The following is a 57296-nucleotide window of genomic DNA, read 5'->3' as shown; positions in this document are numbered from 1 at the left end:
ACCAGCCGGGCGGCCCGATCGACGCGAAACTCCCATTTGTCGGCCGCAAGATAGCCTTCGTACGTGATGCAATCGTGTGAGGCGAGTTCCTCCGGATCGTTCGGAACACCTCGTGCTTGCAGGTAACCGGGGCTGGCACAGAGAACGCGGCTGATGAGGCCTATGCGGGTGGCGATCAGGTTGCTGTCGGGGAGTGGTCCAAGGCGCACGGCCACATCGACGTGCTCTTCCAGCAAATTCGTGACGCGATCGCTCAGCTGCAGGCGCGCGCGAATCTCTGGATAGGTAGCGAGGAAATCCGCCAGTATCGGCGCCACGTGATTGCGCCCGATCACCAGCGGGGCCGCGATAACCAGCTCACCTTGCGGCGCGCGATACTCACCGGTCGCTGCACGTTCGGTTTCACCGATATCTTCAAGGATCCGCCGGCACGAGGCGACGTAGTCGCGTCCGGCATCAGTCAAAGTGAGTTGGCGCGTGCCGCGGTGCAAAAGGCGGACGTGAAGGTGTTCCTCCAGTTCCGTGACGCGCCGGCTGACCGTCGCCAGCGGAATGCGCAGCTGGCGACCCGCGGCAGAAAGGCTGCCCGAATCCACCGCCGCCAGCAGTATCGTCATGGCTTCGAGCCGGTCCACAGCCTCTCTCCGCTGAAAGAGTGCCTCGCAAATCTACTGTCTGCCGGACGAATCCGGAAGGGCCTGAGGTTTCCCGCGTGCAGCCCTCCCACAAGTGATCCGCGGCTGGCATGACGGTTCCTCCTTGGGAGCGTTTCCATGTCCAGGTCCACCTACTCCGCCGCTCGCACCGCCTGTCTGCTGGTCGACCCTTGCCACGACTTCCTTTCCCACGCCGGCAAGGTCCAATCCCATGGCAAGCCCACTGCCAACGCAGCCGGCCTTCTCGACCATTCGATCCATGGCGGCCCTCTCCGGCGACTTCCGACAGTCGCTTCACCTCGCTTGGCCTAACGTCTATCGACCGCTTCCTGCGACGCGTGTGCAACCAGGGCTTCCCCGATCAATGGCTTCCGGAAGCCTTGCGCGAAGCTAACTTGCAGGATGATCCGCGACTCGTGAAGAGCCCATGGGCATCCACATCGGGATCCAGCCTGGATACAGGGAGCGCGGCCAGGTTGGTGCAGTTTCAAGTGCAGGAGAAAACGGGTGTGGACCTTATGGCACTGCGTTTTTCGTTAGGGAAATCCATCTCAGGATGCGGTAACGAACCTCATGCCAGTCCATGCGGCCCAGCGATGCCGCGGGAAGGGGTCCGCAGGCAACTGGCCGAATGGCGCGACGCTCTCGTTGGTCCGGTCTGGCGAGGGGTGCTCACTCGTGATCCGGCGTGCCACTTCATGCATGGAGCGATTCCATTTCGCCGTTGGCCGCCAGGCATGCGGTCACGCGCACGCGTCTCGTGGAGGTGGTTTCGGACCTGTGCGGCCAATACCAATACGCACGTTCAAGCTTGACGGACGGACCATGCGGGAGTCCTCGGTCGCCCATACGGTGATGCCATGGGTTCTCCGCGTTCGAAGCCGGCTTTTTGCAACGTTTCTTCAATGACCTGGATGGGGCTTCCCATGACAACCACACAGAACTCTGCTGGTGTCTCACCACGCATGAAGATCGGCGATTTCCTTCTTCGCCGCCTTGAAGAGGCCGGCGTCCGGCACCTTTTTGGTGTCCCCGGCGACTACAACCTTACGGTCCTGCAGCAGCTTCACGATACCGGCTCGATGGAATGGATAGGCACGACGGGCGAGCTGGCCGCCTCCTACGCTGCAGACGGCTACGCCCGGCTAAACGGGTTGGGCGCATTGCTGGTTACCAACGGCGTCGGGGCACTGAGTTCGATCAATGGCGTCGCCGGATCCTATGCCGAGCACGTGCCGGTCATCTGCATCAGCGGTTCGATCCCGCTCCGGTCCATCGACCGCGGGCTGGGGATGCATCACACCATGGCCGACGGCAACTTCGACCATTTTATCGACGCATACAAGCATGTGACCGTCGCGCAGACCAGGCTCACGCCGCGCAACGCGGCCGCCGAGATCGACCGCCTGATCCTCACCGCCTGGCGCGAAAAGCTTCCCGTGTACATCGAGTTTCCATCCGACATCGCCTATCTCGACATCGAGGTGCCGGCAGGCCCACTCGTGCTCGCCGAACACTCCAGCGATCCGGAACGCCTGCGTTCGTGCATCGCCGCGATCGCGGGACGGCTTGCCGCCGCCACCTCGCCGGCGATCCTGGTGGATACCGATGCGGACCGGTTTGGAGTTGCTTCCGAGCTGCTCAAGCTGGCCGAGAGAATCCAGGCTCCGCTGGCGGTGATCAACGCCGCCAAAGGTGTGATCAACGAGTCACTCCCCCTTTACGCCGGCATCTACGGCGGTGCGGCCAGCGAGCCCGGGGTGCGCGAGACAATCGAACACAGCGATGGCCTGTTCGTCGTTGGCTATCGCCCGATCGAAGTGACCACGGGCGATTTCACGGCCGCGCTGCCACCCGACACGATCCACGCGCGCGGGCACTCGGTGGACGTAGGCCACGACAATTTTCAGGCGGTGACACTCAGGGAGGTGCTGCGCGGCGTCATTGAGGCGGTTCCGCAGGCTGCCAACCGCACTCCGCACCGTGCCGCGACGGCCAGCGCCGCGGGATTGGCCGTCGACGGTTCCGCCAGGCTGACCCAGGCCACTTATTGGCAGGCCATCCAGGGCTACCTGCGGCCTGGCGACGTGCTGTACGTCGACAACGGCACGTCCTTTTCGCTGCTTGGGCTGAAACTGCCACCGCATTGCACTTTTATCGGTTCAATCAACTGGGGTTCGATCGGCTATTCCGTGGGCGCCCTGCTCGGCGCGCTGACTGCGGCGCCGGACCGTCGCCATCTGCTGTTGATCGGTGACGGATCCTTCCAGGTCACGGCGCAGGAGCTGTCGACCATACTGCACCACGACCACAAGCCCGTGATCCTGCTGATCAACAACGGCGGCTACACCATCGAACGTGGTTACATCGGCAAGACCGAGCCCTACAACGACATTGCCAATTGGTCCTACGCCAACCTGCCGAAGGTGCTTCGTCCCGACACCACGGCGCAATCATTCGTGGTCAGGACTGGCGAGGAACTGGAAAACGCCCTCAGTGCGCCCAACGACAGGTTGATCTTCGTCGAGTCGATCATGGATCCCCGTGATGCCCCCGCAGCCATCCTGCGCAGCAGCAACCTGGGCGCGGAACTTGACTACGGCCCGACCGGACCGCAGCACCGCGATGGCCTGCAACTTCGTCCACCGGCCACGGCGGCAAGGCAAGCGCTATAGCCACGATGACGCTGCCTGATCACCCGCCGCTCGCCGGATGGACATGGCTTCACTCCGGGCTGCACCCTTTCACCGGTGGAAGGGTGCCTCCCGGATTTGCGGGCTAGTGGATGTATCTGGAAGGGTCTAGTTTTCGCACACGTCCGGAAGGCCTGCGAAAGAGCGGTCTCATCTGGCGACGACCGGCACTCCGGCTCATGGGAGTCCACCAACGAGGTCCTGGCTTGCGCGACAACAGGCCGCGCGAAGGGCCAGGTCGTCATCGAGATCATCTGAGCCTGCCTGCCCCCACCCCTGGAGTCCCTTATGAAGATCAACAACGCCACCGTCCTCGTCACCGGCGCCAACCGCGGCCTCGGCCTGGCATTCACCCGTGAATTGCTCGCCCGCGGTGCCCGCAAGGTCTACGCCGGTGCGCGCGACCCGGCCACCATCACGCAACCGGGTATGCAGCCCCTGCGGCTCGACGTCACCAACCCGCACGACGTGGCGGCAGCCGCCGAACTGGCGTCCGATGCGACGATCGTGATCAACAACGCAGGCATCACCCAGCTCGGCGGCTTTCTTGCCGCGGACAGCGAAGAAGTCACGCGACGTATCTTCGAGACCAATTTCTTCTCGATGCTGCGCATGAGCAAGGCCTTTGCGCCCGTGCTCAAGGCCAACGGCGGTGGCGCGCTGCTCAATGTGCTGTCGGTCGTCTCGTGGGTGAACAGCGGCGCGATGGCAGCCTATGGGGCGAGCAAGTCCGCCGCATGGTCGTTGACCAATGCCCTGCGCAATGAGCTGCAGGAGCAGAAGACGCAGGTGACGGCACTGCACATGGGTTTCGTCGACACCGACCTCGCGCGCGCCTTCGATGCCCCCAAGTCCACGGCCGAAGAGATCGTCAAGCGTGCGCTCGACGGACTCGAAGCGGGCCTGGATGAAGTGCTGGCCGACGAACGCACCCTGCAGGTGAAGCAAGGCCTGACAGCGGCCAGGCCCAGCTACCTGCCGCAGGTCTCCTGAGGCCAGCGTCCGCTCGCCGCGTCGACTCGATGTCGACAGCACGCTTCGCACCTTCCGCACATCCCGAGGATCCGCAATGCTTTTCCAGCCGCTCACCACCACGTCGATCCAGCTCGCCAATCGCACGGTCATGGCACCGATGACGCGCAGTCGTGCCGACGGCGCCAACACGCCCAACGCGCTGATGGCCGAATACTATGGCCAGCGCGCCTCGGCGGGCCTGATCATCACCGAGGGCACGTCGCCGTCGCCCAACGGCCTTGGTTACGCACGGATTCCCGGACTCTTCAACGAGGCGCAGGTGCGTGGCTGGAAGCAGGTCACGGATGCCGTGCACGCCCGCGGCGGCAAGATCTTCGTGCAGCTTATGCACACCGGCCGCGTGTCGCATGCGGCGAACCTGCCTGCGGGCGCCGAAGTACTCGGTCCGATGGGTACGGCGAGCCCCGGCCAGATGCACACCGATTCGCTGGGCATGCAGCCGCGCAGCACCCCGCGGGCGATGAACGAAACCGACATCGCCCACGCCGTCGAGGAGTACGCGACCTCGGCCCGGCTCGCCATCGAGGCGGGATTCGACGGAGTCGAGCTGCATGCCGCGAACGGCTACCTGATCGAGCAATTCATCAACGCCAACGTGAATCAGCGCAGCGACGCCTACGGCGGCAGCATCGACGGGCGCAATCGCTTTGCCCTGGAGGTTGCCCGTGCCACCGCCGCCGCCATCGGTGCCCACCGCGTCGGCATCCGGCTGTCACCCTACGGCGTGTTCAACAGCACGGGCGCATTCCCCGACGTGGAGCCGCAATACCTGGCGCTCGTCCAGGAACTGTCGCGCCTGGGCCTGCTGTACCTGCATGTGCTGGATCATTCGGCCATGGACAATTACATGAGCGCACCGCCGGTGTCGACCGCGTTCAAGTTGCAGCTGCGCGCGGCGTTCCGCGGCTTGTTCATCGTTGCAGGCGGTTTCGACCGCACGCGTGCTGAAGAGGCGCTCAAGGCAGGCCACGCCGATCTCGTCGCCTTCGCCCGCTCGTTCATCGCCAACCCCGACCTGGTGGAGCGCATGCGGACCGATGAGGCGCTCAACACCATGGACCCGGCCACGTTCTACACCCCCGGCCCCAAGGGTTACATCGACTATCCGGCGCTGGCGGCCTGACTCGCGCAGGCCATCAGTCGCGTTCGGTGGTGACGCGGACCATGGCACCGTGCTCATCATGGGTCACGTAAAGGACCTGCTCGCATTGCCAGGCTGGCAGGCACTCGACCGGCATCGGTCCGGCCGCTGCCAGTTGCGCCACGGTAAGCGGCTGCGAGCGATCCCCGTCGAACTTGCCGGGCGGCCCGAAGATCTCCCATACGTGCCGTACGACGAGCACAAGCGTGGACATGAGCAAGGCCGTCAGTGCGATGCGGCTGGCCACGGGAGACGACCGGTAGATGGCCCCCCAGTGGATTGCTGGCAGGGGCAAGTGCAGTCCCATACTGTCCAGTGGAAGGCGCAGGATGGGCAGCAGGATAAGCAGCCAGGAGGCCCACGCGAGCACCGTCACCACCAAGGCGAAGATGCGCCTGACGACGGAGGTCAACTCGGGCCGTTCGATGATCAGCGGGCGCCGGCTCATGGCACCACTCCGCGGTCGGGACTCTGCCAACGAGCTCGTTCCTGCCGGTCCTGCAGCAGTACCCTCGGGATGCCGGCCACGGCAGAGGCCGTGGCAATCAGCCAGTAGACCGCCGGATACCAGATGGCCCACAGGTAGTTGCGCAACAGGTCCCGATCGTAGGGTCTGTCCAGCAGGAATCCGACCAGCATCTGTGCCAGGCAGCTGGTGCCCAGCAGGAATCCTGCCGAGCCAGGCAGCAGGACGGCTGCACTGCCCAGGTCGACATGGATGGCCACCAGATCCAGCACGCGAAACGCCAGTGCGAAAGAGAACAACCACGCCCAGATGATGCTCAGGTAATACTCGATGTACAGCGGCCACAGACGGGCGCAGCGCCAATGGAGCATCTGGCCTGCATGGCTCAGCATCACCTGGGCGCCACCCATGGCCCATCGCAGTCGTTGCTTCCATAAGCCGGCATAGGTCTCGGGCATCAGGATCCAGCACAGTGCCCGCGGTTCAAAGCGAATATCCCAGCCCGCCACCTGCAACTTCCACGAGATGTCGACATCCTCGGTCAGTCGATGATGCGTCCAGTAACCCACTTCATGCAGTGCGCTGCGGCGAAATGCGGATACGGCACCCGAAATGGTGAACATGGCTCCGAGAGCGCGCTGGGCACGCTTGATCATGCCCACCATGGACGAAAACTCGCCCACCTGAATCCGCCCGATCAGGGTCGAGCGGTTGCGCATGCGCGGATTGCCGGTGACGGCGCCGACGGATGCCACTTCAAAGTGCGCGACCAGCCAGTGAATCGCCCACGGATCCAGCCGTGCATCGCCGTCGATGCCCACCAGAATATCGGCCCGGGTAAGCAGCGCGCCCGTATTGAGCCCCACCGCCTTGCCCTGGTTCTTCACATGGTGGATCACCCGCAACCGTGGATGCTGCGCTGCCAGGGCATCGAGTAACTTCTCGGTGTCATCCGTGCTGCCGTCATTGATCGCGACCACTTCGAAGTTCGGATACTGCAGCTCCATCAGCGCGTCGATGGTTTCCTCGATGTTGTGTTGCTCGTTGTAGCAAGGCACGAGCACGGCAACAAAGGGATAGTCCGACAGCAAGGGTGGCTCGCTGACCCGGCGATGGGGATGTCGCTCGTAGCGGAGATAGAAGACCAGCGCGCCCAGCATCCAGATGCATGACATCGTCAGCGGGTAAAAGAAGATGTAGGCCTTGGCAATCTGCACGGCCACCATCCAGGCGTGGGTGATCGGCGTCATGGCCGTGGCTCGTCGCGCAGGGAGAACTCACGCCTGACCTCGTCCGGAACTGCCGTGGGCAGACCGTCAATGGCAAAGTCCCCGAAGCCCCGGGCCTTCAACGCCCTCATCTGCCGTGCCGTGGCGGGAGTGAGCCTGGTCGCATCGAACTGCAGCATCACATGGCCCCTGGCCGCGTCGGGAAGGCCTGCCAGCACATCGTCGCGCGCGGGCAGCCTGATCCAGTCATCGTCGGGCAGCCGGCTCCACAGGCCTGGGTCCGGCAACCCCTGCATGACGTACACCAGATGGATCGGCCAGCGCCAACGCTCGGCGGCATGGCGAAGCTGTTCCGCAGCCATGCTTCCCGGCACCAGTGGCACGCTCAGCCCGGAGAGATTCACCTGCCGCGCCAGATCGCCGACGAGATCCATGTCGCCGAGCCAGTCGGCGGGCAAGTCGACGTAAACCGCGGCGCCCGCGCGCGACTCGATCTGCCAGCCGATGCGATTGAGGAGGTCGGCGCGCATCGGCAGCCGCGCGGTTGGAAACAGGGTCGCCTGATGGGCGGCATCGCCCTGTCGCGGACTGATGAACACCAGGTTGGGTTTCAGGGCAACGAGTTGCTCAAGCGTCACCGAAAGCCGCGCTTCGCCGGCGACGGGCCAGTCGCCGGGATCGATCCGCACGCTTCGCCGCGGATCCGACGGCCAGGTTTGACGGAGGATTTCGGCCAGGGCGGTCAGTGCCATCGGATTTTGCACGAGGTGCCTGCGTAGGGTTGCCAGTGGCGTCTGCGGCGTGTTGACGCCGTCTTCGAGGGTCAGCCCGACGGGCATGCCAAGGCTGGCGGCGACCTGCTGAGACGTGCGGTTGCTTCGCCCGTAGGGCCAGACCATCACGCGTGGCGCCACCTGCATGTGCCCCAGCATCTGCTCGCGTGCCCTGCCCAGGTCAGCCCGAAGTCGTCCGACATAGGCGTCGTCTGTCTCGTAGCGACCGTCCGCATAGACGCGGGTGATCGCGGCCGGCTCGACGTTGCCCATCGGGTTGCCGACGAGGCCCAGGTGCAGCCGGTAGCTGTGGCTGGCGACCTCGACCAGGCCCGATTGCTGCATTTCCCGCAGCTGGCTCCAGCTCACGAAGGCCGCGCCCGACACCTGGCCTTCGCCATAGCTCACCGACTCGTTCGGTGCCAGGTCCATCCAGGAACCGACCGGCGCGACCACGGCCGGATACTTGAACAGCTTCAGCAGCGGAAAGACGCGTTGATGGACGCTCGCGAGGCCATCGTCGAAGGTCAGCAAGATGGCATGTTCCGGCAACGCCGGCCCACCGTTGCGCGAGGCCACGATGGCTTCGATGCTGACCGGGTGGTAGCCATTGGCCTGCAGCCATGCGAACTGCGCGGCCAGGTCGCGCACGCTGATCGCGGTCGATGAATAGGCTTCGGGAGTGTCACCTGTCACCTCGTGATAGCACAAGGCGACAAAGCTGCCGGCGTCGGTCGCACCCAGTGGCCGGCTTATCGCAGCTGCCAGCACGATCAGCAGGATCTGGCGCATCAGAATTGCCATAGCAGCCCCATCTCTGCGCGCAACTGCTTTTCGCGCACGCCGTCGTAAGGCCTCATCACGATGGCAAAGCCATAGTGCCATTCAACGGGCAGGCCCAGTTGCCATGCGTGTGCATAGCGCAGGTAGGTGATGTTCCCGGACGGATAGCCGCTCTCCCAATAGCGCCCGGTGCCAAGCTCCAGGCGCTGGGTGAAGCGGTAGTCGTAGTCCCTCCAGGTGATGAACTCGCCGACACCGGTCAGCATGACATCGTGGTCATGGCGCGGATTGAAATAGCTGACGGTCTGGTCGAGCGAATTGCGCGAGCCGCTGGTACTCAGCAGCATGTCCACCTGCCAGCGGGCATTGCTGAGCCAACGCTGTTGCCACTGGACGAACAGCGCCTGGCGCCGGTTGCCATCCGAGAAATGCGATTCGGTGGCCTGGGCGGAGACGACGAGCGATTCGTTCAAGTGCCAGCTGGCGTCCGCGACCACATCGTTGGCATGAATGCCGTCGCGAACGGCCTTCAGCGGGATGTCGTTGCTGCGGGACGCCGCCCTGGCCTCGAACGTCCAGCGGTCGTCCAGTGCCCAGCGAAGGGCCAGCGCGGCGCCGGCACCACCGACGTTGCCGCCGTTGGCCTCGGCGGCGACACGCCAGTTCAGCCAGCGCCATTCGACGCCAGCGCCTGCGCGACTCCATCGCGTCCACGCATCGGAGAAGTCGGCCATGGCCGTGTAGTCATGGACAAACCACCGCCAGCGCTCGTCCAGTGGCGGGCCGTAGAGGAAGGTGTTTTCGTTCCAGTCATCGCTTCCGAAATAGTTGGAAGCCGTCGAACCGCCCCCGGGCGAGTGCTCGTAGTTCACCTCGACCGACAACTCATAGCCATCATGCAGCGCCATCGAGGTGGCGGCGCGGCGCACCGATGGCGATTCCTGATCCAGCATCTGGGCGCGGCTCAATGACTGTCGCGCAAGCACCCAGTCCTGGGTCTGCAGGGCCGTTTCCGCCAGCTCTCCATAGGCGTTGGCGTCGCACGGCGTCCTGGCAACGAGTGCCTGCTGGAGCTGCTGTGCCGAGCGCGGCCATTCCCGCGCCAGCGACATGGCTGCCGCGGCCTGCAGCACTTCAATATTGTGGGGGGCGTGGTCAAGCCGCCCCGTCAGCCGGTCTTGTGCCTCGTCGAGGAAGCGCGCATTGATGCGGGCACGGTCGGCGAGCACGTCGATGCTCAGTCGCTCCGTGTTGTACTTGTTGTCGAGGTGACGGCGCTCGGGAAGGCTGGCCGCATAGGCATCGATGAAGCGGGTGGCCGACGCATCGTCATTCCTGTCGGACAACGCATAGAACAGCCCGACATGGGCTTCGAAGTCGTCCGGATTTTTGGCGAGCACCTGACGGTACAGACCGGCCGCGATCGACGCCTTGCGCTGGTCGAGATAACTCTCTGCCACCTTGACCGTCGCCCACGGCGGGACCTCTAGCCTGCGTTGCCGCATCGATTCATACAGGCTGACCGCCGCCGCGTAGTGATGTCTCTCCGTCAGGGCCACGATGCGATCGTTCAGTCGACGCAGGTCTTCTCCGTCGGGCGACGCTCCCTGCACGAACTGTCGGTCCAGGGCGTCCGTGGCGGCTATCGCCTCGTCGAGCCGATCGAAGCGGCGCGGTCCGCACAAGGTATCGCGGTCGATGATGCCGTAACGAATCTTCAGGGCAATCAGGTCGCCCTCGATCTGGCGTCGCCCCTGGCTGTCATCCGTAGCCTGGAACGGCGCTGCCTGCGCGTACAGGCCCAGGCGCCGCGCTGCCTCAAAGAGTTCCATGCGGGCACGCGGATCGCCGGGCGCATGGTCGAGCGTCCGGAGACTGTCGCTGATGCGCCGAAGATCATCGTCAGCAAGATCTGCACCGAGTGCGTGCGCCGACCAGACTGACATGAGCATGCAGATCAGCGCACGTTGCCATGGCACGGGGTGCATGGCTCCGGATTTCACGCCTGTCTTCCTCAACCGGGTGTGAAAGATGCCGTACCCCGGGATCGGGCAGCTCAGGCCGAGTGCGCAGCCTCAAGTTTCGCCAGGCCAGCCAGCACGGGAACCAGTGCATCCGTCGTCTTGGCGAGCAGGCGTTCCAGCTCGTCGCCGGGCGTATCCACCCGGCACGCCTGCTCGAGCCCGGCAGCGGCTTCCGCCACGGCCTGCGCCCCGATGTTCGCCGCCGAACCCCGCAGCGTATGCGCCAGCCGGCAAGCGGCGCTCGCATCGGCATCCTGCCGAGCGGCCCGGAACGACTGGTCGAAGTCCGCATAGTCTTCGAGAAACATCGCAAGCAGGCGACGATACAGCGTCATGTTGTGACTGCAGCGGGCCAGTCCGCCCTGGCTGTCGATCTCCGGCAGCAAGCCCATCGCGACGTCAGCCACTGGGCCAGGTCGTTGCGCCTTGCCGGCAACAGTGCGTCCAGGTGCCATCCACTGCGCCATGGTGGAAAACATCGCCTCGACATCGAGCGGCTTGCTGATGTGGTCGTTCATGCCGGCGGCCAACGCCCTTTCGCGATCGCCGGCCATGGCATCAGCGGTCATCGCGATGATGGGAAGGTCCGCCAACCGCAAGCGTTCGCGAATGGCCCGCGCTGCCGCATAGCCGTCCATGACGGGCATCTGGCAGTCCATCAGCACGCCATCGACGTGCTGACCGCTCGCGAGGTGCATCAACGCCTCCTCGCCATCGCGCGCGAGCAACACCTCGATGCCCGCCTGGCGCAGCAACTCCAGCGCCAGTTCCTGATTCAGCTCGTTGTCCTCGGCGAGCAACACGCGGCAACCGGCCAGGGCGGCCATCGCCTGGGCTTGCCGGTCGCGCCGCGGTTCAACCCGTGCCATCGGCTCGATGCCCTCGCTCAGCGCCTGCGCCAGCGAGCTGAGCAACGCAGCTGGCAGCACCGGCTTGGTGAGCACGCCGTCCAGGGTGACGCCACGCTGCCGCGCCCCGTCCAGCGCCTCGTCGCGACCAAAGGCGGTGACCATGACCACGGCCGGCACGTGGGCGCCGCCGACGGCGCGAAGCCGGCCCAGCAACTCGATGCCGTCCATGCCAGGCATCGTCCAGTCCAGCAGCAGGATCTGGTACGGCTGCTGGACTGCCACTGCGTGAATCAGCCGCCGCAACGCCTCGTCGCCACTGCCAGCCAGATCGACGTCAAGCCCGAAGCCCTGCGCCATGCCCGCAAGGATTTCGCGCGCCACTTGATGGTCGTCGACCACCAGGATGCGCTTGCCGACCAGGTCGTCGGCGCCGGGCAGGCGTGGCGCATCCTCGTCCCGCTGACGCCCGAAGCGGGCGGTGAAGTGCATCGTTGAACCCCTGCCCGCCTCGCTCTCGACCCAGATCTGGCCCTGCATCAGCTCGACCAGCTTCCTGCATATGGCCAGTCCGAGTCCGGTCCCACCGTACTTGCGGGTGGTGGAGGAATCGCCCTGCACGAACGACTGGAAAATGTTGCGGCACTGCTCCGCCGTCATGCCGATCCCGGTGTCGCTGACCTGGAAATGCAGGCTGGCGCCATCTTCGCTGCGGGATGCCTGCTCGACCCCGATAACGACGGTGCCGTGTTCGGTGAACTTGATTGCGTTGTTGCCGAGGTTGAGCAGGATCTGGCTCAGCCGCAGCGGGTCGCCCGTGAAGGCCATGGGCAGGTCCTGCGGCACCCGGAACAACAACTCCAGCCCCTTCTCCCCGGCCTTGAGGCCGATCACGCTCGCGACGTGCTCCATCACGTCGTCGAGCCGGAAGTCGACCTGCTCCATGCGCATCTGGCCCGCTTCGATCTTGGAGAAGTCGAGGATGTCATTGATGATGCCCAGCAGATGGTTCGCCGACCGGTGGATCTTCTCGACATAGCCGCGCTGCCTGGGATCGATCCCGGCCTGGAGCGCAAGATGGCTCATGCCGATGATGGCGTTCATCGGCGTGCGTATCTCGTGGCTCATGTTCGCCAGGAAATCGCTCTTGGAACGCGTGGCTTCTTCGGCCAGGTCCCTGGCTCGCTGCATGGCCGCCTCGGCCGCCTTGCGCTCGGTCATGTCCATGAACCAGCCCAGCAGGCCCAGCTCGCCCTCATAATCGATCGGCAGGTAGCTGGCCAGCATGTCGCGCACGCGCCCCTCGCGATCGAGCATGCGAAGCTCGCGGTCGGCGACCGCGCCGGTCCCTTCGAGGCTTTGCCAGATCTGCTGCTTCTCCGCGGGATCGACGTACATGCGCTCGGTGCCCTCGCCCACTGTGATGCCAAAAGTGTCGACGAACTTCGGATTGGCGAAACGCAGGCGACCGTGCGTGGAAACGCCGATGCAGACGGGGCCACTGTCCAGGATGTACTGCAGGCGCTCTTCGCTCTGCAGGACGGCGGCCTCCATGGCGCGACGCTCGCTCACATCGCGTATGGAGGCGCAGACGCAGGCGCCGTCACCATCGAGTGCCGGCAGGAAAGAGAGGCCGATTTCCACCGAGAACTCCTCGCCGTCCTTGCGCATGCCGTGCAGGTCGACATGGCCACGCCCCATCTGGCGACTGATGCCCTGCGCGAAGAAGTGGCTGCGCAGGCCGACATGCCACTCCCTGGCGGCGGAGGGAACGAGCTGTTCGACAGGTGCTCCGTCAAGCTCGCCGCTGGCATAACCGAAGATGGCTTCCAGCTTTGGGTTGACCAGCATGATGATGCCGTGCTGATCGACAATCATCATGCCGTCGGGCGCTGCGTCGATGACGCCGCGGTACCAGGCCCTGGCCGCTTCGATGGTCTCGTGCTGTGCTTCCAGCTCGACGGTCTTGGCCTTCAGGTTGTCTGCGAGGCGCGCCGTCAACTCGGCCTGGCGACGGGTCTCCTCCAGCAACTGCTGCGTGCATGTCGTGCGTTCGGCGATTTCCATGTTCGTGGCAAGTATCGGCAGCAGCTCATCGAGCAGCTCACGCTGGTCGGGGCTGGACGGCGACACGCTGGCCAGCTCCAACACGCCGAACAGATGCTCGCTCCGCACGAGGGGCAAGAAGGAAATTTCGGCCGGGTCAGCCTGTCCGAGGCTGGAGGTGATCCGGACATCATGCGTCGACGCGCCGGTCAGCCGGATGGCTTTGCGGTCGACGGCGCACTGACCGACCAGCCCTTCGCCCAGGCGAAATTCCCTGATCGCGGTGGCAGCGGCGTAGCTTCCCGACAAGCGCAGGCATCCGGCCTGCTCATCGTGGACATAGAACGCGCCATGCCCGAGCCGAAGCAGCGGTGCCAGGGCGGACAGGAAGCGACTCGCCAATGACTCGGCATGATCCATGGACTGGAGCTCGCTGGAGATCGCAGCCACATGGGTCTTCACCCAGCGCTGCCCCGCCATCTGCCTGGCTTCGTCCTGCAAGGCGACGATCGTCCGCGCAAGCTCGCCTGCCTCGTTGGGGTAACTCGTGTACGGAACAGGCACGTCGAACTCGCCAGCGCTCAGCGCCTCGATCGAACGCCGCAAGCCTTCCGCCGGCCGCTGTATGGAGCGGCTGATCAACTTACCGAAGAGGATGCCGACGGCGACCACCAGGGCCAGCAGCCACACCGTCCATTGCACATTGTCATGGAAGCGCCTGGCCGCGTCGGTCACCTCCTGGTCGGCACCCGCCCGCTTCATCTGCTCGACGCGCGCCAAGGCCTGCTTGACGGCGGCATCGCTGTGCCGGAACGCCGACGAGGTGAGCAAGGCGGCGGCCTGGGCATTGGCGGCGGCAGCCGTTGGCGCCGGCGCACGCAGCAGCGTCACTACTTGTTGCACCTGGTTGTTGTAGTTGCTGAATGCGCCTTCGAAATCGGCCAGGTTGCGCTGATTCTCTTCGCGATAGACGCGGGGCCTGGCCAGTTCGATTTCCTGTCGCGTCAGCGTCTCTGCATCGGCAAGCGCCTGCAGTGCGTCGGCCTGTTCCTTGCCGGGGTCAACCAGGACCGCCTGGCGAAGGTATTTCCCCATGTCGGCCAGCGACGCCCCGGCAGCCTCGATATGCACCAGGCCCAGCATGTCCTTTTGATACAACCGGCCGATCTGGTCCCTTTGCAGCCGCTGCACGTTCAGGCTGTAGATGCCAAGCAGGATGGCCAGCAGAAGAATGCCGCCGAAACCCAGCTGAAGGCGTCGCTTCAGGGGCAGGCGCTCCAGTCGTTCGGTAAATGCACTCATGTCCGCGCGGCCCTGGCAGGAGATGGGAACCGGGCATCAAGCCACGCCGCCCTCTCTCAGCCACTTGTGGGCCCGGCGCGGGTCGTCTTCCGAAAAGCGCTCCGCGATGGCCCGGAACTCACCCTGCAACTCCAGGAACGCGTCGACGATATCCGGATCAAAATCGATCCCGCGTTTCGCGGAGATCTGGGCCACGGCCTCCTGGTGCGACATGGCCTTCTTGTAGACCCGCTGGCTGATCAGCGCGTCGTAGACATCGGCAACAGCCATGAGCCGGGCCGACACGGGGATGTCGTCCCCCTGCTGGCCGCGCGGATAGCCACTGCCGTTCCACCGCTCCTGGTGGCCATAGGCAATTTCCTTGGCCAGCCGGAGGAACGGCACATCCATGCCGAGCTGCTCCTCGGCGCGCTGGATGGCATCGCGACCGAGCGTGGTATGCGTCTTCATGACCTCGAACTCCTGCGGTGTCAGGCGTCCCGGCTTCAGGAGGATCTGGTCGGGCACGCCGATCTTCCCGATATCGTGCAAGGGCGCCGACTGGAACAGCAGCCTGCGCGAAACCTCGTCGAGCTCCGCGGCAAACCGCGGGTGATCCTTGAGATGGTCCGCCAGCGCTTTCACGTAATGCTGCGTGCGCCTGATGTGGCTGCCGGTTTCGTTGTCCCGGGTCTCCGCCAGCGACGCCAAGGCCAGGATGGCCACCTGCTGCACGGCGGTGACTTCGGCCGTGCGCCGCGCCACTTCTTGCTCCAGGTAATCGTTCTGGCTGCGCAGGAAATCCGCCGCCGCCTTCAGGCGAAGATGGTTGGCCACGCGCGTCATCACCACGGGCGGGTTGACCGGCTTGCTGATGTAATCGACTGCACCCAGTACCAGCCCACGCGTTTCATCTTCCGGGGCATTGAGCGTGGTGAGAAAGATCACCGGGATATCCCGGGTATCGACTCGCGCCTTCAGCCGCCGGCAAACATCAAAGCCGGTCATGCCAGGCATCATCACGTCAAGCAGGATGAGGTCCGGCTTGTCATCTGCACCGACCCGGGCCAGGGCTTCCTCGCCGTTGCCGGCTTCCGTGACACGGTAAAGCGGCTTCAACAGCTCCGACAGGATCATCCGATTGCCGGGAGAGTCATCCACCACCAGGACGGTGGACTCGTGCGTGAGATCGGATGCGCTCATGTCGACGCTCCTTCGCATGCAGGTGCGTGGGTTTCGATACGCGCAGCTCAAGCCGATGAGCCGGGAGGAAAAGTATAGGCTGACGCCTGCGCGGCGGAACCAGGCACTCGCCACGACGCCAACGGATCAACCACGCCATCCAATCAATCGCGACGTGAATGGCCCGTCGCCGATCGGCATCCGTGAAGGTTTCGTGCACATGCGAGCGAATGCCCGCCGCGCGACCGCCAGGCACACCTCGTCGCGTTGACGTGTTGCGGCTTCATCGCGGGACACGCCCTCAGTACTTCAAGTTCAGTTCCGGCACCTGCTTACGGTTGAGCTCGAACAGTTCCTGGAACTCCTCTTCGGTAAGTTCGTCGGGGGCATAGACCGCCACCGGATCCCACGCATGATCCGTCGGCTGCGGTCGACGAGGACCGCCGCGCAACGAAAACCAGCGCCCGTCACGCTCAAGCAACTCGGGCGCTTCTTCGACGTGATCGATCTTCACGTCGTTGGGGCCGACCAGGAACACGGCGAAGATCATGACCAACTCCTCGTGCAAGAGCGACAACCAGCCCGCCTATGCTAGGCCATGGCGCATGAAGGGCGCGGCGATCGTGGGACGCGCGAACCAGTCCGATGTGCGACTGCCCGAGGCCCACCATGGACCGGACCGAAACACTACCCCGGCCAGGCGTTGGCCCTCCGTGATGTCGCGTCGGATGCTGGGTGCGTCGGTCCGGGTGCTGCCCAAGCCCGGCGGGGGAAATCGCGCATACACTTCGATCGCCCGGTCGAAGCGTACCGTGAGCTCTTTCACGCGGTGGCCGCCCTTCCCATGGCAATGATGCCGCAGGGCCATCGAGCGGGTGAAGCGCGGCGCCGGCAGGCCGGGGCGATCCGGCAAGATGCGACAGACAGGTTCGGACCATGCTCCCGGGAGAGTTCGCTTGGCCAGGCACGCAACACCCATCATCGTCTGGCCAGGCAAGCCCTTGTCGCGTGCCTTCTTCAATCGACCTGCGCCCACCGTGGCGCCGCAACTGCTCAACAAGATCCTGGCCGCGGCGGATGGGCGGGCGGGCCGCATTGTCGAGGTGGAAGCCTATGCCGGCGCCATCGATCCGGCGGCGCATACGTACCGGGGAAGAACACCACGCAATGCCACCATGTTCGGGCCACCGGGGCACATGTATGTCTACTTCACCTACGGCATGCACTGGTGCTGCAACTGCGTGTGCGGCGCCGAGGGTGACGGCAGCGGCGTACTTATCCGGGCGCTGGAACCTCTGCGCGGGCTTGAGCAGATGCGCGCAGCCCGACCACGCACTGCGCGCGACCGAGACTTGTGCCGTGGTCCGGCCCGCCTGACGCAGGCGATGGGCATCAGCGGCGCGCAGGACGGGATTGACCTGGTCGGCGCGCGTGACGGCTTTACCGTCGTCGACGATGGCATGGCGCCGCCGACGGATCCCGCGGGCGAGCCCCGCATCGGCATCAGCGTCGGCAAGGATCTGCCATGGCGGTGGCGCGTGCCCGGCAATCGTCATGCATCGGGTACGACCCTGCAGCGCCCCTGACGCTCGCAACTCACGCCGAAGCCGGGGGCTGGTGGCCGGGCCGCCACGCTGCCCTCCTCCGTTGCAACATGTTCGATGAATTCGAACGGGACCACCCGAACGGCCATACGTCATGGTCCGTACCGGGGCGCAAGCTTTGTCCCCGAAGCGCCACGGGCGCCTACTTTCATCATTGCCGGAGATAACAACATGTCACGTCTTGCCAACAAGGTCGCCGTGGTGACCGGAGCCAGCGCCGGGATCGGTCGCGCCACGGCCCGGTTGTTTGCCGCGGAAGGCGCCAGCGTCGTGGTCGGAGCCCGCCGAGAGGCGGAACTCGACACCCTCGTGAAGGAGATCGAAGCCATGGGCGGCACCGCGGTCGCGCTGGCCGGCGATGTGCGCTCGGAAGCGTACGCGAAGGCGCTGGTGGAGCTCGCGGTCAGCCGTTTCGGGCGGCTGGATATCGCCTTCAACAATGCCGGCACCCTGGGTGAAGGCGGGGCCAGCACCGAGGTAAGCGAGGCCGGCTGGAGCGACGCGCTGGCGATCAACCTGACCGGATCATTCCTGGGCGCCAAGCACCAGATTGCCCAGATGCTGAAGAACGGTGGTGGCTCGGTGATCTTCACCTCGACCTTCGTGGGCCACAGCTTCGCCTTTCCCGGTGTTGCCGCCTATGCCGCCAGCAAGTCCGGCCTGATCGGCCTGACCCAGGCGCTGGCCGCCGAGTTTGGGTCCCGCGGCGTTCGCGTCAATGCGGTGCTGCCCGGTGCCGTCGACACGGACATGTATCGCGACATGAACAGCACCAGCGAAGCGCAGTCCTTCATCACCAACCTTCACGCGCTGAAGCGGGTCGCCACGCCTGACGAGCTTGCCCGCTCGGTGCTCTACTTCGCGTCGGACGACTCGTCGTTTGTCACCGGCACGGCTTCACTGGTGGATGGCGGTGCCTCCATCACCCGGACTTAACCTCCCGTCCATTCTCATAGATTGGATGGATGCCGCCCGCCACGGGCGGCATCCGCGCCAAGCGGACCTGGCGGCCTCTGCCTGCCACCTGCCATGGGAGTCGAGTTCATGCTACGCAAGCTCCTGATCGCGTTCTTGCTGGTCGCATGCAGTCTGCCGGCCGCGGCCGGCGTCAAGCCCTTCCCCGCGTCATTCCGCACGCAGGACATCCAGACGGACGGCGCCACGCTCCATGTGCGCGTCGGCGGCAAGGGTCCGGCGGTGGTGTTGCTGCATGGCTTCGGCGACACGGGCGACATGTGGGCCCCGCTGGCCACCGATCTCGCACGTGATCACACGGTGGTGGTGCCCGACCTGCGCGGCATGGGGCTCTCCTCGCACCCGGAAGGCGGCTACGACAAGAAAACCCAGGCCGCCGATATCCGCGCCGTGCTGGTCAAGTTGGGCATTGACCATGCATCGGTGGTCGGCCATGACATCGGCACGATGGTCGCGTACGCCTATGCCGCCCGTTACCCCGACAAGACCGACCGCCTGGTGGTGATGGACGCCCCCGTTCCCGGCATTCCGCCGTGGGACCAGATCGTGAGGCTTCCCGCACTGTGGCATTTCGACTTCGGTGGGCCGGATGCCGAGCGCCTGGTCGCCGGGCGCGAACGCATCTACCTGGATCGCTTCTGGAACGAATTCGCCGCCGACCCGACCCGGATCGACGAAGCGACCCGCCAGCACTACGCCACGCTCTATGCGAGGCCCGGCGCCATGCGTTCCGCCTTCGCCCAGTTCCGCTCCATTCGACAGGACGTCGTGGACAACCAGCAGTCGATGGCGACCAGGCTGCGCATGCCCGTGCTGGCCATCGGTGGTGGAAAATCGTTTGGGGCCAACGAGGCCATCGTGATGCGCCATGCGGCCGACCAGGTGACGGAGCTGGTCGTGCCCGACGCCGGCCACTGGCTGATGGAAGAGGCACCCGACGCCACCATCGCCGCCGTGCGTGATTTCATTGACGCCAAGACGCCCGCCGTGCCGAAGGCACCCTGACATTCGGCCGGTGGCAGCGCGCGCCGCCATGGCCCCACGGGCCGGCCGATGCGTCAGGGTTGCACTTGCCGCAGTTGCTGCAATTCCTGCGTGAGCCATTCCGCCGACGTGCGCTCGCTGCCGTCGCAATCGACCAGGTAGGGCTTGCCGGTGAGGCTGCTTCGGCTGCCGGCTTGCTCGATGAAGTCCTCGGCCGAGTTCAACTTGTTCGTTCGCTCGAGGTAGCGCAGCTTGTCCACCAGGTGACTCTCCGCCTCGGCGGCGCCGTAGGACTTTCCGTTGCGAATGAACGTACAGTGGCTATGGCCGACGAAGTCCAGCAGCGCGGCCACTTCGCGCTGGCCTGCCGCATCCAGTTCTGCCCAGGCGACCGGGCATGTCGCGACCCCGGTCACGATCACCAGGGCGGCTGTCGCAATGTGTCGAATCGGTAGCACGGGGGTCACCTGGGCTGGGGCGTGCGCGGGTCATTCGCGGCAAGGGCACACGGTTCTGACCGCGGGTCCTGCCGTTGGGTTCGATCTTGCAGCAATCTCCATGGGCAGGGTGTCACGTTCCGGGCGCGTCCGCCCCCGCGCCGCCCCCCGCCGAGGGCAAGCGGGAATAACGCGTGCCGCCAGCGCGGCCGGTTCCCGCGCCGTTGGCCCCACAGTCAGCCGGCATAGGGCCTGGGCGTGCTAAATGAACGGGCGTATTGGCACATGGCAAGGCATGCAGGTACCGGCCGGCAGGCTGTCACGGGACGGGAATATGCGCACAGATCGCAGGATCGTCGCGTTTGCCTTCACACTCCTTTGTCTGTTCCTTCAGGCGTGCTCGACGCTTCCGCCAACCACCGACAAGGAGGAGACCCATCATTTGCCGCCGGCCACGGATACGGCCGCCGCCAAATACACCAAGGCGGAGGTGGACAAGCACCAGCATCAGTCCGGTTTCCGCTTGCTGACGCTCAGCACGAACGCCCTGCTGAGCCGCGTTGCGCTGGCCGATCACGCCAGACATTCGATCGACCTGCAGTACTACATCTTTGCCGATGACATGACCGGCCACCTGCTGATGCAGCACCTGCTCGCCGCGGCCGATCGCGGCGTGCGCGTGCGGATGCTGCTCGACGACAACAACTTCGACGACAAGGGGCACCTGTTCGAGGCGCTCAATGCGCATGCGAACATCGAAATCAGGCTGTTCAATCCCCTGCAGACCCGAAATCCATCCATCGTGTCCCGTGCCACGCAGTTCATGCTCGAGTGGCGGCGACTGAACCGGCGCATGCACAACAAGTCCTTCATCGTCGACAACACCGTGGCCATCATCGGCGGTCGCAACATCGGCGATCCCTATTTCGACGCGGGCAGCGACACGCATTTTCGCGATCTGGACGTGGTGGCCATCGGACCCGTGGTGCCGCAGGCGTCGGCGGCATTCGACACCTACTGGAATTGCGACGCCTCGTATCCACTCGACAAGCTCGCCAAGACCGACGACTCCGCCCAGCGCCTGGCCGCCGCACGGCAAATACTCCAGCGTGACGTGCGCGCCTTCGCGCAGTCCGACTACGCCCAGTCCGTACTGGACGAACTGCCCGACGGCCCCACCGCCGATCGGCGGGGAACGTGGTTCTGGGGCGATGCCGAACTGGTGGCCGACCAGCCGGAGAAAATCGAAGCCTCGGGCGACGTGCCGGCATTGCGCATCGGCCCGAAGCTCAAGGCGATGCTGGACGGCGCACAGCACGAGATACTGGCGAGCACGCCCTATTTCATCCCGGGCGACCAGGGCACCAGGCACCTCACGTCACTGGTGCAAAAGGGCATGTCCATCCGGATATTGACCAACTCGCTCGCCTCGACCGATGAAACGGCCGCGCACGCGGGATACGTGCACTATCGCAAGGACCTGGTCGAAGGCGGCGTTCAACTCTATGAGCTGAAACCCTCCGGCGGCCAGCACCAGGAAACCACGGCGCTGGGCAAATCATCGGGCATCAGCCTGCACGCCAAGACCATCGTGGTGGATGAACGCGAGGTTTTCATCGGCTCCCTGAACATGGATCAGCGCTCCAAGCTGCTCAACACCGAGATGGGCGTGATCGTGGACTCGCCCGGCCTTGCCCACGCCATCAGCGATTTCTTCGCGACGGCGACACTCCCCTCCAACGCCTTTCGGGTGACGGTCGATCCCGACACCCGTCACCTCGTGTGGCACGCGGAGGACGATGGCAGGCCCGTCACGTATAGGAGCGATCCCGACGCGAGCACCAAGCGGCGCACGGAAGTGTCGTTCCTGCGCCTGCTGCCCATCGATGGCCTGCTCTAGGCCTCGCTGTCGACTGCATTGAGGAGATTGGTACGCAGCGCGACGATTTCCTTCTGCATCTTCGAGAACTCCGTGGGCGTGAGGCCGCAAGCGTCGCCGAGGTCGACACTCAGGGCCTTCTCCCGCAGGCGCCTTCCGCTCCTGGTGAGGTTGACCCGCACCTGGCGCTCGTCCTCCGGATCACGCGTGCGCTCTACGTAGCCCATCGCCTCGAGCTTCTTGAGGATCGGCGTGAGCGTATTGGATTCGAGAAAGAGCTTTTCGCCGAGGCCGCTGACCGTCTGGCCGCCCTCCTCCCACAGCGCGATGATGGTGACGTACTGGGTATAGGTGAGGCCCAGTTCGTCGAGGAGCGGCCGGTAGATCCTGCCGAACGCCAGGTTCGTCGAGTAGACCGCAAAGCACAGGAAGTCGGCCAGCTTCATGTTCGAGGCATCGGCCCTGCCATTCGGTTTCATGTGGATTCCTCCGGTGGGTGACGGGCGCCTGCCCGTCTCGGCAACGGAGTATACATCGCATGCGAGTTAATCGGTGCCGCCTGAAGACGCGGGACCGCGCCCTTGCGGCGGGCCGCCAGCCAGGCTGCCGCCGTCGCTCTTGACATCACCTGGCCCCGGCGCGATCATTTTAACATCGCTCGCGATCTACTCGCACGCGAGTAATACCGAAAGCGACCCGGACGCGATTTAAACACGGCTTGACAGCCACCCGGAATTGCCGGAACATATTTACGTCGTATGCGATGTGATCGCTCACGATATTACTGACAGTTCCCGAAAGCGCGACCCCGGCAACCCCGTTACACCGAATTTCCCACGCATGCACGCCACATATACATCGCATGCGCTTTAATCGCTTACGATTTAGTCAAACCACCCACCCTTGAGGAATATGCCATGACCAAGATCGAAAAAGTCATCTTCTCCGGCCGCACCCACACCGTCGTCAACCTCGACCCGAAGGCCCAGCGCGGCGACCACGGCGTCGTCGACATCAAGCTGTCGGCCCCCGGCGGTGACAACCATGAGTTCATCGCTGCCGAACCTCACCCGACCGCCGAGCAGTTGTTTGCCGGCGCCTGGTCCGCCTGCTACATCACTGCGCTCGGCCTCGCCGCCTCGCTGAAGAAGGTCGAGCTTCCGGCCGGCCATGCCGTCGACATCCAGGTGGACGTTGGCCAGACCGGGCCCGGCTGGTTCCTCGGCGCAGCATTCACCGTCCGCCTGCCAGGCCTGGCCCAGGATGTCGCCGAAGCCATCGCGCATTCGGCCCACCAGATCTGCCCGTACTCGAAGGCGGTGCACGGCAACATCGAGGTTGCCCTCAACGTCGTCACGGCGTGAAGCAACCCCGGGCCGGTTCGTCCAGGTCAGCCTGGTTCGAACCGGCCACGGCCATGCGCTGCCGCCGAGCTGCATCTCGCGTATCTTCGGGTTTCCGGCAGCAACCGCCGCGCCGCCCGCATGGCGGCCGCCGGCGCAACATTTTCACCAAGGGCAGGACCAACACATGACGACGAAAAGCGAAACGGCCATCCTGGCAGGCGGCTGCTTCTGGGGCGTGCAGGATCTCCTGCGGCGTTACCCGGGCGTGCTGTCCACGCGGGTGGGCTACTCGGGCGGCGACGTGGCCAATGCCACCTATCGCAACCACGGCACGCATGCGGAAGCGATCGAGATCGTGTTCGACCCGGACCGGCTCAGCTATCGCCAGATCCTGGAGTTCTTTTTCCAGATCCACGACCCGACGACGATGAACCGGCAGGGCAACGATGTCGGCATGAGCTACCGCTCCGCCATCTTCTATCTCGACGACCGGCAACGGCAGGTGGCCGAGGACACGGTCGCCGATGTCGACGCGTCAGGCCTCTGGCCCGGCAAGGTGGTGACCGAGATCGCCCCCGCCGGCCCGTTCTGGGAAGCCGAACCCGAGCACCAGGATTATCTGGAACGCTACCCCAATGGATACACCTGCCATTTCATCCGGCCGGACTGGAAGTTGCCCAGGCGAGCTCCGTGACACGTGAAGCGCACATCACCGGCGGCCACCTGGCCGCCGCAGCGTCCGTGACACCACGGCAGGCCGTTCAATGACGACTCTTCCATCCCCCTACGTTCCCATCAGCTGCGAGTTCCACGACCTGCTCGAGGCGCTCGCGACAACAGGCAGGCCGGCGCAGATGGGCTTCCGCGATGCCGCGGGCGAGGTGCAGCGTCGCATGGCCAGCATTGTCGACGTGTTCGCCCGCGATGCGGCCGAGTACCTCTCCACCAGCACGGGTGAAACCGTGCGTCTCGACCAACTGCTGGACGTCGACGGCGCCCCTCTGCCCGACCACTGAGACCTGCGTTGCCTGGCCAGGTCCCGGGCTGGTGCCGTCGAGGCGACTGGGCAGCCGCGCTGCATGCGCCGGGGCCCACGCCCGTCCGGCGGACTTAAGATATCCGCGGATCCTCTTCCCCTATCGACGGAGCTTGCCGATGGCCACGCCTTGCACGCATCTGGATTCGATCCTCAACGTTACGCCAAGCGCACGCGGGTGTGAGGAATGCCTTAAATCGGGAGATGTCTGGGTGCACCTGCGCATCTGTCGCACCTGCGGCCACGTGGGCTGCTGCGACAGCTCACCGAACAGGCATGCGACCAAGCATTTTCATCACACGAAACATCCGATCATCGAAGGCTACGATCCGCCGGAAGGCTGGGGTTGGTGCTATGTGGACGAGGTCATGTTCGACCTGCGTGACCGCGCCACGCCGCAGCTGGGCCCCATTCCACGCTACGACTGACCCAGGGTCATCGCCATGGCCACACCCAGCAAGATCCTTTTGCAGACGACCATTGCCACCGTCGAGGATGACTGGCACATCGGCCGCTTCAGCCTGCTGCGCGACTATCTGTCGGACCTGCGCGATGCCGGGGGTGAGCCGCTGTTCGAAGTGGTCGCCCGCGACCGCGACCCTGCCGGCGCGCCCGACAGCGTGCTGTCGCAACTGGACCGCTCGGCGTTCGACGAAATCTGGCTGTTTGCCGTCGACACGGGCGGCGGCCTGACCCCGGAAGACTGCTCAGCGATCACGCGCTTTCGCCAGCGCGGCGGCGGCCTGCTGGTGACGCGCGACCACATGGATCTCGGCAGCTCGGTATGCACGCTGGGCGGCGTGGGCGCCGCGCATTTCTTCCATAGCAAGAATCCGGACCCCGATGTGTCGCGCCATTGCGCCGACGACACTTTCAACGCCGATATTCTCTGGCCGAACTATCACTCGGGGCGCAACGGCGACTTTCAGCACATCACCATCGACGGGCCACTGCACGCGGTGCTGACCGACCCGGATTCGCCCGACGGCACGGTGCATTCGCTGCCTGCGCACCCGCACGAGGGCGCCGTCGGCAAACCGCCGGATGATCCAAGCGCCCGCGTGATTGCGAAAGGACGCAGCAAACTGAGCGGGACCGAGTTCAACATTGCGGTTGCCTTCGAGCCCTCGTCCGCGGGCGGGCCGGCGATCGCCCAGTCCACCTTTCATCACTTCGCCGACTACAACTGGAATCCCTCCATGGGTGCACCGAGTTTCGTCACCGAAGCACCGGGTGATGCGCTTGCCCATGCACCCGAGGCCCAGCGCTCGGTCGAACGTTATGTGAGGAATGTGGCGTTATGGCTGGCCGGAAGGCCGGTGGATACGCCGACGGCGGCGTGAGTTCGCACCCAGCAAGCCGCCAGGCTCCGGCGGAAAAGGAGGCCAGCACCATGCGCGTCAAGTACAGGACCCGGGAGGTTGGCGACGTCACCGTTTTCTATCGCGAGGCGGGCAAGCCCGATGGCCCGGTGATCCTCCTGCTGCACGGATTTCCCACCGCGAGCCACATGTTCCGTGACCTCATCCCGCTGCTGGCTCCCCATTTCCGGCTGATCGCCCCCGATCTTCCCGGCTTCGGCCAGACCCGGGCGCCGCCGCGCGGCAGCTTCGACTACAGCTTCGACAATCTCGCGCGCATCATCGAGGGCTTCGTAGCGGCGATCGGACTGAGTCGGTACGCGCTCTACGTGTTCGACTACGGCGCGCCCACGGGCTATCGCCTGGCCGTGGCGAATCCCGAACGCATCACGGCCATCGTCAGCCAGAACGGCAACGCCTATGTCGAGGGCCTCAGCGACCAATGGGGCCCCTGGCAGGCCTACTGGCGCGATCCGACACCCGGGCACCGGGAGGCCTGCCGCGCCTCGCTCGCGGCCGACAGCATCAGGAACTGGCAGTACCTCACGGGCTCCGATCCGGAGCGCATGTCGCCCGATGGCTACACGCTGGACATCGCCTATATGGCTCGCCCGGGCGCGGAAGACATCCAGCTCGACCTGATCCTGGACTATCGCAGCAACCTGGAGAAGTATCCCGAATTCCAGCGCTACTTCCGCGAGCACCAGCCGCCCTTCCTGGCCACCTGGGGCAAGCACGACCCGGCCTTCGTTCCGGCGGGTGCCCAGGCCTACGCGCGCGACCTGCCCGGGGCCGAGATCCACCTGCTCGATACCGGACACTTCGCGCTCGAAACCCATGCGCCCGAGATCGCCGCGCTGATGACCGAGTTCCTGCTGCGTCACGTCGCCTGAGCAGCGGGACCGACCGACACTGGCCTGGCCGTGCACGTCAACATCGCCGATGCCGGACCCTGAGACCGGAACGGCGGTACGCTAACCGCGTTGCGACCGCCATCACTTGGGAGGGCACGCGCCATGGGCGCTGACCAGGTCCGGGACACGCACGTCGATGTGCTCATCGTCGGTGCGGGAATCTCCGGCATCGGCATGGCCTGCCACCTGGCCATGGCTTGTCCCGGCAAGACGGTGGCCCTGCTCGAACGACGCAAGGCCATCGGCGGCACCTGGGACTTGTTCCGCTATCCGGGCGTGCGCTCCGACTCCGACATGTTCAGTTTCGGCTATCAGTTCCGGCCCTGGCATGAGCTCAAGGTGCTTGCCGACGGACCGTCGATTCGCTCGTACGTTGAAGACACCGCGCGCGCCTACGGCGTGGACCGCAAGATCCACTTCGGCGTCAGGATCACCGATGCGCGCTGGTCGAGCATTGTCAACGACTGGACGGTGACTGCCGTGGACGAGGACAGTGCGCTCACCCATCGCTACAGCTGCCACTTCCTGGTCAGCTGCACCGGCTACTTCGACCACGAGCGCGGCTACCTGCCGGACTACCCGGGCCTGGAGCGTTACCAGGGCCAGTTCATCCATCCGCAGCACTGGCCCGACGACCTCGACTATCGAGGCAAGCGCGTCGTGGTCATCGGCAGCGGCGCGACCGCGGTGACCCTCGTGCCAGCCCTGGCCGGCGAAACCGCCCACATCACCATGCTGCAGCGGTCACCGAGCTACATCCTTTCGCTGCCGTCGCACGACAAGATCTCGGCCGCGCTGCGGCACGTGCTGCCCGCGCGCCTTGTTTACGGGATGGCACGCAAGCGCAACATCGCCCTGCAACGCCTGATCTTCAAGGCAGCCAAGCGCTGGCCCGACCGGGTTCGCTCGGTGCTGTTGTGGGCGGCGCGCCGCAAGCTCGGCAGCGAGGTGGCGCTGAGCCACTTTTCGCCAGCCTACCGTCCATGGGAACAGCGCCTGTGCGCCGTGCCGGACGGCGATCTGTTCCTGGCGATCCGCGACGGCAAGGCGTCCATCGTCACCGACACCATCGACACCTTTACCGAACATGGCATCCAGCTGGCGTCCGGCGAGCAGCTCGACGCCGACATCGTCATCTCGGCCACCGGCTTCCAGTTGCTGGCGCTGGGCGGCATGGAGCTGTCCGTCGACGGCGAGCCGCGCGCCCTGAACGACCTGCTGACCTACAAGGGCGTGCTGTTGCAGGACACGCCCAACCTGGCGGTGATCTTCGGCTACACCAATGCCTCGTGGACGCTGAAGGTGGACCTGGCCGCGAGCTACGTCTGCCGCCTGCTGAACTACATGGACAACCACCGGCTGTCGGCCATTACGCCACGCGCGCCGGCCGGTGAACGCGGCGACGAAACCATCCTTGCATCGCTCAGCTCGGGCTACGTGCAACGCGGCAATGCGCGCATGCCGCGCCAGGGACGCCACCTGCCCTGGCGCGTGACGCACAACTACGAGCAGGACCGCCGCATGCTGCTCAGGCAGCCGATCGAGGACCCGGCGCTGGAGTGCGTCATGCAGGCCGAAGGCAGCGCCACACCTCATGCGGGCAAGGAACTGCGCAACGCGGGATGAAGCGCGTGGATCCGGCCTCGACCTGCAGGCAGCACGTCCATGCCAACCAGCGCACCGGTCTGCGTATTTCTACCGAGACCGGATAAGTGGATTTACGCTTGCCCGCCGTCGCTGCTCCTCCCACGCTGACGCCTGCATTCCCACGCACCGTGCCAGCCCGTCCGGGACACGAGGTATCGCCGCAGGCCGGGCCCGGTGCCGCTCCGCCCCTTCGCCAGACCACCCTGGGCCCAGAAGCGTGATGAAACGACTCGCCTGCCTGCCGCTACTCGTCGCCGCCGCTGCGGCCCTTCCCGCCCATGCCACCGAGGGCGGCCTCGGGCGTCCGATCACGGGACTCCAGGCAACCTCCTATGCCGGCTTGATACCGCCGACGCCGGGCTGGAACTACCAGGTGTCCTACGTCTTCTACGACGGCAACATCGGCGCCTCCAAGCAGGTGCCGCTGGTCGGTGGCGGCTCGTCGCTCGGCCTGCAAGCCGAATTCCAGCTGCTGTCCTTGACCGGCCTGTACATCTGGAACACCAAGCCTGGCGCGTGGAACTACGCGTCGATGGTGACGCTGCCGTTTGCCTATGCCGACGTGAACGTGACGGCGAACCTCGGCCGGCTGAGCGCCAAGCGCAAGGACAGCGACACCGGCCTTTACGACATGGCGTTCGCGCCCGTGATCGCGAGCCACCACTTCAGCCAGACGCAGCACCTGTCGTTGTCGCTGTACATCTACGCGCCCACCGGTGACTACGAGAAAGGCCGGCTGGCCAATCTCAGCCTGCACAACTGGACGTTCTCGCCCACCGTCGGCTACACCCAGCTGTTCCAGGAAGGCACGCTCGAATGGAGCACGACGACCGCCGTGGACTTCTACACGAAGGACACCGCCACCGACTACCAGAACGGCGATGTGTTCCGCATCGATTCGCTGGTGATCAAACGCCTCCACAACGGCTGGGGCTTTGGCGCCGTGGGCGGCTGGATCGAACAGCTTGAAGACGATACGGGGCCCACGGCCGACCTGTTGAACGGCTTCAAGGGACACTCGCTCGCGTTCGGCCCGATCGCGACTTACGTCAGGAAATGGGAAGGCGGACAGGCCGAGTTCGCGCTGCGCTGGCTACATGAGTTCGACGTGAAAAACCGCCCGCAAGGCAACCCCGCCATGCTGTCGGTGTCCATATCGCTGTAACGGCGCGGGCGCTGCGCGCCCTCCTGCCGCGCGCTTGGTGGAGTCTGTTACCTTGGCGCCTTTCCAGGCCCCGGGGGATTCCATGTCGCTACGTCATCGCCGTTTCGCCGCCCTTGCGCTCGCCGTTGCGCTACCTGTCCTGGCCATGGCGGCGCAAGACGCCAGGCCCGCGCATACGCCAACCCCCAAGGAGCTGCTGGCGAAATCGCGGCCGGACGAATGGCGCACGCCCGATCCGCAAAACCTGCTGGTCATGCAGTTGCCGCAGGGCAAGGTGGTGATCGAACTGGCACCGGACTACGCACCCTTGCATGCCGCCAACATCCGCACCATGGCGCGCGAGCATTACTACGACAACCTGGCCATCGTCCGCGTGCAGGACAACTTCGTTACCCAATGGGGCGATCCGGCCAGCGACGACAACGGCGACAAGAGCAAGCTCAAGGCGCTGGGCTCGGCCCGGGCCACCCTGCCGCCCGAATACACGCGTGCCTTCGACCCCACGCTGCCGTTCACCACCTTGCCGGACGGCGATGTCTACGCAGCCGAAGCGGGTTTTTCCGAAGGCTTCCCCGCGGCGCGCGACAAGGCCAAGGGACAGCAATGGCTGGCGCACTGCTACGGCATGGTCGGCGTGGGACGCGACAACGATCCGCAGAGCGGCAGCGGCAGCGAGCTCTATGTGGTGATCGGCCAGGCTCCGCGCGGGCTCGACCGCAACCTCGCCGTGGTCGGCCGCGTGCTGCAGGGCATGGAGTATCTCTCCGGCCTGCCGCGCGGCACCGGCCCGCTCGGCTTCTATGCGCAGCCCACGCAACGCGTCGCCATCAGCCAGGTACGCCTGATGTCGGAAGTAGCGCGGGAACAGCGCGTCAACCTGCAGGTGCTGCGCACCGACGGCGCCACCTTCGCGGCACTCGTCGATGCCAAGCGCAATCGCCACGATGACTTCTACCAGTTTCCCGCCGGGAAGATCGATCTTTGCGGCATCAGCGTTCCGGTGCGCGAGGCCGGCGCATCGCGCTGAGAGCGTGAACACCGTCTGAGCGTCACGGTCGATAACGACGCCTCCTTCACCCGCCGCGCCGGCACGATGCAGGGCACCAGGTCGGGCCCTGCACGGCCGTGGCGGGAGTGATGGATGGGACGTGGCTGGAAAATCACCGCGTGGATCGTTGGCCCGGCGCTGCTGTTGATCGGCGTGCTGCTCGTTGCGATTGCCTCGTTCGACTGGAACCGCATGAAGCCCACGATCAATGCGCGGGTAAGCGCCATGATCGGACGACCCTTTGCCATCGAGGGCGACCTCAGCGTGCGCTGGCGACGTGAGGGCGACGCAGGCGGACCGTCGGCAGTCATGCCCTGGCCGGAGTTCATTGCCCAGAACGTCACCATCGCCAATCCGGCGTGGGCCACCAGGCAAGCGAATTTCGCGCAGTTGCAGACCATCCGCTTCCGCGTGGCGCCCCTGCCCCTGGTCGTGCACCGCATCGAGATACCGGTGCTGTTCCTGACTCTTCCCGCCATCGACCTTGAACGCAATGCACAGGGACAGTCGAACTGGGACTTCACGCTCGCCCCCGATACGCAGCCCTCGGCGTGGAAGCTCGACCTTCGCGCGATCGGATTTGACCGGGGTCGCATCACGCTCGACGACGCCGCCAGCAAGGTCAGCCTGCGCGTCGCGGTGGAGCCCCTGCAACGCGCCATCCCCTTTGACGAAATCCTGGCGCAACAGTCGTCCGACGCGCGCGAGGCGGCCGGCAAGGCAGTTGGCGCGGGTGCCCGCGAGGTCCTTGCCAAGGCGGGCGACGGCAAGCCGCGATCGACCACCGCCACCTACCAGTTCGCCTGGCAGGCCGAAGGCAGCTACCAGGGCGCCACGGCGCGGGGACATGGCAAGACCGGCGCCGTGCTTGCATTGCAGGAGGCCGACCAGCCGTTCCCCGTGCAGGCCGACGTGACCATTGGCGACAACCGCATCGCGCTGGTGGGGACGCTCACCGATCCGCTGCACCTGGCTGCGCTGGACCTGCGGCTGTGGCTGTCCGGCAGCAGCATGGCCGGGCTGTATCCGCTGACCGGCCTGACCCTGCCCGATACACCACGCTACGCCACGGAAGGCCACCTGACTGCGCAGCTGAGGCGCGGCGCCAGCCACTACTCCTATGACAGCTTCCGTGGCCGCGTCGGCGGCAGCGACCTTGCCGGGGACCTGGTCTTCGATACCGGTGGCGCGCGCCCGAAATTGAGCGGCAAGCTGACATCCCGGCTACTGCGGTTTGCCGACCTCGCCCCACTCATTGGCGCGGATACCAACGCGGAAAAAGAGCAGCGCGGTGACGCGACACCTCAGCCTTCGGACAAGGTGTTGCCGGTGGAGCCGTTCCGCACCGATCGCTGGCAGGCGATGGATGCCGACGTGGCGTTCAGTGCAACGCGCATCGAGCGCGGCGCCGCACTACCCGTCAATGCCCTGTCCACACACCTGGCGATGGGCGATGGCGTGCTGCACCTGGATCCCCTCGCCTTCGACTTCGCCGGCGGCAAGGTCGACAGCCAGCTGCAACTGGATGGCACCAAGGCGCCCATGCACGGCGCGATCAAGCTCAAGGCTCGCCACGTGAAACTGAAGGAGTTGTTCCCTACGTTTGAACCGATGCGCACCAGTTTCGGCGAGATCAACGGCGATGCGTCGCTGGTTGCGCACGGCAATGCGGTGGGCGCGCTGCTCGGCACCTCCAGTGGCGAAGTGAAGTTGCTGATGAACGATGGCGCGATCAGCAAGACGTTGCTGGAAACCGCCGGCCTCAACGTGGGCAACATCATCATCGGCAAGTTGTTTGGCGACAGGACGGTGAAGATCAATTGCGCGGCCTCCGACCTTGACGCCGCGGACGGACTGTTCCAGACCAGGCTGTTCGTGCTTGATACCGAGGATGCGATCATCGGCATCAGCGGCACGGTCAATCTTGCCAGCGAGCGACTGGATCTCGATGTACGTCCGCAGTCGAAGGGGGTTCGTTTCCTCTCCCTGCGCTCGCCCCTGTACGTCAAGGGCACGCTCAAGGATCCGGATGTCGGCGTACAGCCAGGCCCATTGATCCTCCGCAGCGGTGGCGCCGTCGCGCTGGCCGTGGTGGCCCCGGTTGCGGCGCTGCTTCCGCTGATCGCCACCAGCAAGGACGACCAGCCCAACACCTGTGCCACGGTGCTCGAACAGTTGCGCGCCTCCGCCAGCGGCGCTGCAAGGCAAGCCAAGCCACCCACCCGGCCCGCAGCCGTCCACTGAAGGCAGGCACCCTCATCGAGCGGCCACGGCAGGCGCCGCGGCCGCTAGAATGCAGCGCTCTTCCCCATCGACGTCGACGTAGCATGCAGCCTGTCACCAAAGCCCGCTGGCAGATCCATGGCTGTGTCCTGCTCTGGGGCTTTACCGCCATCCTCGGCAAGCTGATCACCTTGCCCGCGCTTCCCCTGGTCTGGTGGCGCATGCTGCTGGTGACGGCCGCGCTGTTGCTGATGCCCAGGGTCTGGCGCGGACTGCTGGCCATGCCGGCACGCTTGCGCTGGGCCTATGCCGGCATCGGCGTGCTGGTCTCGCTGCACTGGCTGACCTTTTATGCGGCGATCAAACTGGCCAATGCTTCGGTGGCCGCCACGTGCATTGCGTTGGGGCCGGTCTTCCTCGCCCTGGTCGAACCGTGGATCGCACGGCGCCGCTTCGATCCACGCGAGCTGCTGATCGGCGTAGCCGTGGTGCCGGGCGTGATGATGGTGGTCGGCGGCGTGCCGGTGGCCATGCGGCTCGGCATCGCCGTGGGTGCGTTGTCCGCGCTGCTGGTCGCGCTGTTCGGTTCGCTCAACAAGCGGCTGGTGGAACACGGCGATCCGCTTACCGTCACCTGCCTTGAACTGGGCACGGGCGCGGCGTTCCTTACGCTGCTCGCGCCATGGCTGCCGCACGCGGGACCAGCCTTCGTACTGCCCGGCCTGCATGACGCCGCTCTGCTGGTCCTGCTGTCGTTCGGCTGCACCCTGCTGCCGTTCGCACTGGCCCTGGTGGCGCTGCGCCACATGAGCGCCTTCGGCACGCAGATGGTGACCAATCTCGAACCGGTCTATGCCATCGTGCTGGCGATCCTGCTGCTGGGCGAACAGCGCGAACTGGACGCCTGGTTCTATGCGGGCGTCGCGGTGATTCTTGCCGCCGTGTTCGTCCATCCGCTGCTCAGCCGCCGGCAGACCCAGCCCGCACAGCCCGACCTGCTGGGCACCACGGAAAGCCACAGCGTCATCGACTAGCGCGCCTTCCCCTGCACACGGCATGGCCGTCGGACGCCGTGTCTGTCCGGCACAGAGGCGATGAGTGCCGCGTCAAGACCATCCAGGCGTGTGCCGGCAGGCCGGGGAAGCAGTCTCTGCCACGGGTGATCCAGACCTTGCAGTGAATGGTCCATGGGTGCGCCAGTCGGCCCTCGCGGGGAACGCGGCCTGCGCACGCTCCGCAGGCGATGGCAGAAATTTCACGCGCGACCCGCCATCGTCCGCACGCATTCCCCGACCCCCAGGAGCGCACCACCCATGAAGATCGCCCTGTTCGGCGCCAGCGGCCACGTCGGCCACGCCATCCTCGACGAAGCGCTGTCGCGTGGATACGACGTCACCGCCATCGTCCGCGATCCGTCCCGCCTGTCGCGCCGCGACGCCCGTCTCACCATCGCCATCGGCGACGTGAGCCGACCGGAAAGCTGGCTGGATGCCGTGCGTGGCGCCGACGCCGTGGTGGCCAGTCTCTCGGCGCGCCGCGACGGCACGCCCGACAGCATTCCCGCCAATGCAGCCGCCCTGCTGGAAAATCTTCCGCGCGCGGGGGTGAAGCGCCTCGTCTGGGTGGGGGGCGCCGGCTCGCTGGAAACGGCGCCAGGCGTGCGCGTCATCGACGACCCGCACTTTCCCGAAGCATGGAAGTCCGAAGCCAACAGCCAGGCCCGGGCGCTGGATATTTTTCGCCACAGCAAGGGCGACCTCGAGTGGACGTACATCAGTCCCGCCGCCCTGCTGGATGACGGCCACCGCACCGGCAAGTATCGCGTCGGGGGCGACCAGCTGCTGGTCAATGCCAATGGCAAAAGCCACATCAGCATTCCCGATTATGCCGTCGCCCTGCTCGACCGGGTCGAGAAGAACGACGCCCGCAAACACCGCATTACCGTGGCGTATTGAGCGATGGCGGTCCCTTCCCATGGAGGAAGGGATCGTCCTCAGAACCACCAGCGCACGCCTGCCACCCAGGCTGTCTCGTGCGCGTGCCATTGGGCGCCGGCGGAACCCTCGTCGGCCGTGCCGAAACGGCGCGTCCACGCCGCACCAAGATAAGGCGCGAACTTGCGGCTGATTTCATAGCGCAAGCGCAGGCCGGCTTCCAGGTCGGACAGTCCGGACGAGATGCCACGTCGTGGGTCGTCCTTGCCATAGGCGTTGAGTTCCAGCCGCGGCTCGAGGATCAGCCGCTGGGTGAAGCGCACGTCGTAACTGGCTTCGAAACGGGCTGCCGTACGCCCCTGCTCGCCCACGTAAAACGTCGCCTGCGTTTCGAACCAGTACGGCGCCAACCCCTGCACTCCCGCCGCCAGCCATTGCCGCTGCGGCCCCTGGCCGAAGTCCTGCCGCACGCCCAGTTGCCCATCCCAGAAACTGGTCCACGCGTGGCTCCACAACACCTCGACGCGGCCATCCTGCGTGCCACGGCTGTCGTGCTCGCCTTCGGTCTTCAGCCACACCCGGTCGACGGGACCGCCCCACCAACCCTCGGCCTCCCAGCGGGTCGCGTAGTCGCCGTTTGTGCTGCGGCTGCGCTCGAGTCGGTCGAACGACCACATGGCCTGGCTGGCAGCGTCATCCATCTGCATCAGACCCGTCATCTGCGACGGCGGCATCGCGGGCATGACGCGTTGCGGCGGCGGCGGAGCGACATGGCCGTTGGGCGGCCACGCAGCGTCGGCGGCCGGGCCAGGCACGGCGTGATCGTCAACCGTGGCGGGCGCATGGCCGCCATGGTCATGCCCTTGCGGCGGCGCTTTCTCGGCATGAGGTTGTGGCGACGTGTCGTGCGCCGGCATCGACATGCCTGGCATGTCCTCCATGCCCATGCTCTGCGCCAGCGCGGACGCCGGCATGGCTGCGAGCAGCGCCCACGCCAGGGCATGGCGTGAAAGGAGCCGTGCCCTCATGCCACCACCACTTCGCGGAACATGCCCGCTTCCATGTGATAGAGCAGATGGCAGTGATAGGCCCAGCGTCCTATCGCGTCGGCGCTCACCCGATAGCTCACGCGCTGCGCGGGCTGCACCATCACCGTGTGCTTGCGCGCCTGGAAGCCACCCTCCGGTGACTCAAGCTCGCTCCACATGCCATGCAGGTGGATGGGATGCGTCATCATGGTGTCGTTCACCAGCACGATGCGGACGTGCTCGCCATGGCGCAGGCGCAACGGCTCGGCGGCGGAGAAACGCGTGGCGTCGAACGACCACAGGTAGCGCTCCATATTGCCGGTGAGGCGCAGCGTGATTTCACGATCCACGCCCGGCGAGATCGGCGCATCGAGCGCATGCAGGTCGGCGTAGGTCAGCACGCGCCGACCGTTGTCGCGCAGGCCCACGCCGGGATCGTCGAGGTTGCCGCGCGGCGTGGCCACGCGCATGTCCACTTCGGGGCCGGTCTTCAGTGGCGCCGCCGCAGCAGCTTCGTGCTGCATCGGCACGCCGGCCATGCCAGGCATCATGTCCATGCCGGACATGTCGTGGCCCATCGCCGCGTGATCCATCGAACCCATCATGTCGACCATGCCGAGCAGCGGACGCGGATCGAGCGATGGCACTTCGGCCGACATGCCGAGGCGCGGCGCGAGCGTGGCACGCGCATAACCGGAGCGATCCATGCTCTGGGCGAAAATGGACCAGGCGCGATCGGCGGAAGGCTGCACGATCACGTCATAGGTTTCGGCGGTGCCGATGCGGAACTCGTCCACGCTCACCGGTTCGACCGGCTGGCCGTCGGCCGCCACCACCGTCATCTTCAGGCCGGGGATGCGCACGTCGAAGAAGGTCATCGACGAGCCATTGATGAAGCGCAGCCGCACCTTGTCGCCGGCCTCGAACAGCCCGGTCCAGTTGCCCGCCGGAGTCTGGCCGTTGACCAGGTAGGTATAGGCAACGCTCGACACATCGGCCAGATCGGTGGGATCCATGCGCATCTGGTTCCACATCTTGCGTTCGGCCAGCGCCTGCGCGGCGCCACCGCGCTGCGCATCGTGCAGGAAGTCGCCCACGGTACGGCGGCCGTGGTTGTAGTAGCCCCCCTGGCGCTTGAGGTTGGCGTAGATGGTCTCCGGATCGAGGTCGGTCCAGTCGTTCAGCAGCACCACGTAGTCGCGCTGCACGTCGTGGCGCTCGCCATCGCGTGGCTCGACCACGATGGGGCCGTACAGACCCGTCTGCTCCTGGAAGCGCGAATGGCTGTGGTACCAGTACGTGCCCGCCTGGTTCACGGTGAAGCGGTAGAGATATTCGCCGCCCGGCGGAATGCCGTCGAAGCTGAGGCCCGGCACGCCATCCATGTCGGCCGGCAACACGATGCCGTGCCAGTGGATCGAACTGCTCACCGCCAGGCGGTTGCGCACGCGCAGGCTCACCGTCTCGCCTTGTCGCCAGCGCAGCAGCGGCGCCGGCAACTGCCCGTTCACTACCGTGGCGACGCGCCGCCGGCCGGTGAAGTCGACCGGCAATTCGCCGATCTCCAGTTCGAAATGGTTGCCGCGCAACTCGCTGCGCGGTGCGGCGGACTGCGCCAGCGCGCTGCCGCGCCCGAGCCCAAGGCCAGCCGCCACGCCGCCCAGCGCCAGCCCCTGTACGAAACGACGACGCGACGGCTCGAAGCCGCGCGGATCCTGCTTGCCCATGAAACCACTCCGTTGTTCATGCCCGCGTGCGGGCATGTCGATCCGACCGCCCCGGGGCGGCCGCTGCACAGCGCGGAGGATCAGGCGACCGGCGGCCGCAATGGAGGTTCGTTATCCGGCTGGGGCGCCATGACGTGGCGCGCCTGCCAGCGGGCGGCATCGGGCATGGCCTGCGGCCACGCCTGCGCGGATGAAGGCAACACGGTGACTGCCACATGCGAACAACAGCCGTCAGGTGCCGCCGGATGCGCGTGCGCCGGCGGATGATCCGCTGAACCGGCAACGTGATGCATCGCCATGGACATGGCCATGTCGTGGCCGGACGAGGCGCAGCAGCCCTGGTCGGCCCATGCCAGGCTCGCCAGCGCCAGCCACGCGCACAGTGCCAGCGCGAACAGGGCGCGGCATCGACGCAGATGGCGGAACAGGGAACGTGGCATGCCCGGAGCATAGCCAGCCGACCGCGGCTTGCTCAACTCTGGAGCTGGCTCCATCGGGCTGGACGCCCCGGGGCGGGAAAAATCGCCGGCTGCCGCTTGCCCCTATAATTGCCCACCATCCGGCGCAAGTACCCCCATGAACTATCGCCACGCCTACCACGCCGGCAACTTCGCCGATGTCCTGAAGCATTCGGTGCTGTTTGCGCTGATCGAAGCCATGCAGGCCAAGCCCACGCCGTTCGGCTTCATCGATACCCATGCCGGCAGCGGTTGCTACGCGCTGGACAGCAAGGAGGCCGGCAAGACCGGCGAATACCGCGACGGCATCGCCCGCCTGCTGTTTCCGGACCTGCAGCAGGTCGGCGAACACCACGGCGCCGCCCTCCCGCCCGTACTGCGGCGCTGGCTCGACGCCGTGCTCAGGCTGCCCGGCAACGAACACGGCCTCAAGCTGTATCCGGGTTCCCCGCTGCAGGCGGCCCAGGCCATGCGGGCGAACGACAGTGCGCAGCTGTGCGAACTGCATCCGGAAGAGGCCACCCGCCTGCGCGAACTGTTCCACCACGACCACCGCGTCCACGTGCACCAGCGCGACGGCTACGAGGCGCTCAAGAGCCTGCTGCCGCCCGCGGAGAAGCGCGGACTGGTGCTGATCGATCCACCCTACGAAGCACAGGAAGCCGAGTACCGGGTGATCGAGAAGGCGCTGAAGCTGGCCCTGCAACGCTGGCCGACCGGCGTCTATGCCGTGTGGTACCCGATCAAGCTGCGCAGCCAGGTGCAGCCCTTCCACCGCTGGCTGCAGCACTCCGGGGTCCGGCGCGTGCTGCGTGCCGAACTGCTGGTGCACCCGGACGACTCGCCGCTGCGGCTCAACGGCTCGGGCATGGTGATCCTCAACGCGCCGTGGAAGCTCGACGAAACCCTGCGCGAACCCTTGCGGGCGATGGCGCGCCTGCTGTCGCAGGGCAAGCCGGCCCACTGGCGGCTGGACTGGCTGGTCGAGGACAGCGCCAGCTGAAACCGGGGTGGCGATCACCCGCCCCGCCTACCACGCTCCGCGCCAGCCGGCTAAGCTGAACGCATCCACGCCTCAACAGCCGGAGCCAGCCATGCGCCAACGTCTCGCCCACGTCCTGATCCGCGGCGTCCTGCCCGCGAGCCTGATGACGCTGGCCGCCTGCGCGCCGGCGCCGATCTACAAGCCCTCTTCCAACACGATCGCCATCGCACCCGACACCGTGGCGCAGGCGCCGGAGCGCTTTGCCAATGCCGACGTGATCTGGGGCGGGCGCATCGTGGAGATCCGCAACCTGGCCGACCGCAGCGAAGTCGAAATCGTCGGCTATCCGCTCGACAGTTCGCAGCGGCCCAAGGCCGACGGCAGCGGATGGGGCCGCTTCATTGCCGTCATGCCGGGCTTCGTTGAACCGTTCAACTATCCGTCGGGTGCACTGGTCACGCTGGCCGGCCGCGTCACCGGCAGCCGCGCGGGCGCGGTGGGCGAAGCCAACTACGTGTTCCCGCTGATCGGCGTCGCGCAGTCGCATGTCTGGACCGCCGATGAAATGAACAGCGGCAAATCCAACATCAGTTTTGGCGTCGGCCTCGGCGTGGGCGTCGTCCGCTAAGCCAGCGCGCCACTACACTGTGCCCTTCGTCCAAGGGAATGCACGATGTCCGGCCAAGCCAATTCACTGAGGGCGATCCTGCTCGCGCTCGGCGCCAACTTCGCCATTTTCCTGAGCAAGCTGGTCGCCGCCCTGCTCACCGGCTCGAGCGCGATGCTGGCCGAGGCGGTGCATTCGCTGGCCGATTGCGGCAACCAGGGCCTGTTGCTGCTGGGCATGCGCCAGGCGCGCCGGCCACCCTCGGATGAATATCCCCTGGGCTGGGGTCGCGCGCTGTATTTCTGGTCGTTCCTGGTCGCCATCCTGCTGTTCACCGTGGGTGGCATGTTTTCCATCTACGAAGGCATCCACAAGCTCGGCAGCCCCCAGCCGCTGCGCTGGCCATGGCTGGCCGTCGCCGTGCTCACCTTCGGCGTGGTGGCCGAATCGATCTCGATGCACGGCTGCCTCACGGAAGTGAACAAGGCGCGCGAAGGCCGCAGCCTTTGGCGCTGGTTCCGCGAGACGCGATCCAGCGAGTTGCTGGTGATCTTCGGCGAGGATCTCGCCGCCCTGTTCGGCCTCACCGTGGCGCTGGTGGCCGTGGTGGCCACCATGGTGAGCGGCAACCACCTGTACGACGCCGTCGGCACCATCGTCATCGGCGTCCTGCTGGTGGTGGTTGCGGTGGCCGTGGCGATCGAAGTGAAGGCGCTGCTGATCGGCCAGGGGCTCGAGCCGAAGCAGCGCGAGGCGCTGCTGGCCTTCATCAACGCACGGCCGGAAGTGGACGTCGTGCTCAACCTCATCACGCTGCAAATGGGGCCGGACGTGATGGTGGCGGTCAAGGCGCACATGGCGCCCGCACCGGATCAGTCGGCGCTGATCGAAGCGATCAACAGCGTCGAGCGCGCCATGAAAGCGCAATTCACCGATATCCGCTGGAGCTTCTTCGAGCCCGACGTGGCTGACTGAGGCACGCCTCAGCCCTGCCGCAATTGCAGCAGGTCCCAGCGGTTGCCGTACAGATCCTGGAACACCACGACGGTGCCATAGGCTTCCTCGCGTGGCGTCTCGCAGAACTGCGCCCCCGCCGCCTTCATGCGCTCGAAGTCGCGCCAGAAATCATCCGTGTGCAGCAGCAAGAACACGCGCCCGCCGGTCTGGTCGCCGACGCGCTCCTGCTGTGCGGGCGTGGCGGCCTTCGCCAGCAACAGGCGCGTTTCGCTGGCGCCCGGCGGCGACACCATCACCCAGCGTTTGCCGCCACCCATGTCGGTGTCTTCCAGCAACTGGAACCCGAGCACCCGCGTATACCAGGCGATGGCTTCGTCGTAGTCGGCCACCACCAGGGCGATGCTTCCAATGTGTTGCTTCACTTCTTGCGCTCCGCAGGCACCGGCCACTCGCCCAGTTCCGCCTGCAATTTCTTGGTCAGCTTGGCGCGCACCAGGGTATAGGCGGTGCGGATGAACTCCGCCAGCTCGGCGGTGGTGAACCGCTGCGGCTCGGTCACCGAAATCCAGTGCGCCCGCGCCATATAAGGGGCCGGGATGATACCGGGCTGGTCGGTCAGTTCCAGGAAGCGCTCGTCCGGCACCTTGAAGGACATGCGCCCACCCTCGCTGCCGTCCGAGGGCGTCACCACGAACATCTTGCCGCCGACGCTGAAGACGAGGTCGGCCCCCCACTTGATGTCGCGGGTCACTCCGGGCCAGTGGCCGCACAGGGCCTCCAGCTGTCTGGCGGTCATGCCCTTGGATGTTGCAGCCATGGTTTTCACTGTCCCTCGACGCGCGGGTATCCGCGAAGGCGCATTCTGGAACGGCGAGGCCCCTCCTGTCGTCTCCGTCCCCGGAGCAGCCCCGGGGAGGTCAATGCAGTGCGACACAAAGCCACCTAAGGAACTGCTGTCAAAGGCCTTTTGTTCATGTTGCGGCGCACACAATACGCTAAAGTATGGGCATGACTCCCGCCATCGACCTCTCCGCGACCCGCCACCCGGCGATCCCGCCGCGCAGCAACGAGCGTTTTTCCCGCCCGAACCTGGTCTGCCTGCCCAAGGGCGAGCGGGTGCACACGCACGACGGGCGTGAACTGGTCCTGCGCAACATCGAACCGGGCGACATCGCCGCCTTGCAGCGCCAGTTCCGGCGCCTGTCGCCCGAGGACATCCGCCGCCGCTTCCTGCACTGCATGGGCGAGCTGCCGGAGTCGATGGCGCAGCGCCTGTGCCGCATCGATCCGGCGATCGAAACCGCCCTCGTGCTGATGGACGAAACTGTGAAGCCCGCCGAATTGCGCGGCGTTGGCCGCATCTATGTCGACGAAGCCGCCAACAGCGCCGAATTCTCCGTGCTGGTGGAATGCGGCTGGGCGCGCCAGGGCCTGGGCGCCCTGCTGATGCAGCGGCTGGTGGACGACTGCCGTCGCCGTGGCCTCGACGAAATCTGGGGTTACGTGCTGCTGGAAAATCGCCCCATGCTGCAGCTGTGCAAGGAGCTGGGCTTCACCCGCCGCCTGATTCCGGACGAACCCGGCACCGCGCAGATCTCGCTGCAGCTCTGAGGCACGTCCGAAACCAGCCGATGTGAACCATCGCCCCGGCTTGCCTGGGCGGTCGCGTTACACTTGCCCGCTTTCCCGGCGCTGCCCGACGGCTGCGCCCACGAGCACAGCGTCCGCATGGCCAATACGATTCCCCACCCGTCCCTGCCTACCAGCCCCAAGCAGCGTCGCTACTGGACGTCGCCGCATGGTTCGTCGCGTGCCGTGCTGGTGGCCGAAGCGGCCCGCTCGCACGGCGGCCTGCTGGTGGCAGTGACCCGCGATACCCAGCGAGCCCACGCGCTGGAAGACGAGCTGCGCGTCTTCGCAGGCAACCTGCCGGTGCTGCACTTCCCCGACTGGGAAACCCTGCCCTACGACGTTTTCAGCCCGCACCCGGACATCGTCTCGCAGCGCATCGCCACCCTCTACCAGCTGCCCACCACGCAGCGCGGTGTGCTGGTGGTGCCCATCGCCACGCTGATGCAGCGCATTGCCCCGCGCAGCCACATCACGGGCGCCGGCCTGATGATGAAGAAGGGCCAGAAGCTGGACCTGGCCGGCGAACAGCGCCGCCTGGAAGCGGCCGGCTACCGCAACGTGCACCAGGTGGCCGAGCCCGGCGACTTCGCCGTGCGCGGCGCGCTGATCGACATCTTCCCGATGGGCGCGGCCGAGCCCTATCGCATCGAACTGTTCGATGACGAAGTGGAGTCCATCCGCAGCTTCGACCCTGAAACGCAGCGCTCGCAGCAGCAGGTGGAACGCATCGAACTGCTGCCGGGCCGCGAGTTTCCGCTGACCGAGAACGCCGCCAGGGATTTCCGCGCGAACCTGCGCGAACGCTTCCCCATCGACGTGCGCCGTTGTCCGCTCTACCAGGACATGAAGGAAGGCGTGACGCCCGGCGGCATCGAGTACTACCTGCCGATGTTCTTCGAACAGACCGCCACGCTGTTCGACTACCTGGCGGACAGCGCGGTGTTCCTGCTGGGCGAAGGCGCACTGGAATCGGCCGAACAGTTCTGGACGCAGACGGGCGAGCGCTACGACCAGCGCGCCCACGACATCGAACGCCCCGTGCTGCCCCCGACCGAGCTGTACCTGCCGCCCGAACTGTTGCGCGAGCAGCTCAACCGACGCCTGCGCATCGAGCTGGTCGAGGGCAGCCACGAGCATGCCCTGCCCAGCGGCACGCAGCCGGCACCGGAGCTGCCGCTCAACCGCAAGGGCGAGGAACCCGGCACCTCGCTGCGCCATTTCCTGGCCAGCTACCCGGGCCGCGTGCTGATTGCTTCCGATTCGGCCGGTCGCCGCGAGGCCCTGATCGAACAGCTCGCCAGCGCCGGGCTCAAGCCGGACACCGTGGAAGGCTGGCAAGGTTTCATCTCCGGCGGCGCCACGCTGCGCCTGGCCATTACCATCGCGGCACTCGAACAGGGCTTTGCGCTCAACGATCCCGCCATCACCGTGCTCACCGAGCGCGAACTGTTCGGCGAACGCGTACGCACCGAGCGCAAGCGGCGCCGTGGCGCCGCGCGCGATCCCGAAAGCATCATCCGTGACCTCACCGAGCTGACCCTGGGCGCGCCCATCGTGCACGTCGACCATGGCGTGGGCCGCTATCAAGGCCTGGTGTCAATGGAACTGGGCGGCATGGATGGCGAGTTCCTCACCATCGAATACGCCAAGGGTGACAAGCTCTACGTGCCGGTGGCGCAGCTGGGACTGGTCAGCCGCTACACCGGCACGGCGCCGGAGCTGGCGCCGCTGCATTCGCTCGGCGGCGACGCCTGGGAGCGCGCCCGCAGGAAAGCCGCGGAAAAAGTGCGCGACGTGGCGGCCGAGCTGCTCGCCATCTATGCGCAACGCGAAGCGCGCGGCGGCGAGTCATTGCCGATCGACCGCCAGCTGGTCGAGGAATTCGGCGCCAGTTTCCCGTTCGAGGAAACCCCCGACCAGCAGCAGGCCATCGATGCCGTACTCACCGACTTGGCCGCGCCGCGCGCGATGGATCGCGTGATCTGCGGCGACGTCGGCTTCGGCAAGACCGAAGTGGCACTGCGCGCAGCCTTTGCGGCGGCCACCGCCGGCCGCCAGGTGGCCGTGCTGGTGCCGACCACCCTGCTCGCCCAGCAGCACTACCGCAATTTCGCCGACCGCTTCGCCGACTGGCCCGTGCGCGTGGACGTGCTGTCGCGCTTCAAGTCGTCCAAGGAAGTGAACGAAGCGCTCAAGCGCCTCGCCGACGGCCAGATCGACGTGATCGTCGGCACGCACAAGCTGCTGCAACCGGACATCAAGTTCAAGAACCTGGGCCTGGTCGTGGTCGACGAGGAACAGCGTTTCGGCGTGCGCCAGAAGGAGCAGCTGAAGAAGCTGCGCGCCGAAGTCGACCTGCTCACCATGACGGCCACGCCGATTCCGCGCACGCTCAACATGGCCATGAGCGGCCTGCGCGACCTGTCGCTGATCGCCACGCCGCCGGCGCATCGCATGGCGGTGCGCACCTTCATCGCCGCCTGGGAGCCCGCCCTGATCCGCGAAGCATTCCAGCGCGAGCTCGCGCGCGGTGGCCAGGTGTACTTCCTGCACAACGAAGTGGACACCATCGAGCGGGCCACGCGCGAGCTGGAAGAACTGATCCCCGAGGCGCGCATCGGCGTCGCCCACGGCCAGATGCCCGAGCGCGAGCTGGAGCGCGTGATGGCGGACTTCCACCGCCAGCGCTTCAATGTGCTGGTGTGCACCACCATCATCGAAACCGGCATCGACATTCCCACCGCCAACACCATCATCATCAACCGTGCCGACCGCTTCGGCCTGGCGCAGTTGCACCAGTTGCGCGGACGCGTGGGACGTTCGCACCATCGCGCCTACGCCTACCTGGTCGTGCCCGATCGCAAGGCGATGACCGCCGATGCGGAAAAGCGCCTCGAGGCGCTGGCGTCGCTGGAAGAACTCGGCGCCGGCTTCACGCTGGCCACGCACGACCTGGAAATTCGCGGCGCCGGCGAACTGCTCGGCGACGAACAGTCCGGCCAGATCCAGGAAATCGGTTTCGGCCTTTACACGGAGTTGCTGGAGCGCGCGGTGCGCGCCCTGAAATCAGGCAAGGTGCCCGACTTCGATCTCAGCAGCGAGCACGAGACCGAGGTCGAACTGCACTTGCCGGCGCTGATTCCCGACGACTACCTGCCCGACGTGCACACGCGCCTCACGCTGTACAAGCGCATCGCCAGCGCGCGCAACGACGACCACCTGCGCGACCTGCAGGTCGAAATGATCGACCGCTTCGGCCTGTTGCCCGACCCCGCCAAGCAGCTGTTCGCCGTGGCAGGCCTGAAGCTGATGGCCACGCCGCTGGGCATCCGCAAGCTCGACTTCGGCGCCAACGGCGGGCGCATCACCTTCCGCGACAAGCCGGAAGTCGATCCGATGGCGATCATCCGGCTGATCCAGAGCCAGCCACGCGTGTACAAGCTCGATGGCCAGGACAAGTTGAAGGTGACCCTTGAATTGCCGGGGGCGACGGAGCGCATCCGGACGGCCCAGGAGTTGTTGGTGCAGTTGGGGGCGCGGCGGCCAGCTTGAGGCGCTGAGGTATGCTCTCTCTGTTTTTTGGGAGAGGGTTCGCGCAAGGGATGGTTGCTCGAGATGGCCTCTCGGTTCTTCGTCTCTGCGAGCGCCGCGAGTCGTCCAGTGACTTTGCTCTCTTGCCGTCATTCCTGCGAAAGCAGGAACCCAGTGACTTTGCTCGCGGGTGGTCGTGCTTGCCGCAATCTGGCCGCCCGCGCGGCGGGCGTTTCGATCGGCTGCCGCCGCTCGAGTCACTTTTCTTTTGCTGGCCCAAAAGAAAAGTAACCCAAAGAAAATGGCCTTAAAGGCTGGCAGCGTTCTGATGGGATAAGCCCGAACGCCTGAGGTCGATTGTTGCTTGGCAACCTTCGCCGCTACAGAGCGGGTACGCCGTAGCGCTGCGCAACGCGCCGACGCGAAGAGGGCTTAAAGCGAAACATCGCTACACCTCCTTCGCTGGAAGCCTTGGGTTTCTGCGAGGCACCACACTTCTCCTCTCCCCGCCGGGGAGAGGGAGCCCAAGCGCGCAGCGCTCCGCTCTAAGTCCTCTACGCCGTGGCGCGTTGCAGTGAAGCGGCTGAGCAGAGGCGGAGGTGTTCCGCGTCGAGGCCCAAAGACCGTTCCGGTCTGTATCCAACCCTTCGCCGCGAGCTCTTGAGGCCATTCTCTTTGGGTTACTTTTCCCTTGGGCCAGCAAGAGAAAAGTGACTCGGCCTCCGGCAGGAGGTCGAAACGCCCGCTGCGTAAGCGGCAAGCTGGCGAAAGCACTTGGGAACGAAGCGAAAAAAAGCCACCCGATCACGCCCGATCCACGCCCCCGCAAGCACCCACCCCTCACCCCAACCCTCTCCCCGGAGGGGAGAGGGAGCAAAAGCGCGCAGCACTCCGCTTTAAGCCCTCTACGCCGTGGCGCGTTGCGGTGAAGCGGCTGCGTGGCGGCGAAGACGGTCGCAATCCGGGCTCCGGAACCTTTCCTGGCTTCTATCCCACGTAATGCTATGAGCCTTTTAGGCCATTCTCTTTGGGTTACTTTTCTCTTGGGCCAGCAAGAGAAAAGTGACTCGGCCTCCGGCAGGAGGTCGAAACGCCCGCTGCGCAAGCGGCACTCTGGCCACAACGCGACAATCGCAGTCCAACGTCATTAGATGACCAAACTTCGGCTGCTGGAAGGCGCCACCGGCCTGCCCCCGCAAACCCTCCCCCATCCATCACCACCTAATCAAGCCCCCAGACAAAAACACAAACGCACCCGACACAGCCCCTTGTCGTACCATCCGTCCCACACTCGTTCGAAAGGCCCGAACATGTTGTCCGAGGACGAACTGGCACTGCTGGAAGCCATCCGCGAAAGCGGCAGCCTTTCGCGTGCCGCCGTTCGGCTCGGCAAGGCGCCTTCCACGATCTCGCATGCCGCACGCCAGCTCGAGACACGCTTCGACGCGCTGCTGTTCGATCGCCGCCGCTATCGCCTGCAGCTCACGCCCGCCGGCCAGCTGCTGGCGCTGGAGGCGGCTCGCCTCATGCAGGACGTGTCGCGCCTCACCCGTCGCGTGAAGCAGATCGCCGGCGGCTGGGAGGATCGCCTGTGGATAGTGACCGACGAGTTGCTCGAATTCGACATCCTGGCGCCCGTGATCACCGCCTTCGACGCGCTGCAGTCGGGCGTGACCTTGCGCGTGACCCATGAAGTGCTCGGCGGCACGTGGGAGGCCTTGCGCGACGGGCGTGCCGACCTCGTCGTGGGCGCGACCAACGAGCCGCCCGCCATCCCCAAGCTGCGCTGGTTCGAGCTGGGTGTCATGGACTGGGTCTTCGCCGTCTCGCCGCGCCATCCGTTGGCCAGGCTGCCCGAACCGCTGGAACGCGAAACGGTGGCGCGCCATCGCAGCGTGGTCGTCGCCGATTCCTCGCGGGTGTCGGAAGGGCGCGCCTATGGACTGACGGGCGGCCAGGCCACCCTCGCCGTACCCAGCATGCGCGCGAAAGTCGTGGCCCAACGACAGGGCCTCGGCGTGGGCTGGTTGCCGCGCCATCGCGTCGCCGGCCTGCTCAAACGCGGGGAACTGGTGGAAAAGCGCATGGCCGACCCGCGCGAGCCGAACATCCTCTATGTCGCCTGGCGCGGCGAGCACGAAGGGCGCGCGCTGTCATGGTGGCTCGAACAATTGCGCCAGCCACGGCTGGCCAAACGGCTTATCAAGGGCCTGGAGATCACCGACTGACGGCATCGCATGCGGCCGTGCTGCACGCAGGCGTCCGTGCCATCCTTGCAAGGAGTCATCATGATCCACAACCGCTCCATGCCGCCGGGCACGATCATTCCCGAACTGGCCTATCGCGACCTGCCGCTTGCGGTAGCGTGGCTGTGCCGCACGTTCGGATTTCGCGAGCGACTGCGCATTGGCGAGCATCGCGCGCAACTGGTATTCATGGATGCCTCCATCGTCGTCACGCAGCAAGACCTGGCCACGCAACCTGCTGCGCACGCGGTGATGGTTCACGTGCCCGACATCGACAGCCACTACAACCGTGCACGGGATAACGGCGCGGACATCGTGCGCCCACCGGTGGACCATCCCTACGGTGAACGCCAGTATGCCGTCGTGGACATCGGCGGACACCGCTGGATATTTTCGCAATCCATCGCCGACGTGGACCCCGAAGACTGGGGCGGTACGCTGGTCGACACTTCACCGCACCACTGAGAGCCCCTCATGTCGCACGACGCTGCTATCCCCACGCAAGCCCTGCCCATGTTCACGGCCCGGATGCTGATCCGGCCGGCCATCGCCTGGATCACGGTGGCACTGTTCCTGGTCTTCGGCTCGGACTGGATGGCCCACCTCAGCCGGCACGAGATCGGCCTGGCGCTGTTCGGCTGGCTGTTCTTCGTGATCGTGTGGGTGGCCTTCGGCGTGGTGCATGAGGCCGAAGAGCTGGCCGCCATGCTGGGCGAGCCGGTCGGCACGCTGCTGCTCACGCTGTCCATCGTGGTCATCGAGGTCGTGCTGATCTCGGCGGTGATGCTCGGCGCCGGCGATACCGCCACGCTCGCCCGCGACACCATGTTCGCGGTGCTGATGATCGTGCTCAACGGCGTGGTTGGGCTGGGCCTGTTGATCGGCGGCATTCGCCATCACGAGCAGGCGTTCAACCTGCATGGCGCGTCGGCTTATCTGGCCGTCATCATCCCGCTGGCGACCATTGCACTGGTGCTGCCGAGCTTCACCGCATCCACACCCGACGGCACGCTCACTTCGGTGCAGGCCACTTCATTTTCGATCCTGACCATGGCGCTCTACGGCATGTTCCTGTGGCTGCAGACGGGGCGGCACAAGGGCTACTTCGTCGCCCCCAAGCCCACCTCCGATGCCAACGAACCGGAACAGCCGCCGGCACCTCTGCCCAAGCCCGGCAAGGGCGCCATGCTGTTTCACTTCGCCTTGCTGCTGGTCAACATCGTGCCGATCGTGATCCTGTCCAAGAGCCTGGCCAAGGTGCTCGACTACGGCATCGCCGCCACCGGCGCGCCACACGCGCTGGGCGGCGTCATCATCGCCATGCTGGTGTTCACGCCCGAGGGGATTTCCGCGCTGATCGCGATCCGCGGCGACCAGCTGACCCGGGCGATCAACCTTTGCCTGGGTGGCGCCGCCTCCACCGTGGGTCTGACCGTGCCTGCCGTGCTCGCCATCGGCCTGTGGACGGGCAAGTCCGTCGTGCTGGGCCTGCCGCCGGCGAGCATCGTGCTGCTGGCATCCACCCTGGTACTGAGCGGGCTGACGTTCTCGGGCTGGCGCACGACCATGCTTGAAGGCGCGGTGCACCTTTCCATGTTCGCAGTCTTCCTGGTGCTGGTATTCAGCCCCTGACGACCGGCCCTTGCGCGCCAGCTGGCATCGTCGCAGCCGTGGCCTGTCGCGCGCCGGCACGTACCAGGTAGTGCTCGCTGAACATGCCGCGCGGATCGAACCAGGTCTGCGCTATCTCGAGCCCGGCCCTGGCGGCCAGTGCGGCGAAATCCGCCGGTGAATACTTGCAGCTGTATTCCACTTGCATCGCTTCGTCGGCAGCGAAGCTGACCTGCTGGCGACCCACGCGCACCTTCTGGTCCCGCTTGCTGACGATGAAGGTTTCGATACGACCGGCCATCGCGTTGTAATGGGCGCGATGGTGAAAAGCCTGGAGCTCGAAATTGCTGCCGAGCTCGCGATTCAGGCGCACCAGCATGTTCAGGGTGAACTCCGCCGTGACACCGGCCTTGTCGTTGTAGGCCGCCTCGATGGTGGCGGCGTCCTTCTTCAGGTCGGCACCGATCAGGATGCCGCCGCCCTCGCCCATCTCGCCACGCATCTTGCGCAGCAATTCGACGGCGTCCCGCGCCTCGAAGTTGCCGATGGTCGAGCCGGGGAAATACAGCACGGTGCGCCGCGGCGCGCGTGGAGGAATGGGCAGCCGCAACGGCCGCGTGAAGTCGGCATGGAGCGGTTGCACCGGCAGGTTCGGGAAGCGGTTGGCGAGGTCTTCCACACACTGGCGGAGCGGTTCCGGCGAAATCTCCACCGGCACGTAGGCCACCGGGTTGCGCAGCTGCCTGAGCAACAGCGGCGTCTTGACCGCGTTGCCGCTGCCGTATTCGACGAGGCGCACATCGTCACCCAGCGCGTCGGCCATTTCGCCGGCGTGCGCAGTCATCAGGTCGATCTCGCAGCGGGTGAGGTAATACTCCGGCTGCTTGCAGATGGCTTCAAACAACGCCGAGCCACGTTCGTCGTAGAACAGCCAGGACGGCAGGCGCTTGGGCCGGGCACGCAATCCGCGCTGCACGATCTCCATCAGATCGCTGATCGGCGGGCGGCGGTCGTCGTCACGAAGCTCGAAGGCTTGCACACTCATCGGTCTTGTCCCAATCGAATCCCCATGAACTGCCAACGCGCATGGGGAGGAAAGAAATTGCGGTAGCTCGCGCGGACGTGCTCCCGCGGCGTCACGCATGACCCACCACGCAACACCCACTGGCCACACATGAACTTGCCGTTGTATTCGCCCAGCGCGCCGGCGAGCGGTCGAAAGCCTGGGTAGCTGACGTAAGGCGAGGCGGTCCATTCCCACACGTCGCCAAACATCTGCAGCGGTCCGAGTTCGCGGGCCGCCGCACGCGGATGGAATGCCTGCTCGTCCAGCAGGTTGCCCTGCACGGGCAGTCCCGCCGCGGCACTCTCCCACTCGGCCTCGGTGGGGAGTCGGGCACCGGCCCAGCGCGCAAACGCATCGGCTTCGAAGTAGCTGACGTGGCACACGGGCGCGTGCGGGTCGATGGGCTGCACGCCCGCCAGCGTGAATTCGCTGGCCAGGTCGTCCTGCCAGTACAAGGGCCGGCACCAGTTCTCGCGGCGCACGGTGTCCCAGCCCTCCGAAAGCCACAGCGAAGGCTCGCGATAACCACCGTCGTGGACGAAAGCGGCATATTCCGCGTTGGTCACCAGCCGGTTGGCCAGGGCATGCGGATGCAGCAGCGCGCGATGGCGCGGCGATTCGTTGTCGAAGGCGAAACCCTGGCCGTCATGGCCGATCTCGATGATGCCCTCGCGTCCGGCGATGAAGTCCAGCGATGCCGTTGCCTGCGACTCCGCCGGCGTCAGCCGTGCGATGTAGGCAGGCAGCAGTGGATTGGATGCAAAGGCGTGCTTGATGTCGGTGAGCAGCAGTTCCTGATGCTGTTGTTCGTGCTCAAGGCCAAGCTCGACCACCGCAAGCATCGACGCATCGATGCCGCTCAGCAGTCGTTCGCTGACCGCCTCGTCCACGCGCGCGCGATAGTCCAGCACCTGGGCCACGCCGGGGCGCGACAGCAGCCCTCGCTGGGGCCGTGCATGCATCGGCCCCACGGACTGGTAGTACGAATTGAACAGGTAGTGCCACTCGGGGTGCGCCGGTCGGTATCCGGCATCGGCACCGAGGACGAACTGTTCGAAGAACCAGGTGGTGTGCGCGAGGTGCCACTTCGCCGGACTGGCGTCCGGCATCGACTGCACCATCATGTCCTCGACGCTCAGGTGCGTGCACAGCGCGGTGCTGCGATTCCGTACCCTTCTGAATCGCTCCACCAGAGTGTCGTTGTCCGCCAGCAATCGCAGCGGGCTCATCGTTGGCCCAGCCACACGGGACGGACGTGCGATCCGTCGTGGGTCGCTGCGGGACTGCCCGACTGATGGTCATCTCGCCAATGCATGGCGCGCACCTTGCCGCAGCAGTCGTTCAATCCATGTGATGCGCCGATGGCGGGCGTTTGACAGGGTTCAGCATGCCCGCCAAACGACGAAGCCCGGCATGGGCCGGGCTTCGCGTGACCGCCTGAGGGGTGGCATCAGTGACCGTAGTAACGATACCCACCGCGGTGGTAGTAGCCGGGGCCGCGATGGTAGTAACCACCGCCGTGACCGTAGTAGCCGCCCGGGCCCACGATCACCGTGGTCGCCGGTCCGTACACCACCGGTGCGGGTTCATAGACCACGGGAGCCGGCGCGTAGACCACCGGGGGCGGCGCCGGATAGTAGGCCGGACCACCGTAATAACCGACGCCCACCACTGGCAGACCGATGCCCACGTTCACGCTCACATGGCCCGCGAAGGCCGGAGCGACGGCGGCACAACCGACCAGCATGACGGTCGCCAGTGCCACGCGCTTGACGGCGGAAATCTTTGTCTTGTTCATGAGTTGTCTCCCAAGGGAGGCTTGATTCCGACGGAGGGGTTCCATAGTGCCCGCCATCGCTCTTTGCCGGTGCCCATGCTCTGACTTTTGCGCTGAATCCGCACTGAGTAGAACGGTCCCGTTTGTCTACCGTTTACCCTGTTTCTGGACGTGGCTCACACTACCGCCCCAGGGCGACTCCTGCGGGTGCGGGCGCAGCAGCCAGCAGCCATGGATGTCACCTCGCCGCGAGAAATCGAACGGGATGCTCGGCGCGCTCCAGTCCTCGATGCTGAACCGTTCAGCCAGCGCTTCACGATCCAGCTTGAAGCGCCGGAAATTGTTGGAAAACACGATCACGCCATCAGAGGTGAGACGGTCGGAGCAGGCCAGCAGCAGCTGCACGTGGTCGCGCTGGACGTCAAAGTCCTCGGCCCGCTTGGAGTTGGAGAACGTCGGCGGATCGACGTAGATCAGCCCGTAACGCTCACGGTCGCGTTGCAGGAACATCATGGCGTCGGCCTGCATCAGCCGGTGCTGCGCGCCGGTGAACCCGTTCAGGGCCAGGTTGCGCGAAGCCCAGTCGAGGTAGGTCGCCGACAGGTCCACGCTGGTGGTGTCCCGCGCGCCGCCAGCCGCCGCGTAGACGCTGGCCGTGGCCGTATAGGCGAACACGTTGAGGAAGCGCTTGCCCTTGGCCAGCTCGCCCAGCCTGGCGCGCACCAGGCGGTGGTCGATGAACAGGCCGGTATCCAGGTAGTCGGTCAGGTTGACCAGGAACGCCAGGCCGCCCTCCGCCACTTCGATGAACTCGCCGCGCTGGTCGAACTGGCCGTACTTGGAACCGCCCTTGCCGCGCTCGCGGGTCTTCAGCACGATGCGCTCGCGCGGCACACCGAGCACCTCGCCGGCCACGCGCACGATCTCGCGCAAGCGGTGCCTGGCGGTCTCGACGGGAATCTCCGCCGGCGCGCGATATTCCTGGATGTGCAGCCACTGCTGCCCGCCCGCGTTGCCATAGACATCGATGGCGGCCGCGTATTCCGGCAGGTCCTGGTCGTAGGCACGCCAGCAGTGGATGTCTTCGCGCTCCAGCCGCTTGCGCAAGTGGCGCACGTTCTTGTCGATCCGGTTGCGCAGCATCTGGGCGCCCTCGGACAGCGGCTTCACTTCGCGCGGCGCGTCATCGCGGGCGTGCAGTTCGAACACCAGCAGCTGCGTCTCGAGGGCGCCGTTGTACAGCGCATACTTCTTCTCGGCGCGCAGGGGAATGGCGTGGCCGAGCTCCGCATCACCCGCCAGCACGGCGGCCCGCCAGCCGGCGAACCTCCCGCGCAGGGCTTCGCCGATGGCGCGATACAGGCGCGGCATCTCGGCGCGGTCGCCCAGGCGCTCGCCATACGGCGGATTGGTGATGACCAGGCCGCGACTAAAACCGGCAGGCGGCGACACGTGCGTGACGTCGTGCTTGTCCAGCGTAAAGAAGCCGGCTACGCCAGCCTCCTGCGCGTTGCGCTTGGCGGTCTGCACCATGCGCGGGTCGGCATCACTGCCGAAAAAACAGCTGCGCAGCGCACGCAGGCCGGTCTCGGCACGCTGGCGCGCCTCGTCCAGCAGCGCTCGCCACGCGGCGATGTCGTGCTGGGCCCAGCCAAGGAAGCCGTAGTACTCGCGGTGCAGGCCCGGGGCCACGTCGGCAGCCATCCACGCGCCTTCGATCAGCAGCGTGCCCGAGCCGCACATGGGGTCGAGCAGCGCGCCGCCCTCGGCATAGATTTCCGGCCAGCGCGCGCGCAACAACATCGCGGCGGCGAGGTTTTCCTTCAGCGGCGCCTCGCCCTGCAGCTCGCGCCAGCCGCGGCGATGCAGGGGCGAGCCGGCGAGGTCGAGCGAGAGGTTGGCCCGGTCGCGACGCAGGCGCAGGTTGATGCGCACGTCCGGCTCATCGGTATCCACGGCCGGGCGCGAACCATCGCGCTGGCGGAACTGGTCGACCACGGCGTCTTTCACGCGCTGGGCGATGAACTGGCTATGGGTGAGCTTGCTCTGGGCCGCATTGGCGTCCACCGCGAGGGTGGCATGGGAAGCCAGGTGCTGCGACCAGTCGATCGCCTGCACGCCGGCATACAGCGCGTCGTCCGTGCCCGCGTCGAACTCGGCCAGCGGCAGCAGGATGCGGCTGGCAAGCCGCGACCACAGGCAGGCGCGATAGGCCGTTTCCAGCGAACCGGCAAAGTGCACGCCGGCCAGTGCCTCGCGCACGTCGGAAGCGCCCAGCGCGACCAGTTCGTCGCGCAGCAGGTATTCCAGGCCCTTGGGGCAGGTGGCGAAGAACGCGCTCATGCCGCCTCCGCCAGATGGCCGAGGAACAGGCGGAACTGTTCGACGATGCGATCCACGGTGGCACCGAGGCGGTGGTCGTCATCGACCATCACCAGCGGCAGGCGACGGCGCCCTGCCAAGGCCAGCACGCCCTCGGGCGGACACACATCGTCCTGCCAGCCGTGGAACAGCACGGTGGGCACATTCGGCCGCAGCCCGAAAGCCTGCTCGTAGCCCGGGATCGCGCTGGGCGTGGCGAGCAGGAACAGCCCGGCAACCGGGCGCTGCAGCGATGCCAGGCCGGAGGCGAACGCGCCCATGCTCGAACCGACCAGCACGGGCGGCGTTGCGCAGGCATCGATGGCGGCGACCAGCCGCCGGATGCGCGGGGCCACCGAGCCGGCATGGCCCAGCGCGTCGTCCGTGCGGTAATCCGGTCGTTGGGTCTGCCAGCCGAGCGTTTCGGCAAAGGCGGCCAGCACGCTGACCTTGGTGGCGTCCGGACCGGAGTCCGATCCGTGCGAAAGAATGATCTGGCCGCGCATAGCGGACTCCAAAACTGCGTGCATCAGGCCGCGCATCGTAACAGGCGGCGTTCCGCGAGGCTGGCGGCCATGCGAGACTGCGGCCATGCCAGTGACCATCCACGACCAGCCCCTGCCCTATGTCGACCTGCTGCCCGAGCGCCCCGCCAGCGCGGTGGAGATGGTGGTCATCCACTGCACCGAGTTGCCCGACCTGGCCATGGCGCGCGAATACGGCGAACGGGCCGTCTACGACAGCGGCGTCGGCAACAGCGGCCATTACTACATCGACCGCGACGGCAGCATCTACCGCTACGTACCGGGCACCCGCGTGGCCAACCACGTGCGGGGCCACAACCCCAACTCCATCGGCATCGAGCTGGTGAACCTGGGGCGTTATCCCAACTGGTGGCACGCCGGCCACCAGACCATGACCGAACCGTACACGCCAGCCCAGATCGCCGCCCTGCGCGCCCTGCTGGCCCAGCTGCGGCTCGACTACCCGCATCTGCGCCTGATCGCCGGTCATGAGGACCTGGACACCGCGCGCCTGCCGGCCACCGATGACCCGGCCGTGGAGGTACCGCGCAAGCTCGATCCGGGCCCGCTGTTCCCCTGGCGGGAGGTGCTGGACGGCAGCGGACTGGAGCGAACCGGCAACGGCCACTGAAGTCGGGTCGGGGTGCCCGCTATAATCGCCCGCCATCCCTTTCCCGAGTCCCTTCCATGACGGAAACCCACGTCCGAGAGCTGGTCGACCTGCTGGAGCTTGAGCGCCTGGAGGACAACCTGTTCCGCGGCCAGAGCCGGGACATCGGCACCCATTTCGTGTTTGGCGGGCAAGTGCTCGGCCAGGCGCTTTCGGCCGCCCAACGCACGGTGGACCCACAGCGCGCGGCGCATTCGCTGCACGCCTACTTCCTGCGCGCGGGCGACATCCATGCGCCGATCGTCTACAGCGTGGAGCGCGCCCGCGACGGCGGCACGTTCTCTTCGCGCCGCGTGGTGGCCATCCAGCACGGCCAGCCGATCCTGAACGGCTCGGTGTCGTTCCAGGTGCCGGAGCCGGGCTTCGAGCATCAATCCTCGATGCCCGAAGTGCCGATGCCGGAGGACATCGAGCCCATGCAGCCGCTGTCGCCGGGGCAACTGGCCAAGTTGCCCGAGAAGCTGCAGCGCTGGCTGGGCGTGGACGCCCCGTTCGAGTTCCGCCATGTGTGGCCGCAGGACAAGCTGCACCCGACCAAGCGTCCGCCGATCCAGCACATCTGGTTCCGGCTGACCGCGCCGGTGGGCGATTCGGCCGACCTGCACCGTGCCCTGCTGGCCTATGCCTCCGACTTCAACCTGATCGGCACGGCGACCCTGCCGCACGGCATTTCCTACTACACCGACAACGTGCAGATGGCCAGCCTGGACCACGCGCTGTGGTTCCACCGCCCGTTCCGGGTCGACGAATGGCTGCTGTATTCGTTCGACAGCCCCACTGCCCAGGGTGCCCGTGGGCTGGCGCGCGGCCAGATCTTCAGCCGCGATGGCCGCATGGTCGCCTCGACCGCACAGGAAGGCCTGATCCGCCTGCGCGGCTGAGCGGTCGGTTTGCCGTAAAATTCGCAGCGTGTTCGGAGCGCCAGGGTTCGCCCGGCTCCGCCCGCCGCTCCGCGGCCCGCGACCTGTTCGCCGGGCCGCCATTCCCTCGCCCGCACTGCCGGGCGGCCACGACAGGCTTCTTCCATGCGTCAGCTGTATACCTCTCCCCGACAGGAAAACATCGACCGCGTGGTCGCGCTGCTGACGGAAAAAGGCATCGAGTGCACGGTGGTCAACCGTTCCACCTGGAACAAGCCCACCTACCAGCGCTTCAGCTATTCGCAGCGCCAGGAAAACCGCGAGAGCTGGCCCCAGGTCTGGGTCAGCAAGGCCGACGACTACACCGAAGCCCGCACGGTGCTGAAGGAACTGGGCATCGAGCCCGTCGTGCGCCACGGCGAGGAGCTGGCCCTGGCCCGCAACCCGACGCCGGAAATGCGCCAGCAGAGCACGGCCAACCGCATCCGCCGCATCGTCATGCTGGCCGTCGCCGGCGCCTTCGTCGTGCTGATGCTGCGTTACATG

At 66.0% G+C, this 57296-nt stretch carries 50 protein-coding genes (2 of these 50 cut by a window edge); 30 read left to right on the top strand and 20 right to left on the bottom strand.

The genetic code is table 11. From position 1 onward, the window contains the following. Nucleotides 1-635, bottom strand: the 5' portion of a protein-coding gene (locus ACXU4B_RS00845; protein WP_131406844.1) for a LysR family transcriptional regulator. The gene continues 271 nt to the left of window position 1, outside the view; the window shows 635 of its 906 coding nt (coding positions 1-635); its start codon is at nucleotides 633-635; its stop codon lies off the left edge, out of view. Between the two features lie 986 nt (nucleotides 636-1621). Between ACXU4B_RS00845 and ACXU4B_RS00840 the strand changes: the two genes are divergently transcribed. The 3 genes from ACXU4B_RS00840 to ACXU4B_RS00830 all read left to right on the top strand — a co-directional run bounded on the left by ACXU4B_RS00840 (nucleotide 1622) and on the right by ACXU4B_RS00830 (nucleotide 5507). Next, complete coding sequence (locus ACXU4B_RS00840) at nucleotides 1622-3331, top strand: alpha-keto acid decarboxylase family protein (RefSeq protein ID WP_165583110.1); 1710 nt, start codon at nucleotides 1622-1624, stop codon at nucleotides 3329-3331. A 306-nt stretch (nucleotides 3332-3637) separates the two neighbouring features. Then, the gene (locus ACXU4B_RS00835) at nucleotides 3638-4342 is read left to right on the top strand and encodes an SDR family oxidoreductase (RefSeq protein ID WP_131406838.1); all 705 of its coding nucleotides are present in this window, start codon (nucleotides 3638-3640) and stop codon (nucleotides 4340-4342) included. A gap of 76 nt (nucleotides 4343-4418) precedes the next feature. After that, nucleotides 4419-5507, top strand: a complete 1089-nt coding sequence (locus ACXU4B_RS00830) for an alkene reductase (RefSeq protein ID WP_131406836.1) — start codon at nucleotides 4419-4421, stop codon at nucleotides 5505-5507. Nucleotides 5508-5520: 13 nt separating this feature from the next. Here the strand turns inward: ACXU4B_RS00830 and pgaD are convergent, their stop codons facing one another. The 7 genes from pgaD to ACXU4B_RS00795 all read right to left on the bottom strand — a co-directional run bounded on the left by pgaD (nucleotide 5521) and on the right by ACXU4B_RS00795 (nucleotide 16707). Next, nucleotides 5521-5973 carry a poly-beta-1,6-N-acetyl-D-glucosamine biosynthesis protein PgaD gene (gene pgaD, locus ACXU4B_RS00825; RefSeq protein WP_131406834.1) on the bottom strand — a complete coding sequence of 151 codons (453 nt, stop codon included), beginning with the start codon at nucleotides 5971-5973 and terminating at the stop codon, nucleotides 5521-5523. Further along, entirely contained in the window at nucleotides 5970-7241 is a 1272-nt protein-coding gene (gene pgaC / locus ACXU4B_RS00820; RefSeq protein WP_131406832.1) for a poly-beta-1,6-N-acetyl-D-glucosamine synthase, read from the bottom strand. The genes pgaD and pgaC overlap by 4 nt, the downstream gene beginning before the upstream one ends. After that, nucleotides 7238-8785: a poly-beta-1,6-N-acetyl-D-glucosamine N-deacetylase PgaB gene (gene pgaB, locus ACXU4B_RS00815; protein WP_458910869.1), complete on the bottom strand. Its 1548-nt coding sequence runs from the start codon at nucleotides 8783-8785 to the stop codon at nucleotides 7238-7240. The genes pgaC and pgaB overlap by 4 nt, the downstream gene beginning before the upstream one ends. Next, nucleotides 8785-10722, bottom strand: coding sequence for a poly-beta-1,6 N-acetyl-D-glucosamine export porin PgaA (gene pgaA, locus ACXU4B_RS00810; RefSeq protein ID WP_458910868.1), 1938 nt, complete (start codon nucleotides 10720-10722; stop codon nucleotides 8785-8787). Before pgaA ends, pgaB begins: the two co-directional genes overlap by 1 nt. 110 nt (nucleotides 10723-10832) lie before the next feature. Then, a complete protein-coding gene (locus ACXU4B_RS00805; RefSeq protein WP_131406826.1) occupies nucleotides 10833-14996 on the bottom strand; it encodes a response regulator in 4164 nt (1387 codons plus the stop codon). Between the two features lie 36 nt (nucleotides 14997-15032). Next, a complete protein-coding gene (locus ACXU4B_RS00800) occupies nucleotides 15033-16292 on the bottom strand; it encodes a response regulator (protein WP_458910821.1) in 1260 nt (419 codons plus the stop codon). A gap of 166 nt (nucleotides 16293-16458) precedes the next feature. Further along, nucleotides 16459-16707 carry a hypothetical protein gene (locus ACXU4B_RS00795; RefSeq protein WP_131406822.1) on the bottom strand — a complete coding sequence of 83 codons (249 nt, stop codon included), beginning with the start codon at nucleotides 16705-16707 and terminating at the stop codon, nucleotides 16459-16461. Between the two features lie 430 nt (nucleotides 16708-17137). Here ACXU4B_RS00795 and ACXU4B_RS00790 point away from each other — a divergent pair, with 430 nt between their 5' ends. From ACXU4B_RS00790 to ACXU4B_RS00780, 3 genes are all read left to right on the top strand, one after another. After that, nucleotides 17138-17743, top strand: coding sequence for a DNA-3-methyladenine glycosylase (locus tag ACXU4B_RS00790; RefSeq protein ID WP_458910867.1), 606 nt, complete (start codon nucleotides 17138-17140; stop codon nucleotides 17741-17743). A 189-nt stretch (nucleotides 17744-17932) separates the two neighbouring features. Then, entirely contained in the window at nucleotides 17933-18697 is a 765-nt protein-coding gene (locus tag ACXU4B_RS00785; protein WP_131406818.1) for an SDR family oxidoreductase, read from the top strand. A 108-nt stretch (nucleotides 18698-18805) separates the two neighbouring features. Then, nucleotides 18806-19741 carry an alpha/beta fold hydrolase gene (locus ACXU4B_RS00780; protein ID WP_131406816.1) on the top strand — a complete coding sequence of 312 codons (936 nt, stop codon included), beginning with the start codon at nucleotides 18806-18808 and terminating at the stop codon, nucleotides 19739-19741. Nucleotides 19742-19794: 53 nt separating this feature from the next. Here the strand turns inward: ACXU4B_RS00780 and ACXU4B_RS00775 are convergent, their stop codons facing one another. Continuing rightward, entirely contained in the window at nucleotides 19795-20178 is a 384-nt protein-coding gene (locus ACXU4B_RS00775; RefSeq protein ID WP_165583108.1) for a YfeK family protein, read from the bottom strand. 421 nt (nucleotides 20179-20599) lie between these two features. Between ACXU4B_RS00775 and ACXU4B_RS00770 the strand changes: the two genes are divergently transcribed. Further along, nucleotides 20600-22057 (top strand): phospholipase D family protein, encoded by a 1458-nt coding sequence (locus ACXU4B_RS00770; protein WP_458910820.1) that lies wholly within the window; start codon nucleotides 20600-20602, stop codon nucleotides 22055-22057. On the opposite strand, the gene ACXU4B_RS00765 is transcribed toward ACXU4B_RS00770, so the two are convergent. Then, a complete protein-coding gene (locus ACXU4B_RS00765; protein WP_131406812.1) occupies nucleotides 22054-22515 on the bottom strand; it encodes a MarR family winged helix-turn-helix transcriptional regulator in 462 nt (153 codons plus the stop codon). The two genes, ACXU4B_RS00770 and ACXU4B_RS00765, sit on opposite strands and share 4 nt — an antisense overlap. 438 nt (nucleotides 22516-22953) lie before the next feature. Between ACXU4B_RS00765 and ACXU4B_RS00760 the strand changes: the two genes are divergently transcribed. The 12 genes from ACXU4B_RS00760 (at nucleotide 22954) to ACXU4B_RS00705 (ending at nucleotide 34731) form a co-directional block, all read left to right on the top strand. Next, a complete protein-coding gene (locus ACXU4B_RS00760; protein WP_131406810.1) occupies nucleotides 22954-23400 on the top strand; it encodes an Ohr family peroxiredoxin in 447 nt (148 codons plus the stop codon). 166 nt (nucleotides 23401-23566) lie between these two features. Next, nucleotides 23567-24076, top strand: a complete 510-nt coding sequence (msrA, locus tag ACXU4B_RS00755; protein WP_131406808.1) for a peptide-methionine (S)-S-oxide reductase MsrA — start codon at nucleotides 23567-23569, stop codon at nucleotides 24074-24076. Between the two features lie 70 nt (nucleotides 24077-24146). Further along, on the top strand, nucleotides 24147-24398 hold the full coding sequence (locus tag ACXU4B_RS00750; protein WP_131406807.1) for a hypothetical protein: 252 nt from the start codon (nucleotides 24147-24149) through the stop codon (nucleotides 24396-24398). A 139-nt stretch (nucleotides 24399-24537) separates the two neighbouring features. After that, a complete protein-coding gene (locus ACXU4B_RS00745; RefSeq protein ID WP_131406805.1) occupies nucleotides 24538-24846 on the top strand; it encodes a UBP-type zinc finger domain-containing protein in 309 nt (102 codons plus the stop codon). A 15-nt stretch (nucleotides 24847-24861) separates the two neighbouring features. Next, nucleotides 24862-25761 carry a hypothetical protein gene (locus ACXU4B_RS00740; protein WP_131406803.1) on the top strand — a complete coding sequence of 300 codons (900 nt, stop codon included), beginning with the start codon at nucleotides 24862-24864 and terminating at the stop codon, nucleotides 25759-25761. Beyond that, a complete protein-coding gene (locus ACXU4B_RS00735; RefSeq protein ID WP_425481343.1) occupies nucleotides 25719-26672 on the top strand; it encodes an alpha/beta fold hydrolase in 954 nt (317 codons plus the stop codon). Before ACXU4B_RS00740 ends, ACXU4B_RS00735 begins: the two co-directional genes overlap by 43 nt. 123 nt (nucleotides 26673-26795) lie before the next feature. Next, nucleotides 26796-28319 carry a flavin-containing monooxygenase gene (locus tag ACXU4B_RS00730; RefSeq protein ID WP_131406799.1) on the top strand — a complete coding sequence of 508 codons (1524 nt, stop codon included), beginning with the start codon at nucleotides 26796-26798 and terminating at the stop codon, nucleotides 28317-28319. A gap of 241 nt (nucleotides 28320-28560) precedes the next feature. Beyond that, entirely contained in the window at nucleotides 28561-29505 is a 945-nt protein-coding gene (locus tag ACXU4B_RS00725; protein ID WP_165583107.1) for a SphA family protein, read from the top strand. An 82-nt stretch (nucleotides 29506-29587) separates the two neighbouring features. Then, complete coding sequence (locus ACXU4B_RS00720) at nucleotides 29588-30532, top strand: peptidylprolyl isomerase (RefSeq protein ID WP_131406795.1); 945 nt, start codon at nucleotides 29588-29590, stop codon at nucleotides 30530-30532. 114 nt (nucleotides 30533-30646) lie between these two features. After that, a complete protein-coding gene (locus tag ACXU4B_RS00715; RefSeq protein WP_131406793.1) occupies nucleotides 30647-32797 on the top strand; it encodes an AsmA family protein in 2151 nt (716 codons plus the stop codon). 83 nt (nucleotides 32798-32880) lie between these two features. Then, nucleotides 32881-33810 (top strand): DMT family transporter, encoded by a 930-nt coding sequence (locus ACXU4B_RS00710; protein WP_131406792.1) that lies wholly within the window; start codon nucleotides 32881-32883, stop codon nucleotides 33808-33810. A gap of 279 nt (nucleotides 33811-34089) precedes the next feature. Next, entirely contained in the window at nucleotides 34090-34731 is a 642-nt protein-coding gene (locus ACXU4B_RS00705; RefSeq protein WP_131406790.1) for an NAD(P)-dependent oxidoreductase, read from the top strand. Nucleotides 34732-34769: 38 nt separating this feature from the next. Here ACXU4B_RS00705 and ACXU4B_RS00700 read toward each other — a convergent pair whose 3' ends face one another. From ACXU4B_RS00700 to ACXU4B_RS00690, 3 genes are all read right to left on the bottom strand, one after another. Beyond that, complete coding sequence (locus ACXU4B_RS00700; RefSeq protein WP_131406788.1) at nucleotides 34770-35738, bottom strand: copper resistance protein B; 969 nt, start codon at nucleotides 35736-35738, stop codon at nucleotides 34770-34772. Then, nucleotides 35735-37465, bottom strand: coding sequence for a copper resistance system multicopper oxidase (locus ACXU4B_RS00695; protein ID WP_131406786.1), 1731 nt, complete (start codon nucleotides 37463-37465; stop codon nucleotides 35735-35737). Before ACXU4B_RS00695 ends, ACXU4B_RS00700 begins: the two co-directional genes overlap by 4 nt. 80 nt (nucleotides 37466-37545) lie before the next feature. Continuing rightward, a complete protein-coding gene (locus tag ACXU4B_RS00690; RefSeq protein WP_131406784.1) occupies nucleotides 37546-37905 on the bottom strand; it encodes a hypothetical protein in 360 nt (119 codons plus the stop codon). Between the two features lie 136 nt (nucleotides 37906-38041). Between ACXU4B_RS00690 and ACXU4B_RS00685 the strand changes: the two genes are divergently transcribed. The 3 genes from ACXU4B_RS00685 to ACXU4B_RS00675 all read left to right on the top strand — a co-directional run bounded on the left by ACXU4B_RS00685 (nucleotide 38042) and on the right by ACXU4B_RS00675 (nucleotide 40490). Beyond that, nucleotides 38042-38926, top strand: a complete 885-nt coding sequence (locus ACXU4B_RS00685) for a 23S rRNA (adenine(2030)-N(6))-methyltransferase RlmJ (protein WP_131406782.1) — start codon at nucleotides 38042-38044, stop codon at nucleotides 38924-38926. 91 nt (nucleotides 38927-39017) lie between these two features. Further along, nucleotides 39018-39536 carry a Slp family lipoprotein gene (locus ACXU4B_RS00680; protein ID WP_131406780.1) on the top strand — a complete coding sequence of 173 codons (519 nt, stop codon included), beginning with the start codon at nucleotides 39018-39020 and terminating at the stop codon, nucleotides 39534-39536. A gap of 45 nt (nucleotides 39537-39581) precedes the next feature. Continuing rightward, the gene (locus ACXU4B_RS00675; RefSeq protein WP_131406778.1) at nucleotides 39582-40490 is read left to right on the top strand and encodes a cation diffusion facilitator family transporter; all 909 of its coding nucleotides are present in this window, start codon (nucleotides 39582-39584) and stop codon (nucleotides 40488-40490) included. Between the two features lie 8 nt (nucleotides 40491-40498). On the opposite strand, the gene ACXU4B_RS00670 is transcribed toward ACXU4B_RS00675, so the two are convergent. Both ACXU4B_RS00670 and ACXU4B_RS00665 read right to left on the bottom strand, forming a co-directional pair. Beyond that, entirely contained in the window at nucleotides 40499-40894 is a 396-nt protein-coding gene (locus ACXU4B_RS00670; RefSeq protein WP_131406776.1) for a VOC family protein, read from the bottom strand. Next, a complete protein-coding gene (locus ACXU4B_RS00665; RefSeq protein WP_131410226.1) occupies nucleotides 40891-41289 on the bottom strand; it encodes an MmcQ/YjbR family DNA-binding protein in 399 nt (132 codons plus the stop codon). The genes ACXU4B_RS00670 and ACXU4B_RS00665 overlap by 4 nt, the downstream gene beginning before the upstream one ends. 191 nt (nucleotides 41290-41480) lie before the next feature. On the opposite strand from ACXU4B_RS00665, the gene ACXU4B_RS00660 reads away from it, so the two are divergent. From ACXU4B_RS00660 to ACXU4B_RS00640, 5 genes are all read left to right on the top strand, one after another. Next, the gene (locus ACXU4B_RS00660; RefSeq protein ID WP_131406774.1) at nucleotides 41481-42083 is read left to right on the top strand and encodes a GNAT family N-acetyltransferase; all 603 of its coding nucleotides are present in this window, start codon (nucleotides 41481-41483) and stop codon (nucleotides 42081-42083) included. A gap of 117 nt (nucleotides 42084-42200) precedes the next feature. Then, complete coding sequence (gene mfd / locus ACXU4B_RS00655) at nucleotides 42201-45656, top strand: transcription-repair coupling factor (RefSeq protein WP_131410224.1); 3456 nt, start codon at nucleotides 42201-42203, stop codon at nucleotides 45654-45656. Between the two features lie 1289 nt (nucleotides 45657-46945). Continuing rightward, nucleotides 46946-47863: a LysR family transcriptional regulator gene (locus tag ACXU4B_RS00650; RefSeq protein ID WP_131406772.1), complete on the top strand. Its 918-nt coding sequence runs from the start codon at nucleotides 46946-46948 to the stop codon at nucleotides 47861-47863. A 60-nt stretch (nucleotides 47864-47923) separates the two neighbouring features. Further along, nucleotides 47924-48346 (top strand): VOC family protein, encoded by a 423-nt coding sequence (locus ACXU4B_RS00645; RefSeq protein ID WP_131406770.1) that lies wholly within the window; start codon nucleotides 47924-47926, stop codon nucleotides 48344-48346. Nucleotides 48347-48355: 9 nt separating this feature from the next. Continuing rightward, entirely contained in the window at nucleotides 48356-49513 is a 1158-nt protein-coding gene (locus ACXU4B_RS00640; RefSeq protein WP_131406768.1) for a calcium:cation antiporter, read from the top strand. Here the strand turns inward: ACXU4B_RS00640 and egtD are convergent. From egtD to ACXU4B_RS00615, 5 genes are all read right to left on the bottom strand, one after another. Further along, nucleotides 49503-50537 carry an L-histidine N(alpha)-methyltransferase gene (gene egtD, locus ACXU4B_RS00635; RefSeq protein WP_131406766.1) on the bottom strand — a complete coding sequence of 345 codons (1035 nt, stop codon included), beginning with the start codon at nucleotides 50535-50537 and terminating at the stop codon, nucleotides 49503-49505. The genes ACXU4B_RS00640 and egtD overlap by 11 nt on opposite strands. Continuing rightward, on the bottom strand, nucleotides 50534-51787 hold the full coding sequence (gene egtB / locus ACXU4B_RS00630; protein ID WP_131406764.1) for an ergothioneine biosynthesis protein EgtB: 1254 nt from the start codon (nucleotides 51785-51787) through the stop codon (nucleotides 50534-50536). Before egtB ends, egtD begins: the two co-directional genes overlap by 4 nt. Nucleotides 51788-52008: 221 nt before the next feature. Then, nucleotides 52009-52356 carry a hypothetical protein gene (locus ACXU4B_RS00625; protein ID WP_165583106.1) on the bottom strand — a complete coding sequence of 116 codons (348 nt, stop codon included), beginning with the start codon at nucleotides 52354-52356 and terminating at the stop codon, nucleotides 52009-52011. 126 nt (nucleotides 52357-52482) lie between these two features. Next, nucleotides 52483-54678 carry a bifunctional 23S rRNA (guanine(2069)-N(7))-methyltransferase RlmK/23S rRNA (guanine(2445)-N(2))-methyltransferase RlmL gene (gene rlmKL, locus ACXU4B_RS00620; RefSeq protein WP_131406762.1) on the bottom strand — a complete coding sequence of 732 codons (2196 nt, stop codon included), beginning with the start codon at nucleotides 54676-54678 and terminating at the stop codon, nucleotides 52483-52485. Then, the gene (locus ACXU4B_RS00615; RefSeq protein WP_131406760.1) at nucleotides 54675-55202 is read right to left on the bottom strand and encodes an alpha/beta hydrolase; all 528 of its coding nucleotides are present in this window, start codon (nucleotides 55200-55202) and stop codon (nucleotides 54675-54677) included. Before ACXU4B_RS00615 ends, rlmKL begins: the two co-directional genes overlap by 4 nt. A gap of 85 nt (nucleotides 55203-55287) precedes the next feature. Between ACXU4B_RS00615 and ACXU4B_RS00610 the strand changes: the two genes are divergently transcribed. The 3 genes from ACXU4B_RS00610 to ACXU4B_RS00600 all read left to right on the top strand — a co-directional run. After that, nucleotides 55288-55851 (top strand): N-acetylmuramoyl-L-alanine amidase, encoded by a 564-nt coding sequence (locus ACXU4B_RS00610; protein ID WP_131406758.1) that lies wholly within the window; start codon nucleotides 55288-55290, stop codon nucleotides 55849-55851. A 56-nt stretch (nucleotides 55852-55907) separates the two neighbouring features. Beyond that, nucleotides 55908-56771: an acyl-CoA thioesterase II gene (tesB, locus tag ACXU4B_RS00605; protein ID WP_131406756.1), complete on the top strand. Its 864-nt coding sequence runs from the start codon at nucleotides 55908-55910 to the stop codon at nucleotides 56769-56771. A gap of 144 nt (nucleotides 56772-56915) precedes the next feature. Continuing rightward, on the top strand, nucleotides 56916-57296 hold the 5' portion of the coding sequence (locus ACXU4B_RS00600; RefSeq protein WP_131406754.1) for a putative signal transducing protein. 12 nt of this gene lie beyond the right edge of the window; 381 of the gene's 393 nt are visible here — the first part of the coding sequence; the start codon lies at nucleotides 56916-56918; its stop codon lies beyond the right edge, outside the window.

The sequence above is a fragment of the Dyella soli genome (assembly GCF_054482295.1).
Note: the sequence above shows the minus strand (reverse complement) of the source record. Positions and strands in the feature narration are given on the sequence as shown.

Excerpts from the sequence above, each read along its gene's own strand:
- ACXU4B_RS00840 (WP_165583110.1), top strand. The coding sequence starts at position 1,622 with ATGAAGATCGGCGATTTCCTTCTTCGCCGCCTTGAAGAGGCCGGCGTC.
- ACXU4B_RS00835 (WP_131406838.1), top strand. The coding sequence starts at position 3,638 with ATGAAGATCAACAACGCCACCGTCCTCGTCACCGGCGCCAACCGCGGC.
- ACXU4B_RS00830 (WP_131406836.1), top strand. The coding sequence starts at position 4,419 with ATGCTTTTCCAGCCGCTCACCACCACGTCGATCCAGCTCGCCAATCGC.
- pgaD (WP_131406834.1), bottom strand. The coding sequence starts at position 5,973 with ATGAGCCGGCGCCCGCTGATCATCGAACGGCCCGAGTTGACCTCCGTC.
- pgaC (WP_131406832.1), bottom strand. The coding sequence starts at position 7,241 with ATGACGCCGATCACCCACGCCTGGATGGTGGCCGTGCAGATTGCCAAG.
- pgaB (WP_458910869.1), bottom strand. The coding sequence starts at position 8,785 with ATGCGCCAGATCCTGCTGATCGTGCTGGCAGCTGCGATAAGCCGGCCA.
- pgaA (WP_458910868.1), bottom strand. The coding sequence starts at position 10,722 with ATGTCAGTCTGGTCGGCGCACGCACTCGGTGCAGATCTTGCTGACGAT.
- ACXU4B_RS00805 (WP_131406826.1), bottom strand. The coding sequence starts at position 14,996 with ATGAGTGCATTTACCGAACGACTGGAGCGCCTGCCCCTGAAGCGACGC.
- ACXU4B_RS00795 (WP_131406822.1), bottom strand. The coding sequence starts at position 16,707 with ATGATCTTCGCCGTGTTCCTGGTCGGCCCCAACGACGTGAAGATCGAT.
- ACXU4B_RS00785 (WP_131406818.1), top strand. The coding sequence starts at position 17,933 with ATGTCACGTCTTGCCAACAAGGTCGCCGTGGTGACCGGAGCCAGCGCC.
- ACXU4B_RS00780 (WP_131406816.1), top strand. The coding sequence starts at position 18,806 with ATGCTACGCAAGCTCCTGATCGCGTTCTTGCTGGTCGCATGCAGTCTG.
- ACXU4B_RS00765 (WP_131406812.1), bottom strand. The coding sequence starts at position 22,515 with ATGAAACCGAATGGCAGGGCCGATGCCTCGAACATGAAGCTGGCCGAC.
- ACXU4B_RS00760 (WP_131406810.1), top strand. The coding sequence starts at position 22,954 with ATGACCAAGATCGAAAAAGTCATCTTCTCCGGCCGCACCCACACCGTC.
- msrA (WP_131406808.1), top strand. The coding sequence starts at position 23,567 with ATGACGACGAAAAGCGAAACGGCCATCCTGGCAGGCGGCTGCTTCTGG.
- ACXU4B_RS00750 (WP_131406807.1), top strand. The coding sequence starts at position 24,147 with ATGACGACTCTTCCATCCCCCTACGTTCCCATCAGCTGCGAGTTCCAC.
- ACXU4B_RS00745 (WP_131406805.1), top strand. The coding sequence starts at position 24,538 with ATGGCCACGCCTTGCACGCATCTGGATTCGATCCTCAACGTTACGCCA.
- ACXU4B_RS00740 (WP_131406803.1), top strand. The coding sequence starts at position 24,862 with ATGGCCACACCCAGCAAGATCCTTTTGCAGACGACCATTGCCACCGTC.
- ACXU4B_RS00735 (WP_425481343.1), top strand. The coding sequence starts at position 25,719 with ATGGCTGGCCGGAAGGCCGGTGGATACGCCGACGGCGGCGTGAGTTCG.
- ACXU4B_RS00730 (WP_131406799.1), top strand. The coding sequence starts at position 26,796 with ATGGGCGCTGACCAGGTCCGGGACACGCACGTCGATGTGCTCATCGTC.
- ACXU4B_RS00725 (WP_165583107.1), top strand. The coding sequence starts at position 28,561 with ATGAAACGACTCGCCTGCCTGCCGCTACTCGTCGCCGCCGCTGCGGCC.
- ACXU4B_RS00720 (WP_131406795.1), top strand. The coding sequence starts at position 29,588 with ATGTCGCTACGTCATCGCCGTTTCGCCGCCCTTGCGCTCGCCGTTGCG.
- ACXU4B_RS00715 (WP_131406793.1), top strand. The coding sequence starts at position 30,647 with ATGGGACGTGGCTGGAAAATCACCGCGTGGATCGTTGGCCCGGCGCTG.
- ACXU4B_RS00710 (WP_131406792.1), top strand. The coding sequence starts at position 32,881 with ATGCAGCCTGTCACCAAAGCCCGCTGGCAGATCCATGGCTGTGTCCTG.
- ACXU4B_RS00705 (WP_131406790.1), top strand. The coding sequence starts at position 34,090 with ATGAAGATCGCCCTGTTCGGCGCCAGCGGCCACGTCGGCCACGCCATC.
- ACXU4B_RS00700 (WP_131406788.1), bottom strand. The coding sequence starts at position 35,738 with ATGAGGGCACGGCTCCTTTCACGCCATGCCCTGGCGTGGGCGCTGCTC.
- ACXU4B_RS00695 (WP_131406786.1), bottom strand. The coding sequence starts at position 37,465 with ATGGGCAAGCAGGATCCGCGCGGCTTCGAGCCGTCGCGTCGTCGTTTC.
- ACXU4B_RS00690 (WP_131406784.1), bottom strand. The coding sequence starts at position 37,905 with ATGCCACGTTCCCTGTTCCGCCATCTGCGTCGATGCCGCGCCCTGTTC.
- ACXU4B_RS00685 (WP_131406782.1), top strand. The coding sequence starts at position 38,042 with ATGAACTATCGCCACGCCTACCACGCCGGCAACTTCGCCGATGTCCTG.
- ACXU4B_RS00680 (WP_131406780.1), top strand. The coding sequence starts at position 39,018 with ATGCGCCAACGTCTCGCCCACGTCCTGATCCGCGGCGTCCTGCCCGCG.
- ACXU4B_RS00675 (WP_131406778.1), top strand. The coding sequence starts at position 39,582 with ATGTCCGGCCAAGCCAATTCACTGAGGGCGATCCTGCTCGCGCTCGGC.
- ACXU4B_RS00665 (WP_131410226.1), bottom strand. The coding sequence starts at position 41,289 with ATGGCTGCAACATCCAAGGGCATGACCGCCAGACAGCTGGAGGCCCTG.
- ACXU4B_RS00660 (WP_131406774.1), top strand. The coding sequence starts at position 41,481 with ATGACTCCCGCCATCGACCTCTCCGCGACCCGCCACCCGGCGATCCCG.
- mfd (WP_131410224.1), top strand. The coding sequence starts at position 42,201 with ATGGCCAATACGATTCCCCACCCGTCCCTGCCTACCAGCCCCAAGCAG.
- ACXU4B_RS00650 (WP_131406772.1), top strand. The coding sequence starts at position 46,946 with ATGTTGTCCGAGGACGAACTGGCACTGCTGGAAGCCATCCGCGAAAGC.
- ACXU4B_RS00645 (WP_131406770.1), top strand. The coding sequence starts at position 47,924 with ATGATCCACAACCGCTCCATGCCGCCGGGCACGATCATTCCCGAACTG.
- ACXU4B_RS00640 (WP_131406768.1), top strand. The coding sequence starts at position 48,356 with ATGTCGCACGACGCTGCTATCCCCACGCAAGCCCTGCCCATGTTCACG.
- egtD (WP_131406766.1), bottom strand. The coding sequence starts at position 50,537 with ATGAGTGTGCAAGCCTTCGAGCTTCGTGACGACGACCGCCGCCCGCCG.
- egtB (WP_131406764.1), bottom strand. The coding sequence starts at position 51,787 with ATGAGCCCGCTGCGATTGCTGGCGGACAACGACACTCTGGTGGAGCGA.
- ACXU4B_RS00625 (WP_165583106.1), bottom strand. The coding sequence starts at position 52,356 with ATGAACAAGACAAAGATTTCCGCCGTCAAGCGCGTGGCACTGGCGACC.
- rlmKL (WP_131406762.1), bottom strand. The coding sequence starts at position 54,678 with ATGAGCGCGTTCTTCGCCACCTGCCCCAAGGGCCTGGAATACCTGCTG.
- ACXU4B_RS00615 (WP_131406760.1), bottom strand. The coding sequence starts at position 55,202 with ATGCGCGGCCAGATCATTCTTTCGCACGGATCGGACTCCGGTCCGGAC.
- ACXU4B_RS00610 (WP_131406758.1), top strand. The coding sequence starts at position 55,288 with ATGCCAGTGACCATCCACGACCAGCCCCTGCCCTATGTCGACCTGCTG.
- tesB (WP_131406756.1), top strand. The coding sequence starts at position 55,908 with ATGACGGAAACCCACGTCCGAGAGCTGGTCGACCTGCTGGAGCTTGAG.